Genomic DNA, 56,163 nt, shown 5'->3' on the forward strand with positions numbered 1-56,163 from the left:
GTAAGAGGACCGGGGGTTTGTCTTTGCGTGGTGGAAAATCTCGTTGATGTGCTGCCTGAATGGTGCCAGCTGCACCGATCGACGGTTCTTTTCGTGAGGGCTATTTGATGGGGGCGCTCAACATGACCGGGAGCGACTTGAAGGCAGGGACAATCGCGCTGTAGGAGGGATAGCCGCGGCACTCAGCCCGCATGAGGCTGAGTACGCGCCCGCTGAATTCGTCAGCCAACGGGCTCGGCGACCGCCGCTGTTTTATTTTCCGTGGCGGTCGAACTGACATGCTCCGTCTGCTCGCGGCGCTTGATCAACTTCCAGTCCGCCTCGTCGATATAGATCCCGCTTGGGCTGCTACCACCTTCTAGGTCGATGGCCACGTGTGCCGAAACCTGCGGCTTTACCGAGGCTAAAATCGGCACGAAGCCAAGCTGCAAGCTGGTTTCGATCAGTGCCTGTTGGTTGCGCTCGTCAATATCAGCGGCTTCGTCCAGGTAGTAGGGCAGACGAATGCGACCGGCCTGCTCGCGATCCATCAGGTGCAGTAACAGATACATATTGGTCAACGCCTTGATGGTCATTGTCGTACCGTTTGATGCTGCCCCGTCGATGTCGGTGTGAATCACCGGCTGGCCGCCCACCTTGGTGATCTCGAAGGCGAGTTCGAACAGGTCTTTCAGGCCCAACTGGTTATTGTTGGCAGCCACCAGGCGCGCCAGGTACTCCTTGGCCTCCTCGTTCTTGCTGTCCTGCTCGCTGCTTTGCTGAAGATCGAATACGGAGAGCGTCTCGCCTTGCTCGTATTGCCCGGCGCTGTGGATGATTTGGTCGATATGCTTGAGCGCTTCCTTGTTCGGCGCCAGCACGATGCGAAAGCTTTCGAGGTTGGATACCTGACGCTTGTTGATCTCGCGGTTGAACAGTGCAAGCTGATGCTCAAGACTGTCGTAGTCGCTGCGGATGTTGCGCAAGGTCCGGGCGATATCGGTAACCGCTGCGCGACGCGCCTTGGCGAGGGTCAGGGCTTCGTCTTGGCGATGCGCATAGGCATTAACCAACAGCTGGAGTCGACGCTCAGGATCCTCTTCGCTGTCGAACTTGGCGACGCCCTTGAGACGCACCTGCGCGTAGAGCGCTTCGATCTGGCCATCGACCCGCTGCAATGCCTGCCAACTGTCTTGGTAGTCGTTCAGGAGCGGCTGGAGGTTGTCCAGCGAGTCGTCCACCGGGTCCATGAAGGGCGTGCCGAAGGGCAGATCCGCTGGGAGCAGCTGGCGGCGGCGCAGTGCGTCCTCTAGCGTGCGCTCCTTGGCTTCGAGATCCGCCAGCTGACGGCCCACTAGCTGCAGTTTCGCCGACAGGTGTTGCACCCGTTCGGTGAAGGCATCGCTGGTCCGCTTGAGTTCGTCCTGCGCCGCCTCGGCCTGGGCCAGCTGCTCGAGCTTACTGTCTTCTTCGGCTGAGAGCGTCTGGCAACGGCGGAAGTCCTCCAACGCTTTCTGCGCGTCCAGCACCTGCTGGTAGAGTTGTTCGGCCTGCGCCTTGCTCGCGGCGCGGTCGACCGCCACCGAATGCTGGGCCTTGAGTTGTTTCAGCTCACGCTCCAACCGATCTTTCTGGTCACGCAGCGCGGCGCGATCGGCCAGCGCCTGAAGAGCGGGTGGTTCGATGTGTGAAAGGTCGATGGAGAGGCCGGGCGCCTCAAACCGCTCGCCCTTGAAACCGTCGAGCACCGCTTCGAGCGATTTGACCCAAGTATCGCCATCGTCCACCGCAATACCTTTCTCACCCAGCGGCAGGCTGAACAGCTGGCCGTTAAACAGCCGCATCAGGCGATCAACGTCGGCTTGGGAGAACTCTTCGCGCAGCCGCGAATAGCTGTTGTTGTCCGCATGGTCTAATTGCTGCCGGACCGACTTGAGACGTTTCTCCAGATCCCGCAGGCGCTCGTCGAGGTCTTCACTTGAGAACTGACGCGATTGCGATAGCGCGCCGGCCAGTTCATCGTGGGCGTCCTTGGCTGCGAGCAATTGTTGCTCGAGCACCTGGGCATCGTCGACCAGCGCAAAGCGATTCTTCAGGGCCGATAGCTCGCCCAGCCAGCGTTGAATCTCGCTGATCTCACGCTCCAGGCGCATCAGTTCGGCGGTGCCGCCACGTTGTTCATTCTGCAGGCCGTCCTGCTCGCGGCGATAGTGTTCGGCCTGGATAACCAACTCTTCCTTGCGCGCGCCGGCATAGTCCTGCCAGGCGCCGAGCAGCGAGTCGAGCAGGGGCGACAGGCGATGCAGCTTACCGCGTAACAGTTCACGCTGAGCCACTCCGGCGGCAAGGGCTTCGACCAACGGGCCGGCCGCAACCAAAGCTTGATAGTCCTGCTCCATGCGGCGTACGTCGCGAAAGGCTTCTTCGGTGGCGGCGATGTAGTCGACGCTGCCCGAGCGCAGGCTGTGCTCGAACGCATCGAGGAATAGTTGCTTAAGTTTGGCCGCGGTGATTTCGCGCATGTGCAGCAGGTTGATGAACAGTGCGCGGAAGGTCTTCAGGCTCTGTTCGCTGGTCGAGCGCAGCGGGATCAGCGTCATGTCCAGCGGTATCGCGGTATGGCCGCCTACCAGCAGCCGGCGAAGCTCGTCCGGCTTGGCTTCGTACGCCTTGATGCCGGCGCGTTCCAGATTGGCGAATAACTCGCGCTGACGCAGGCAAGTGCCGTTCTGCTGATAGTGGTCCAGGTCCAATGAGCCCTGGTAAACGAAAAATTGATGGCCAAAGCCGCCACCCGGCCCCCGACCAGCGACGCCAATCACGTGCGGGCCATGGGGCAGGGCTACTTCGACAAGGATGTAGCTGGTGTCGCTGGCAAAATAGAACTTGCGCGACTGTTCCAGGCTGTACTTGCCGAAGCTCATATCCGACATGCGCGCCAGAATGGGAAACTGCAACGCGTTGATCGATGCCGATTTTCCGAGGTTGTTGGCACCATAGACCGACAGCGGTGTTTCCAGCGGGAAGATGCCGAGGCTGTAGCCGGCAGTGTTCAGCAGGGCAAAGCGGCGGATGCCGTAGCGTTCCTGGCTCATGCTTCATGCTCCTTGTCTTCGGCGATGGCACGCGCCAGGGCAACGTCTTCGGTTTCGTCCGGGTCACGGTGGAGGAGGATGATATCGTCCTCTTCCTCCTCGGCGATTAGCTGAGGGGCCGGCAGCGGTAGGTCACTGCTGTGCAGGTTCGCCGCGAGATCGCGGTCCTGCTGGACCGACAAGCAGACGTCTAGAAACCGATGCATGGGAGGCAGGAATCGGTAGATGCCGTTGCTGTCTTCGGCGAAGCCCAGCTGGGTCAGGCGGCGGATGACCCGTTCTTCCAGTTCGTCTTGGGTCGTCACCTCGGCCTGCAGAAACAGGTCCCGGTACTTCTCCAGCAATGACGGCAGTTCGTCCCGGCCCAGGGTCCCGCCGTCGAGTACCGCGAGCGGATCGCGGCCCTGATCAGCCAGATGCTCGACCAAGATGAAGGTGAACAGCGCCAGTCTCTGGGCGGTCTTGTTGACCTGCGCGCCCATCTGCTCGGGTACGAAGTAATAAAACCCGCGCGGATCGCACACCAGTTCGAAACCGAGCGCCCTGAACAGCGCTCGGTACTGGTCCTGCATGTTTGATAGCTGGGCGTAACATTCCGGCTCGCTGCGGGACAGGTGATAGCCCTTGAACAGCTCGCGAAAGATCGGCGCCAGCTGGGTCATTTCTTTCAGATCAATGTTCATACGCAATGCTCACGGCAATCATCGTGTGAAAACCGCGAAGCGCTTTCCACAAAAAGGAATTCGAGTCGGGACGGGCAGGGCGCTGCCCATCCAAAGCGAAGCTCAACCATTGGTATTAACCAACAGGGCGAAAGAGCTGAGGCTGACCTGGTGCTCTCGCGTCAGGTATTCGCGTCGCTCAAGGCGGTCACGCTGGAAACGGGAGTCGCGGGACAGGCGCGAGAACCAGTAGAGCAACTCATCAGTCGCACCCTCCGGCTCCTGCTCCAGCAGCCATTGCATCAAATCAGGCAGCGGCAGCGCCTCTTCACAACGAGTGAGCATTTCACGCGCCGTCAGCGGTGAACGCGTCGCATCGGTCTTGCGCTTGCCAGCACGTGGGAACTGCGCCGGCTTGGGCTCGAAGCGAGCCAGTGCGTAGACGTAGGCTTCAACCTGGCTGGCCGAGCCGAGAAAGGTGCTCTGCGGTCGGGTGAACAGTGGCAGCGAGGCCTGAGGCACGGCGTCGAGTCCCTTCTTGCGGATGGCCGACAAGGCCAGCGCGGCGCCGCGCGTTACCGCGTTATGACGTCGTGCTTCCTCTCGCAGCGGTAGCAACAGCTCGCGCGCGTGCCGCAGGGTGAGCTGGGCGGTGCTCTGCATTTCAAGGATGCGCGCATGGGTGCGCAGTAAAAGGTCGTCATCGACCAGTTGGCCGAGTCGCTGCTGCTCGCCGAGCAGCTTCATCAGGACCTGCTCGACGCGGTAAACGCCTTGTTCGAACGCGCCATCCGCCGCGACCAGCTGAATCATCGGCTCGACGTATTCGTCCCAGGTCGCCAGCACTTCCGCATAACGCTGCCGTAGCGGAATCTGTCGATCGCTGGTCTTGGCGCGATCGGCCACGCCGATCAGTGCCTGTTCGTCATTGGCGAGCTTTTTCAGCACGTCGCGCACACGCATGTCGAGCAGGCGTAGTTGGCGTGCAAGGTCCTGGCCGTCGCGGATCTCGAAGGCGTCCTGAATATGCCCGGCGAGTCGTTCCAGATGCCGCAGGTAGGCTTCGATTTCCAGGCACAGGCCGAGCCGATGTTCGCGGCGCAGGTAGGCTAGAAAGTCATGGATCTGTGCGTTCAGCTCGAAGCGATTCGGGCTTTTCGCCACCGGCACCAGAATATCCAGGCGGATCCACTGATCGAGCAGGGCGGTGATGTCGGTAGGCGTGCCGTCCGGTAATTGTGCGGCGAGCTGATGACGAAGTTCGACCAGGCTCAAGGTGCCGGCATCGAAGCGCTCGCACAGCGGCTCGAGCAACGTCCAGTGTTCGGCGAGGGCACGCAGTACGCGCTTGGGTTCGATCATCTGAATCGGTTCTGTCAGCTGCAAAATAATCGGCAATTGTACTGCCTGCCCCCTCTGCAAATCAGCCCAAACCGATCGTTGGAGTGACGCGATGAGGTGCTCGGCCTTCCCGCTTTGCTGGTTTCCGGCCACAATTCACACTTGAGGCGCCACCTGAGTCCGCACGGCTGGCCAAGAGGAGTTCGACATGAGCAGCAACGACCGCGTCATCATCTTCGACACCACCCTGCGAGACGGCGAACAGAGCCCCGGGGCCTCCATGACCGGTGAAGAAAAGCTGCGCATTGCCAAGGCTCTCGAACGGCTGAAGGTGGACGTGATCGAAGCGGGCTTCGCCATTGCCAGTCCGGGCGATTTCGCCGCCGTCAAAGCGGTAGCGGACAACATCAAGGACAGCACCGTGTGCAGCCTGGCCCGTGCCGTCGACGCCGATATCGAGCGCGCGGCCGAGGCGCTGGCCGGCGCCAATTCCGGGCGCATCCACACCTTCATTGCCACCAGCCCGATCCACATGCAATACAAGCTGCGGATGCAGCCGGAACAGGTGGTCGAACAGGCGGTGCGCGCGGTCACCAAAGCCCGCAACCTTTGCGCCGACGTTGAGTTTTCCTGCGAGGATGCCGGCCGCTCCGAAATCGATTTCCTCTGCCGCATCATCGAAGCGGCCATCGATGCAGGTGCCCGCACGATCAACATCCCGGACACGGTCGGCTACGCCATTCCGCATCAATACGCTGACATGATCCGCCAATTGATCGAGCGCATTCCTAACGCCGACAAGGCGGTGTTCTCGGTGCACTGCCACAATGACCTGGGCCTGGCCGTGGCCAACTCGCTGGCCGCCGTTGTCGCAGGTGCGCGACAGGTCGAGTGCACCATCAACGGCCTGGGCGAGCGTGCCGGCAATGCCGCGCTGGAAGAAATCGTCATGGCGATTAAGACCCGTCAGGACCTGCTGGACGTTCACACCCGCATCGAAACCGAACACATCCTCAGCGCTTCGCGTCTGGTTTCAGGTATCACCGGCTTTCCGGTGCAGCCGAACAAGGCCATCGTCGGCGCCAACGCCTTTGCTCATGAATCTGGCATCCACCAGGACGGTGTGCTCAAGCACCGCGAAACTTACGAAATCATGTCCGCGCAATCAGTGGGCTGGAATGCCAATAAGATGGTCATGGGCAAGCACTCAGGTCGCGCGGCTTTCCGCTCGCGGCTTGAGGAGCTGGGCATCGTCCTGCTTGGCGAGGGTGAGCTGAACGCCGCCTTTGCCCGCTTCAAGGAGCTGGCCGATAAGAAGCACGAGATTTTCGATGAAGATCTGCAGGCGCTGGTCTCCGATACCCTTGCTGAAGACGTTCAGGAGCATTTCAAGTTGGTCACGCTGGAGGTGGCTAGCAAGACCGGCGAAGTGCCGGACGCTAAGCTCGTCCTGAGCGTTGACGGGAACGAGCAATCTGCCTCGGGGCAGGGCTCGGGTCCGGTCGATGCGACTTTCAAGGCCATCGAATCCGTGGCCAATTCTGGCGCCACGCTGCAGCTCTATTCGGTCAACGCCATCACCAAGGGCACCGATTCGCAGGGCGAGGTCACGGTGCGGTTGGAGAAGGGCGGGCGTATCGTCAACGGCAACGGTGCTGACACCGACATCGTCGTAGCGTCAGCCAAGGCCTATCTGAATGCGTTGAATCTCATGCAGGTTGGCGCCAAAGCTCATCCACAGGTGGCCGGGGTTTGATTACCGAAAGCCGGCGGCGGGCCTTCCTCGACGCCATGCAGATAGCCACGTGGCTGCCGCGAGCCGAGCTGCCGTTTGCCGCGCCGTCGCGGCCGGGGCTGTTGCAGTTCGTCAAGCCCGAGTCGGCACCTGCATCAGTCGTCGAGCTCGATCAGGCACCTGCGCAGCCGGCCCCATCGATGCCGCCGGCTATAACTGCTTCACCAGCGGCTGCGGCGAGCCCGGCGGCAGATGCGGTTCGCGCGGTCATGCCACGCATTGTTATGCCCGAGCCGAAAAAAACCGCCACGAAAGCCCGTGATGTCGAATCGTCAGCGGCTGAGCAGAAGGTCACCGTGCCGCCGCCGCGATTCGCCCTGCAATTGCTGCGCGCGGGCAATTGCCTGCTCTTGGTGGAGTTGCCCACCGGCGAGTCATTTCAGAGCCGCGACCCCGCGTACCTGCTCCTCAAGGATATGCTTCGCGCCGCGAAGCTGCCGGACAAGCCTCAACAGGTCGGGGATGGCGAGCCGATCCGCTGGCCGCTTTTGCACCGCGGCAGCCTCGAGCAGGGCGCCGAAGCCGCGCGGGATTATGTACAAGGTGTCGTGGCTGCCGAGCTGGAGGGAACGGGGTGTGCCTGTGTATGGCTAGTCGGCTTGCCGGCGCTGCGTTTTGCCGGGGAAGTGGAGGAGGACGCCTGCTACCGCGAGCTGCATATCGAAGGCATCGGGCATGCCCTGGCGATGCCCGGGCTCGAGCAGCTGATGGAGCAACCAGACAGCAAGGTCGCATTATGGAAAGCGATGCGTCGCAGCATGTCGCGCTGGGTTACCGGTTTATGAGTAGTGCTTCATGAGTGATGCAGTCAACTTTCGCCCCATGACAGCGGCGGATATCGAAACAGTCCTTAAAATCGAATACGCCGCCTTCAGTCATCCCTGGACCTGCGGTATTTTCACCGACGCCCTGACTGCCTACGAATGCTGGGTCATGTTCGAAGGCGAGCAGCAGGTCGGCCATGGTGTGATCAATGTGATCATCGATGAGGCTCACCTGCTGAACATCACGGTCAAGCCTCAGAGCCAGGGGCGCGGGCTGGGATTGCGCCTGCTCGAGCATTTGATGCAGAGGGCAGCCGAGCGGGGTGGTCGTGAGTGCTTCCTCGAAGTGCGCGCCAGCAACACCTCGGCCTATCGACTGTACGAGCGCTACGGCTTCAACGAAGTTGGCCGTCGGCGCGCCTATTATCCGTCTGCCGATGGGCGTGAAGATGCGCTGGTAATGGCCTGTACCCTGCTGGACTGACTTGCGGGTGGCAACGCTACGATATTCCTCGTCGCGATTGCTGCGTAGTGGCGCTTTATATTCAGCGAGTAACCAGGGCGGGCGTTGACGGGTTTCGCTGCGCTCACCCGTCATACGGCCTGACGCCCGGGTTAACGGCCCGGCGCCTTGTCCCGCCCGGAATCCAGCGGCGCGTCGCCTTCGAGCTCGTTGTCATCCATTACGTTGTCCTTCTCGTGCAGCACGGCATCGCCGCCACCGAGCCCGGTGTCCGAATCGCCTTTGGCCGGACCATCCCACGGCTTGCCGTCCAACGGGTCATAGCGAGCCTCTTCCGCCTCGTCGAGGTCCACGTCAGCGCCGATACGATGCTCGGAAACCTCGCTCAGATCCTGATCGGCCGGACCGCCGTGGCCGCGCTCGCGTGGCGAGCGTGAGCCGTCCTCCTGAATCAACGTTTCCGGCGCCAAATCGTCCATGGTGGTGTCGCCGTCTGGCACTTCACCCGTGGTCATGCCGGCCTCGGCGACCCGTTCCGGTGGGAACTTATCCTCGACCTCCTCGGCCGGTACCTCGTCACCGATACGGCCCTTTCGGTCGTCGCGATGTTGGTCGAAATCGAGCTGCTCCATCGAACCCATGCGGTCTTCGGTGTCGTCGATTTCCGTAGGCGTATAAGGCTTGCGATCGTTCATGACAACCTCCTGCTTGAACTACGGTCTTGCAGGTTGTGACCCGGCGTCGATGCGAAGATTCAGGCTGACTGCTGGCCGGTTCGGGCTTTATGAACCAAGCTGCATGAATCCGGCTGTTAGCGCCTAAGCGCTTGTGTTGGTGCAAAAAAAAGCGCGAACCACAGCCGACCATTTGGAGTCTCACGGAGCATGAACGAACCTAATGACCGACCCGGACGAGAGGTCCGGCGCTGCGCTTTTTTCTTCGATGTCGACGGCACCCTGGCCGAGATACAGCCTCGTCCCGAGCTTGTTTCCATCCCGCCTCGCTCGTTGGTGGCGCTAGAGCACCTGCATCTGAGCGAAATTCCCGTAGCGGTCATCTCCGGACGGCCACTCAGCCAGCTCGATGCACTGCTCTCACCATTGCGCCTGCCGGCAGCCGGCGTGCACGGGGCCGAGCGCCGCACTGCCGAAGGCAAGATGCAGAACCTGGTCCTCGACGGTGGCGTTTTTCATGCCATCGAGCAGGAGCTCAAGCAGGCCTGCGCCCAGCATCCCGGCTTGTCGTTGGAAAACAAGACCGTCGCGTTCGCCCTACATTTTCGCCTGGCCCCCGAACTGGAGGACACCGCCCGAGTGTTGGCTGAGGGCTTCGTCGAGCGCTACGGCGACGTGTTGGCACTGCAGCCGGGCAAGTGCGTGTTCGAACTCAAACCGCGCGGTGCCAGCAAGGGCGAGGTGATTCGCACCTTCATGCAGGAGGCGCCCTTCAAGGGTCGGACGCCTGTGTTTGTCGGCGACGATCTGACCGACGAGGCGGGCTTCAGAGTGGTCAACGAGCTGGGCGGGCTTACCATCAAAGTCGGCGCAGGCCCGACCGAGGCCAAGCAGCGTCTGGACTCGGTAGCCGCCGTCGGGACCTGGCTCGATAGCCTGCTCAGCGCCTTGTCAGAGCAGCCAGAAAACCAATAAAACCAGACTGAAGCGAGAACGACCCATGAGCCGACTAGTAGTGGTTTCCAACCGAGTAGCGCCGATCAAGGCGGGCAAGGTCGCTGCTGGCGGGCTGGCAGTTGGTGTTTATGATGCGCTGCGCCAGGCGGGGGGCATCTGGTTTGGCTGGAGCGGCGACGTAGGCAGCGCCCCGCAAACCGACACCGAGACCGTCGGCAACATCACCTACGTGACCCTTGGGCTGACCAAGCAGGATTACGACCAGTATTACCGCGGCTTTTCAAACGCTACGCTGTGGCCGATCTTTCATTACCGCATTGATCTGGCCCGCTACAACCGTCAGGAATACGAAGGCTATCGGCGCGTCAATGCCATGCTGGCGGAGAAGCTCAAGCCGCTGCTCAAACCCGACGACATCATCTGGATTCACGATTACCACCTGATTCCGTTTGCCGAAGCCTGTCGTCAGCTGGGCATCCGCAACCGTATCGGCTTCTTCTTGCACATCCCGTTTCCGCCGCCGGAAATCCTCACGGTGATCCCGCCCCATAACGAACTGCTCAAGACGCTTTGCTTCTACGACCTCATCGGGTTTCAAACCGAAACCGACCGGCTGGCTTTTCAGGACTACATGACCCGCGAGGTGCGCGGCATTCTTGAGTCCGACGGCAGCCTGACCGCCTACGGACAGAATTTCCGGGCTGGGGTCTATCCAATCGGCGTGGTGCCGGATGAGATTCAAGACCTGGCCGAATCCTATAAAACCCGCCGCAAGCCTATGCGGCGTACCACCGATGTGGCACGCAAAAAAATCATCAGCGTCGATCGGCTGGATTATTCCAAGGGGCTGTTGGAGCGCTTCAAGGCATACGAGGCTTTTCTCGAACGCTATCCGGAACACCGACGTGCCGTTGAGTTCGTGCAGATCGCACCCACCTCCCGCTCTGATGTAAAAACCTACCAGCACATCCGCCAGCAGCTGGAAAGCGCGGCGGGGCACATCAATGGTTGGCTCTCAGACCTTGATTGGACGCCACTGCACTACCTCAACAAGAGCCATGATCGGCGTGTACTGATGGGGCTCTTCCGCAGTGCCGATATCGGCTTCGTCACGCCGCTGCGCGACGGCATGAACCTCGTCGCCAAGGAATACGTCGCCTCGCAGGATCCCGAAGACCCGGGCGTATTGGTGCTGTCGCGCTTTGCGGGCGCCGCCCGCGAGTTGACCTCGGCATTGATCGTCAACCCTTATGATTGCATTGGCATGGCCGAGGCCCTCGACCGAGCGCTGCGTATGTCCCTCACCGAACGCAAGGATCGCTACGAGCACATGATGCGGGCGATTCGCGCCGCGGACCTCGACGCCTGGCGCGACAATTTTCTACGTGATCTGCGCGCGTTTTCTTCCCGGCCCAGGGCCGATGTGCAGTCGAACCCGCTGTTTACCGTCTAAGCTGTGACGTCCCGGTCCGCACACTTGTCAAAACGCAGACCGATTCGTAACGTGCGTGTCGGAATGCAAGGCCAGAACAGATATGAACGATCTTGATCAGCTATTCGAGAACAATGCGCGCTGGGCAAAAGCCATCAACGAGGAAGACCCGACCTTCTTCGCCAAGCTGGCCAAGCAACAGGCACCGGAATATCTCTGGATCGGCTGCTCCGATGCACGAGTCCCGGCCAACGAGATCGTTGGCATGCTGCCAGGGGATCTGTTCGTTCACCGCAACGTTGCCAACGTCGTGTTGCATACCGATCTGAATTGCTTGTCGGTCATCCAGTACGCAGTCGACGTGCTCAAGGTGAAACATATCTTGGTCACTGGGCATTACGGCTGCGGTGGCGTAAGAGCCTCCATGCGCGACGACCAGCTCGGCCTGATCGATGGCTGGCTGCGCACCATTCGCGACTTGTATTACAAGCACCGGGACCATATCGCCAGCTTCCCGACCGAGGAAGCGCAGGTGGACCGCCTGTGCGAGCTCAACGTTGTCCAGCAGGTGGCCAATGTCAGCCATACCAGCATCGTCCAGAATGCCTGGCACCGAGGCCAGGCGCTGGCCGTGCACGGATGCATCTATGGCATCAAGGACGGCATCTGGAAAAACCTGAACGTCACCATCAGCAGTCCCGAACAATTGCCTGCGCAATACCGCCTTCGGCCGTACCGACCGGTCTGATGGCCAGCCGCCAAGGATGGGCCTACGCCGGCCTGCTGCTCGCTGTGCTCTGCTGGAGCGGTAATGCACTGGTGGCACGTGCTTTTCACGAGGCAATCCCGCCGCTGACCTTGTCGTTCTGGCGCTGGGTGTTGGCGACCTGTCTGTTACTGCCTTTCGTCGCGCGTTCGATCTGGGCCCACCGCGCAACCCTGCGCGCCGCAAGCTGGCGCCTGCTGATCATCGCCGCGCTTGGTATCAGCAGTTATAACTCGCTGCTTTACTCTGCGGCGCAGAGTACCGAAGCCATCAACCTTACCCTGGTCAACACCTGCCTGCCGCTGTTCACCTTTATCGGCGGCGGGCTGTTGCTAGGTGAATGGCCCGCACGGCGCGCCTGGTTCGGCATGGCGATCGCCGCGGGCGGTCTGATCTATCTCATCAGTCGCGGCAGTTGGGTGGTTTTCAGCAGCTTGTCTTTCCAGACGGGCGATTTGATCATGCTCGGGGCGGTAGTGGTTTGGGCGCTGTATTCCCTGCTTTTACGGCGCTGGGGCAGCTTTTTGCAGGTTCCACCGCTGACGCTACTGGGTGTGCTGATGCTGATCGGCACGCCGCTGATTCTGCCGTTCTACCTGTTCGAACTGAGCCAGGTCGGTGGCTTCACGCCAACCCTGACCAATCTTACCGCCATCGCCTACACCGCCATCTTCGCCTCGCTGGTGGCCTATCTCTCGTGGAACCACGGCGTTAAAACGGTCGGCGCGGCGAAAGCGGCCATGGCGACCTATCTGATGCCGGTCTTTACCGCGATGCTCGGCTGGCTGGTGCTGGGCGAGGGGCTGCGGACGTTCCACTGGGTGGGCGGTGGGCTGATCTTCACCGGGCTGCTGCTGGCAACCCGACCTGCTGCGCGTAGCGCAGTCCGCTAACGCCAAGCCGAACAAGAAGAGCCCCGCGTGCGCGGGGGCTCTTGTCATTTGCGCTTGTGGTTGTCCGGATCGTCTTCGTCGCTGCCGTTCATGCGGGTACGCGTGGGTTTCAGGCTATGCCCGACCGGTTGCGTACGGTCCGTATGGGCGGTGTTGCCGATCTCCACCTCGTCGGCGGTATTCGCCAGCTCGTGATCGCTCTTCTCGTGCGGGGTCGTCTTGTCGTCTTTGGCCATGCTGCACCTCATGGTTGTGGAAGACTCAAGATTTTGAACAGGCCTGCAGGGCGATGTTCATGCCAGTGGTCAGATCGCGGACGCAATGAGAGCAGTAGTTACTTAGCGTTTGCTATTGGCGCAGACCATGCGGCCCTTCATAGCCTCTTGCTTGACGATGTACTCGCCTACCAGCGGACGGCTCTGCAGGTAGTGCTCGGTGGTCTTGTGGTAGGTGAAGGCCGATTCGTCGCGGTATAGCTCGTAGAGATATACAAGATCAGGATCATTCAGATCCTGCACGACATCGAATACCAGGCAATCCGGCTCGTTCTGTACCGAAGCAGCGGCATTGGCGCGCATAGCCACCATGAACTGAGCGAACGAGCCGGGCTTGAGCTGAGTTTTCAAAATGAGACAGTACATAAACATCCTATTTTGTTTTATGGTTGTTGATTAATTGTATACAAAAAAGGATCAAGCCATGCCAAACCGTCCCGGTCGCCTTAATGGCCTGCGTCACCTGGCGCTTACTGCTCCGAATCTCGAAGAGTGCGAACGCTTTTATGTCGACGTGCTGGGCATGGAAGTGCTCAACCGCGCCAGCAAGGATCTCGTCTACCTGACCTGCGGCAACGACAACCTTTCTCTGGGACGCGCCTCTGCAAAAAGCAGCGGCGTCCAGGCGATGGATCACTACGGCTTCATCGTCGACAGCCTGGAAGAGCTCCACGCCTGGTATGAATACCTGCAAACTCAAGGGGTAACGCTGCTCGATCGCCCTTTCGCTCACAGTGACGGCGCCCATAGCTTTCATATACTCGACCCTGCCGGTAATACGGTTCAGCCGCTGTACCATCCGGCGATATCGGGGCAGCGTTTGCGGTGATGTGAAGCGAGAACAAGGTTTGTGGCGGTGTTCGCCTGGGTCCCATCGGCGGCTAAACGTTTGTGGCGAAATCGACTTGCGCTGCGGATGTCTTTGCCAGCTATCGCATGTGCTGATTGGTAGCGGAGTTGGGCGAGGCAGGGCAGCGTCTTAGCGATGCAACGGACGATAGCAGGCTTTGGCGGAGTCGACTTTTGGCCAGGAGCGGGGGTTACTGGAACTTGGGCCTGCAGATAATCGACGCCGATTCGATAGCCGCAGACAATCCGTCAGCGGAAGATCCGTGGGACTACTAATTGGCCCCATGGTCCGCAACAGCATAGGCCTGCGAGAACCCGCAACGGCACAGACATAAGCCGCGTGGCGGCGAGCGAACTGCTGCTCCGGAGCGGGCCCATACGAACGGCCAAATGAAAACCGTTCTCCTGGAATGCCGACTGCGCTGAGTCGCTAACCGGTGGCGCCGCTAACCTCCCGCCGATATCCTCGTGTCAGACAAAGCCGATCCAGCGGCCGGCTATGAGGATAGAAAGCCAAAGAACGGCGGATGCGACGGCCAGGGCGCGAACTCGCACAGTTGGTTGGCCGCCGCACAGGGCGATATCAAAGCGCTCGCCGCGATGCTGGAGTGCGATGTTGCAGATTGCTAGCACTAGCAGTGCGGCCTTGCAGAGGAAGGCTGGGTTCTCTGCGTACTCCGCCGGCTTCACTGAGAACAACCAAAGCCCCGTTATCACCGCAAGTGTGGCGCCCGTTGTCGCTGCGCGTACAAGAAAGGGTCCAAGGACCGGCAGATCCCGTCCGTGCGTTGAACGCAAAAGGAGCAAATCGAGCGGCAGGATCGCGCCTAGGAGTAGCCCTATGCCAAGGATGTGCGCTGCATTGACGACCAGATAGGCGATCCAGTATTCCTGCAGGAAGACGGCACCGGGCCAGCCGGCAACTGATTGCAGAAAAACCGTCATCGCCGCGTCGTCATTCCTTGATACGCTCCGGATACATGTCGTATTGCTTGCCGCCGACCGTGATGCGCACGGCTTTTATATGCGCTTCGTTCGGCTCCTTGGTGCGGTTGCCGAGTACCGTGATGCCATCTCCTACCTTGGCGGTATCGCCGGTGAAACCGGAACGTTGCGTCTGGTTCGGATTCCCCAGATCGACTTGCCATAAACGGCCGTCTTGAGCCTTTACGCGCAAGACCGGATGAGGTGGCGCCATCGAAATCTCGGTAATCGTGCCCTTCAACTCCGACTGCTCTTCTTCCGCCCAGGCCCAGCCGTGGTGAGCGAAGGCCTGCGTTGCAAACAGCACCATCGCTGTGACGCAAAGCGTTAAGACCATACGATGCGCAACATCGCGCGCGGTGATGGTGATTGCTCGGGTGGCGGTTCGGCTTTCGCTTGATACGGACATAATCATGCTCCTTTGGGCGAATAAAAATGAGAGTCCGACACGTTGAACCCAGTTCCTGGTTTTTTCAGTACAAGAACTGCCTGTGCCTACGGTCCGTAAAGTGATGTGTAGCAGCCTTTTTGAACACCCGCCTTTGGCCGAGCAGCCTTATGGCGAATCTGCATGGTTTGAATATTCGTACGAAGAATGCATGAGGTCGGACGTAGGATTGTTTGTTAGCTTTGGATGAGCAGCTAAGAAATTCATTTCAGAGGTGCGATCTGTGTCCTCATCCCTTCGAAAAGGTAACTGGTACCACGGCTGGAACATCGTTGCTGCCGCCACGGTCCTCACGCTGCTGACGGTTGGAATGCGCCTCGGGATCGGGCCATTTTTCCTGCCGATGGCGGAGGACCTGGGCTTTAGCCGTAGCCTTCTGGCTACCATCGTTGGGATTGGCATGCTGTTCTATGGCTTAGCGATGCCTCTCGCGGGATACCTTGTTGGGGTAATAGGAACGCGCTCCGTGTTGTTGCTCGGAACGGCAATAGTCGTTGCCTCAACGATATGGACAGTCGTTGCACGTACGCCTTTCACCTTTCTACTCTCATTCGGTGTGCTGCTCTCGATTGGTCTTGCGTTCACCAGCCCAGTGGCGCTAACGCCGGTCATTAGCCGATGGTTTACTCGGCAACGTGGTATGGCGCTGTTCTTCCTGTCTACTGGTTCAATGGCTGGTATGGCGGTACTGACGCCGCTGCTGACGCTGTCTATTACGTTATTTGACTGGCAAACCACACTTGTTGGCTTCGCTATTACATTCGCTGTGGTAACCGTGCCGGCAGCCTTATTCATCATTAAGGACGAGGTGCCGCAAAACTCGGATCTGCTACAAGCGACGCCTAGTTCTGCGCCCTCAGCTAACAATGCGGCGCCTGGGGAGTTCACGTTCGGTGCCGCTATGCGCACTTCGCCCTTTTGGAAAATCGTGCTCGGCCTGTTCGCATGCGGATACAGCATGAATCTTCTTGGGACTCATGGCGTACCTATGCTCATGGATCACGGATTCGACGCCATGACGAGCTCTTATGGCATCGGGCTCATCGGTCTTGTGGCCATTGCTGGAACGCTGGTACTGGGTCGATTGTCCGACCGGCTCCCTCGAAGGAACATCCTAGGGGCGATTTACTTCATTCGGGGCCTGGGATTCTTTGCGCTACTCCTAGTAGGTACCCATTGGGAGCTGTACATCGCGGCGGCTATTGGAGGAATGGTTTGGGCGGGCAGTATTGCAGCTTCGTCGGCCATACTCGCGGACGTATATGGCGTGCGGCTGGTTGGCGTTATGTACGGAACTGCTTATTTGGGCCATCAGGTCGGAGCAATGATCAGCTCATGGCTAGGCGGGTGGGGGTTCGAGCAATTCGGTACCCATTGGCTCGCCTTTGGTAGTTCAGGCGGGCTGCTTTTGATTGCCGCAGTGGTTTCGCTAAAGCTGCCGTTGAATGGTTTTACATTTCCGCAGCCGGTAACGGTTTCGAAAGCCTGAGTCGGCGCGTTTCCGAAGCGTAGCAACTTGCTGTGGCGCGCCCATCCTGAGCGGCGTGTCAGAGTTGCTTAATGCGACTCAGCGAGGTGAACCGAATAGTTTGTTGAGCTCCGCACCTGAGGGCGTATCGATAAAACCATCGAATCGACCCTGTTCACTCATCGTCCGGGCGGCGGTGATAAAACCGCCCCAAGCTGCTCGAGCCAAGGCACCGCCCACGCTGATTCGCCTCACGCCAAGATCGGCCAGATCTTGTACAGACAAGTCACTGGCCCAGCCGATGAGGACGTTCACAGGCTTAGGTGCTACTGCGCTGACAACCGTCTGGATTTCTTTCCGCGTCTTGAGGCCAGGGGCATACAAACAGTCGGCCCCCGCGTCCGAATAGGCAAGTAAACGCTCGATGGTATCGTCTAGGTCTGGGCGATCCACGAAGTAGTTTTCTGCACGTCCGACCAAGAGGGTGTCGCCGCCATTTGCATCGATAGCTGCACGGGCTGCCTGCATGCGCTCCACAGCTTCCGATTTGTCTCTCAACGGCTGTCTTGAGTCGCCTGTTGAGTCTTCAATCGAAAGGCCTGCCACGCCGGTATCGACAGCCATGCTGACACTTTCGAATATCCCCTCGGCGGTCATTGCATAACCGCTTTCGAAGTCCGCATTGATAGGAAGGTTGCTAATGGCGGCCATATAACGCATATGAGCCAACGTATCGGAGCGGGACAGCTGACCGTCAGCTCGTGATTGCGACCACGCATAGCCAGAGCTGGTAGTCGCTAGCGCTTTGTAACCGAGCGTCTCCAGGATACGGGCGCTGCCAGCGTCCCACGGGTTGGGTAACAAAAAAGCATCCTGTCCGATGCATCTCACGAAATACCGCACGTTTTTCTGTAGCTGTGAGTTGAGCCATGGCTCCCTCCAAGGGACGGTATCTAGCCGGTATCTTGCTGGGGCAGAAGCCCAAATCACCTTATTGATTCGCCTCTAGTTTCGTAGAGACTGCGATCGGCTGCAAAGGCCGGACGCTGTCCGCTGCGAGAGGCAGGTTTCGGCTGTGGATTCAACCGGTGAACGCAACACACTAAATCTTGCGTAAGCAGGAGGGTGTTGCAAATGAAGCAACGACCTCGGATCTACTACACCGAAAGCCAGAAGGCGCTGATGTGGGATCGCTGGAAGGCAGGTGATTCGCTCCGGCAGATTGCAGTTGTTTGATCGAAACCATTCCTCGATCCAGCGGATTCTCGCGGAGACGGGAGGCATTCGCCCAGTTGCGCGACGACGTTCCAGGTTGGCGCTAACCCAGACGGAGCGCGAGGAGATTTCGCGCGCACTTATTTCGCGCGCACTTGCAGTGGGCCAGTCGATTCGGCGAATCGCGCTGCGCCTAGCGCGCGCCATCCACCGTCAGTCGCGAGATCAACCGTAACGGCGGTCGTCAGTCTTACCGCGCCAACCAAGCTGAACAAGGCGGCATGGGAGCGGGCCCGTCGCCCTAAGCGTTGCAAGCTTGCCCAGTTCCCGAAGTTAGCGCAGCTTGTTGCGGAGAAGCTTCAGATCCAGTGGTCGCCCGAACAGACCGCTGGCTGGTTGAAGCGTATTTACCCGGACGCGACCTATCAGGTGTTACACGAGACTATCTACCGCAGCCTTTTCATCCAAGCCCGTGGCGCGCTGAAAAAGGAGTTACTGGAGCATCTGCGCCGCAGCCGTGCCATGCGCCGCTCGCGTCACCACACCCAGAAGACCGAGAACCACGGCCGTATCAACGACACGTTTCCATCAGCGAGCGGCCAGCCGTGGCTGAAGATCGTGCTGTACCAGGGCACTGGGAAGGTGATTTGTTGTGTGGCAGCAAGAACAGTCAGATTGCCACGCTGGTTGAGCGCCGTAGCCGTTACGTAATGCTGGTAAAGGTGGAAGCAAAGAACACCGAGACAGTGGTGAATGCGCTGATCGAAAATGCTCAGCGACTGCCTCAAGAGCTATACCGATCCCTGACCTGGGATCGAGGCAAAGAGATGGCTGGGCACAAGCGCTTCACCCTGATGACGGACATCCAGGTCTATTTCTGTGATCCGCAGAATCCTTGGCAGCGCGGGACGAATGAAAATACCAACGGCCTGCTACGGCAGTACTTCCCGAAGGGAACTGATCTCTCGCTCTACTCGCAGGATGAGCTGGATCAAGTCGCTCGGCAGCTGAACGAACGTCCCCGAAAGACTTTGGGGTACTCGATTCCCGCCGAGTATTTTAACCACGCTGTTGCGTCGATGGTTGAATCCACAGCCATTAGCTTTAGCTTTCACTCGTCGCTGGCGTAGCCGGCGCCAGCCGCGGAGAGGCCCGCTCGACGAGGTCTCGTACCCGAGCGAGGAAGGGGGCGGACTTTGCTTTTTGCAGCTATGCGTCTAACGACGGCGGCAACAGCTTCACCCGTGCTTCCCCGTCCACGGCATAACGATCTGCAAATCGCCAACAAGCAACTGCGCCGCAAGCATCCAGACCACCGCTCCAATCAAACCCAGCGACAGATGCCCGACGACGATTCCGATGGCGATCTGTTTCCACAGCCCGGCGTATTGATTGGATGGGGTAGCAGCGGCGGTGCGGTAGGGCGTCTCGCGCTCAGCGCGGATGTTGTCGAAGCTGTCTCTCATGGTGCGTTCTCGGTGATGCTTGGCTAAATAGCGGGCACAAAAAAAGGGTTCAGCTTTCGCTGAACCCTTTTTGAATTTGGTGGCTACGCAGGGACTTGAACCCCGGACCCCAGCATTATGAATGCTATGCTCTAACCAACTGAGCTACGTAGCCAAGTGGCGCGCATTATTCTCGTCGCGCCTGTAGCTGTCAAGCCTTCCTCGGTGATTTTTCGTCCGTCTATCAAATGCTTATGCGGTGCCACCCGCGGGCCTCAGAGCCAGCATGATGGCGCGTCTGTTTTCGTGCCGATCAATCCCACTCTAGCGCGAAGCCGGGGTTAGCCAGGCGCTCGTGGCGGTCCAGCGCGGCGATGTGTTGCATCTCTTCATCGCTCAAGCGCAGCTGCCATGCAGCGAAGTTGGTGGCTATGTTCTCGACGCCAGGAGCATCGATGGCTTGTTGCGTACGGGCGATGGTTGGAACTGATCAATGGGAAGCGGGGAAGGCCGAGTCTTGCGTGTCGTTGCCGGGGCTCATGCCCAGGCTATCCAACCGGCCGCTCCAGTAAGTGAGGGCCAGGGCAATCAGCACGACCAGCGAGCCGATCCAGGCGGTATGTATCAGCCCCATGGAAGCGACGATATGTCCGCCGAGCCATGCGCCCCCGGCAATACCAAGGTTGAACGCGGCGATGTTCAGACCCGAGGCGACGTCTATGGCGTTTGGCGTGTAGTGCTCGGCCTGACGCACCACGTAGACCTGCAGGCCGGGCACGTTGCCGAATGCTACGGCGCCCCAGAGCAATACGGTCGCCAGTGCCAGCCAGGGATTGCTCGCCGTGAAGGCGAGGGCGAACAGCACCGCAGCCAGCAGAGCGAAGATCAGCTTCAAGGCGCTGATCGGCCCGCGACGGTCGGCCAGCTTGCCGCCCCAGATGTTGCCTACTGCCACCGAGACGCCGTAGACCAGCAGCACTAGACTTACCGCGCCTTCCCTGAAGCCGCTGATCTCCTGCAGGATTGGCGCGAGGAAGGTGAACGCGATAAAGGTGCCGCCATAGCCGACCGCGGTCATTGCGTAGACCAAGAGCAGACGCGGCTGTTTCAGTACGGCCAGTTGCTGAACGATCGAGGCGGGCTTGCTGTGCTGAATGTTGCGTGGCACGAAGATCAGGCTGCCGATAAAGGCGATCACGCCGAGCAGTGATACCGCGAGGAAGGTCTCCCGCCAGCCGAACTGCTGGCCAATGAACGTGCCCAGGGGCACGCCGGTGACAAGGGCGACAGTAAGCCCGGTGAACATGATGGCAATGGCGCTGGCGGCCTTTTCCTTCGAGACCAGGCTGGTGGCGATGGTCGAGCCGATGGAGAAGAACACGCCGTGTGCGAGCCCGGTCACGATGCGCGCCAGGATCAGCGGCTCGTAGCCCGGCGCTTGCCAGGCCAATAGATTGCCGGCCGTGAACAGCACCATCAGCGACAGCAGCAACAGCTTGCGCGGCACCTTGCCGGTCAGGGCTGTGAGCAGCGGGGCGCCGACCGCGACGCCGAGCGCGTAGAGGCTGACCAGCAGACCAGCCGACGGCAAACTGACGCTGAGGTCGTTGGCGATGGTGGGGATCAGGCCGACGATGACGAACTCCGTCGTGCCAATGGCGAATGCGCTGAGGGTCAGCGCGAGGAGGGCGATGGGCATGGATTGAACTCCGGTTGGATTGCATGCCGTCCAGTGTCTACTGCAGACTCGTGCGGAAAAAGCGGGCCTCAGGCCAAACATAATTGACTGTGGGTCACAGATGAAAACCACGCTCGACGAGTTACAAGCCTTCACAGCCGTCATCGATACCGGCTCGATAACCAGCGCCGCCGTGCAATTGGGGCAGACCGCCTCGGGCATCAGCCGCGCGTTAAGTCGGCTCGAAGCCAAGCTGGCCACCACGCTGCTGCGCCGCACGACAAGACGGCTGGAGCTGACCGAGGAGGGCAGTGCCTTTCTGATTCAGGCGCGGCGAATTCTCGACGCGGTGGAAGAGGCCGAAGAGCAGATGTCGCGACGCCAGCAGCATCCGGCCGGGCGCCTACGCGTCAACGCCTCGGCGCCGTTCATGCTGCACGTGCTGGTGCCCTTGATTGGCGGGTTTCGGGAGCGCTACCCGGATATCGAACTGGAACTGCACAGCAGTGATCAGATCATCGATCTGCTGGAGCATCGCACCGACTTGGCGCTACGCCATGGCCCGCTGCGCGACTCCACCTTGCATGCCCGACCGCTGGGCCGCAGCCGGCTGCGTGCGGTGGCCAGTCCGGATTACCTGGTGCGAAGGGGTGCCCCGCAGCAGGTGGAGGAGTTGGCGGCGCACAGCCTGATCGGCTTCACCCAGCCGGAGAGTCTCAATCAATGGCCGCTGCGCCATCCGCTCGGTGAAACCTGGCCCATCGTGCCGAGCCTATGGGCGTCGAGCGGGGAGACGGTGCGGCATCTGGCGTTGGCCGGCGAAGGTATCGCCTGTCTGTCTGACTTCATGACGGCACGGGATCGGGCCGAAGGTGCGCTGGTGGAAGTGCTGCCCGAGGCCAATACCAACGTGTTGCAACCGATTCACGCGGTGTACTACCGCAATACCGCATTGGCGGCGCGCATCACCTGCTTCCTTGATTACCTGAATGATTGCCTGGGAGAGCAGGCGTGGACGTGCGACGGATAACCGGTCCGAACGATGCCTGCGTGACTTTGCCTAACGCTGCAGGCACATCTGCGAGGAGAACTTCATGCTCAGCATCACCTTTCCAAGCGATCCGCCGCTTAATCCCTGGCTGGCCGACGAGTCGCCGCTGAACGATCTCGACGAGGCGGAGAGCGACACCGAACTGGACGACGGCGATACGCTGCCCGATGAAGTGGTCGAGCAACTGGAAAAAGAGCCGCCGCCGCCCGATCCGATGCCTGACCCAGGGGTGATGTAGCGGTTCGGTTGTATCTGATCGATAGGCTCATCGCCGCCCAGGATGCACCTGGCACTGGTTCCCACGCGAATGCGTAGAAACCATCGGTCTTCGACTCCGCACTCATCGTACCCACGCGCCTGCGTGGGGTAGGCTGGCACGCTATGTCTCAGCCTGCTGGCATAGCCGCTGCAGCGTTTGCCGCTTCCGTGACACCATTGCGCGAGCGCTAAGGCCAGATGCGTAACTGCCGGCGTGAGCGGTCGATTCCAAATTCTTCAAATATCTCTCTAAAGAGCAGAAGCATGAACAGGCGGTTGCTGGTTGGGGTACTGCTGATTGGCCTGCATGTGTTCGTTGGCGTCACGTTGATTCCGGCTTTATCGCTTGGATTGCCGGGCAGCGTTCTGGCCTGCGGGTACCTCGTGCTTTCTGCAGTGCTGATGCGCTATGGCGTGCTGGTGCGAGGGTCGGGTAGCGCGCTGCTGGCATGGTCCGGCTTGCTGGCCATGGGAATCTTTTCCAGTCTGGCGGTTTTTTCGCTGGTTCGCGCCTTCATGCTGGCGCTGGCATCGCTGCTGGGCTGGGAGTCGGCAGCGTTCACGCAGAACTCAGCGTTGGCCGTGATCGCCGCGGTGCTGGCGGTGACGCTGTTCGGGCTGCTAAACGCACGGCGAACCGCTCGGGTAGTGGAGCGCGACATCGCCATGCGCAATCTGCCTGCCGCGCTGGACGGGTTCAGAATCGTTCAGCTCAGCGATATCCATGTGGGCCCGACGATCAAGCAAGGCTATATCGAGGCGATCGTGAAGCGGGTCAACGGATTGTCGCCCGACCTGGTGGTCATTACTGGCGACCTGGTGGACGGCAGCGTCGCCGACCTGGCCGACGACATCGCACCACTGGCTCAGCTGAGGGCTGGTCACGGCGTTTACGTGGTGACCGGCAACCACGAGTACTACTCCGGTGCGGACAGCTGGATTGCTGAATTCGAGCGGCTGGGCATGGCGGTGCTGCTCAACCGTCACGTGCTGGTCGAACAGGCGGGCGCTCGGTTGGTGTTGGCGGGCATTGCGGACTATTCGGCCGAGCTGTTCAGACCCGGTCATCGCAGCGATCCGGCCGCGGCGCTCGCGGGTGCACCGCCGAATGTGCCGCGCATCCTCCTGGCGCATCAGCCGCGGTCGGCGAAGGCCGCGTTGGCCGCTGGTTGCGATCTGCAGCTATCCGGCCATACGCACGGCGGGCAGTTCTGGCCCTGGATGCATTTCGTGCGTTGGCAGCAGCCATGGGTGGCGGGCCTTCAGCGTGTCGGCGAGATGCAGATTTATATAAGCCGCGGGACTGGTTACTGGGGACCACCGCTGCGTTTCGGCGCGCCATCGGAGATCACCCGTATTCGTTTGATCAGGACGGCAACTTAAGGGCCTTTCAGCTCGCCAATAGCTCGCGGCGCAGCAGTGCATAGTCGTCGCCTTCCACTTGCCCACGGCGCAGCGGATTGCGTGTGCAGTGTGCGGCGAAGCCCGCATCGACGAAGCGGTAGGGCAGATGCTCATCGCGCCCGGTCGGGATACCTAGCCGCGTAGTCTGGACGATATCGGGGCGTGCGCCGATATCGTCGATACGAAGTCGCGCGGGGTCCATACGTTGCGCGTTCCATTCCTTTACCGTCAGGCCGAGCGCCTTGCACAGCAGCGTCTGGCCGGAGCAGAGGCGGGTCAGCGGCCGCGGGCCGCCAGCCGCAGCGGGGCTGTTGCAGCGCATGCGATCGATGGATTCTTCACAGGACAGCGAATCGACCCAGGGATAACCGGCCTTGATGCACACCGCGTTGCCGTCGCCCTGCACGCTGAAGTTCAGCGAATCACCGCCACGCGAGTAATAGAGATAGAGATACCCGGCCGGCATGAACATCGCCCGCCGAGACGGGCTGTAGCCGAGCGAGGAGTGGCTGGCCTTCTCGTCGACGTAGTAGGCCTCGGTCTCGATGATTCGCGCCGACAACCACAGACCATCGACGCAATGACGAATCACGGTTCCCAGCAGATCCTGGGCGACGAGTTGCGCGTCCCGATCGAAAAACGCGTCGTTCAGGTAGTGCAGAGGTGGTTCGGTGAGGCTGTTCATCAATACTCCGGCGTCGGCAAATCTGCCTGTTCCGACCACACAAGCGGGACGAATTTCCCTAGCTGAGAACAAGTTGCCGTACCAGTCGTCAGTAAGGTGTGCTGTAGAGCGAAGTCGTGCCCGTTCGCTGTCCGGCCGAACGCACGGAGCGGGGCATCTCTGGAGTCTGGCATAAGCTAGCGGTTTCAAGTTGCGCCGGGTCTCCACAAAAAACCTGGCGAGGACTGGGCTTCGAATCCACTATCCAGTTATGGCGTACACGCGCAAACAAACAATCGATGGTGCCTGGCGCGACATACCCGTCGTCTGTGATTGATGTTCTGCCGCGAGCGCTTTTCATGGCTGGCGAGACAAGTCACCCTTCTGATCCCGGCATGACCCGAGACAAACTAAGCGTGGTTCACCTATGAAAATCCATCCGCTCCCTCCGCTCAACAGCCTGGTGGCGTTTGAAGCGGCCGCGCGGCATCTGAGCTTTACCCTCGCCGCGCACGAGCTCAATGTCACTCAGGGGGCAATCAGCCGGCAGGTCCGCCTGCTCGAAGATTATCTGGGCAAGACCCTGTTCGAGCGCACCACTCGGTCGATCAACCTGAGCCCGACCGGGAGCCAGTACTACGAGACGGTGCGTGACGCGCTTACCCAGGTCGCCCAGGCCACCGGAGAGATTCGACATTGGCGTGGCGCGCAGCAGGTCACTGTCGCTACCAGTACGGCGATGGCCTCGTTGTGGCTATTGCCCAAGGTGGCCGAATTTCAGCGAGATAACGAAGAGATTGATCTGCGAATCATCGCCTACGACCACGTCAAGGATTATGCCCGCCTGGATTGCGATCTGGCGCTGTACTACTGCAGTACACCGCCGAAGGGTATCCAGGTGATGCCGCTGTTTTCCGAAGAGGTGTTCCCAGTCTGCAGCCCCGGTTACCTATCCAAACATCCTGGGCTGACCGAGCCGCAGCAGCTGGCCGGCTGTACCTGGCTGTGGCTGGAAGATCCGCAGATGGATTGGATCGGTTGGCAGGAATGGTTCCGGCAGCTTGGGCAGAAGGCGCCGGAGCCCAAGCAACGCATCAATATCAACAACTATTCAATGCTGATCCAGTCTGCGCTGAGTGGTCAGGGGATTGCTCTCGGGTGGTCGAATCTGGTCGATGCTCATTTGCAGAGCGGGGCGTTGGTTCGACCCATCGAGGCCGTGCTGAGGACAAAGGCGAAATTCTGCCTGCTCGAACCCCAGAGCCGAGGCATCAGCCGCCACAGCGTGACACGGTTTCGCAGCTGGCTGCTCGAGCAGCTGCCGACGGCGATTGCCGAGGAATAGGCCTACCGAAGCCGAAAAAGAACCGCCGCCGGCTTTTGGCCGGCGGCAGCGTGGGGGCGAGGGGCGCTAGTGATTCAGGTGACCGGCTGAAGCACCTGCGTATCCTGCGCGCGTGATGCCGGCCGAGCAGCCATGCTCTGGCCACGGCGATTCGGATCTTGCTCCTGCTGATCAGCGTCGAGCGAGTCGTCCGGCTGCGGGGTTGGCATCGGCAGTCCGATAAAGGTCTCCTGACGCAGGCAGCGCATCAAGCTGTAGCTCATTACCAGAATAAACACGGCAATCGGCAAACCGGCAGCGATCGAGGCCATCTGGATCGTCTTCAAGCCCCCTGCATACAGCAGCCCCATGGCGATAAAGGCTTGCAACACGCCCCACAGCAGGCGAATGCCTTGTGGAGGTTCGGCATCGCCATTGGAACACAGGGTACAGAGCACCAATGTGCCGGAGTCGGCCGAGGTGATGAAGTAGGTTGCCAGCATCAGGCAGACCAGGATGCTGAGCAGCTGCCCGATCACGCCGGCATCTATCCGCGTCATCAGGGTGAAGATTGCCGATGTGGTTTCCGCCTTGGTCGCCGTCAGTACCTCGCCGCCAGTGAACACCGCCGCTTCGCCAACCAGTTGGCCGCTCTCGACCTTCTGCTGGTGCGCCATACGGTCATCCTGCTCGGCCTTCAGCGCTGAGCCGCCAAGAACGGACATCCACACGACCGTCACCAGCGTCGGTACCAGCAGCGTGCCGGCAACCAGCTCGCGAATCGTGCGGCCACGGGAAACCCGAGCGATGAACAGCCCGACGAAAGGACCCCAGGTCATCCACCAGGGCCAGTAGAACGCGGTCCACCAGTTCTGCCAGCCGCTGTCTTTCTGGGTGTCGCTCCAGAAGCTCAGGCCGACGATGTTGTGCAGGTAATCGCCGGTGCTTTCCAGGGTGAGATTGAGCAGGTAACGGGTAGGGCCGAGCAGCAGCACCACGGCGATCAGCAGAATCGACAGAACCATGTTCCATTCAGACAGGCGGCGGATGCCTCGCGAGACGCCGGACATTACCGAGACAATGGCGCAGCCGCTGATCAGCGCAATCATCACCGCCTGCACGCCGAAGTTGACCGGCAGGCCGAACACCTGATTGAAACCGGTGTTGATCTGGGTCACGCCGAGCCCCAGCGATTGAGACACGCCGAACGCGGTGATCGCGACCGCGATGATGTCGACGGTATGACCGATGGGGCCGTAGATACGATCGCCGATCAGCGGGTAGAGGATCGAGCGCATCGTCAATGGCAAGCCCTTGCGATAGGCGAAGTAGGCCAGGGCCAAGCCAATCATGGTGAAGATCGCCCAAGGATGCAGACCCCAGTGGAACATGGTGAGGCGCATGGCGGCGGTGGCAGCCTCGTCGGTCAGGCCTTCGGTGAGCGGGTTGCTGGCGTAGTGCAACATCGGTTCGCCAACTGACCAGAAGATCAAGCCGATGCCCATGCCGCCGCTGAACAGCATGGCGATCCAGGACACGAACGAGAACTCCGGCTTCTCATGGTCGCGACCCAGGCGTATGTGCCCGAAGCGACTGACCATCAGATACAACAGCAAGCCCAACACGCTGCTGACCAGGCTCAGGTAGAACCACTTGAAGTTGCCGAGAATGAAATCCGAGGTGTTCTGGAAGAAGGCACCGGCCTGTTCGGCGAGTACTGCACAAAGCACTACGAAGCCGATGACAAGCAGCTTGGAAACCACGGTAACGGTGGGGTTGAGGCCGCGGAACGGGCCTGACTGTGCATGCATCGCAAATGTCCCTTTTTGTGTTTGTTGTAAAGGGTTTTGGTGCAGCCCGTGGAGAGCTCCATCCCACAGCCTCGGCCAAACGGTCGAAGACAGCCACAAGACAGGCATGTGGCAGATGGAGCCGGTATCCCGGCTGCCCTTGTTGCGGCATCAAAGTGACCGCTGATGCCGGTAATCAACAAGCCATTTTTTCTCATTGACTTATGAGTTTTCCGCATCGATCGAGCGGCCACTCGTTGCCCGTCGTTATGACTTGTCCATCCAAACGAGCGGCAGCTCGTCTCATGAGGAAATATCATTAATGCCGCCGGAAAAATCGTTTGTGGAGGCATCCAGCGGTTGATGAAACTCCCTGCCAACGGACTGGACCAGCGTGCCAGTCGATCATAAAAAAACCGTGCCTTGCAGGGGAGAACAACAATGACAACTTCCAGCTCTCGACTCATTCCGGTTCAACAACTGGAACGCATATTCAACCCGATCGACCAAGCTACCGGGCTTGCCAATGAGTTTTACACGGACCAGCGCTATTTTGAGCTGGAGCGCGACGAAGTGATGGGCAAGACCTGGGCGTGCGTCGGCTTCGCCAGCGATCTGGTCAAGAATGGCTCGGTCAAGCCGATCGACTTCATGGGATTGCCCTTGCTGCTGATGCGCAACCGCGAAGGCCTGGTACAGGTATTTCATAACGTCTGCAGTCATCGCGGCATGAAGCTGGTGCAGGAAGAGGGCGAAGTGCAGGGCGTGATTCGCTGCCCGTATCACTCCTGGACCTATGACCTCAACGGCAACCTGCGCGGCACGCCGCATGTCGGTGGGATCGATAACCACAAGGACGAACGCTTTGCCTGCGAGAAGCACGGCCTGAAGTCGCTGCGCAGCTCGATCTGGATGGACATGGTGTTCATCAACCTGTCCGGCGATGCTCAGCCGCTGGAAGAGATGCTGGCGCCGCTGACCGCGCGCTGGTCTCAGTTCCTCGGTGAGGATGGCATGAGCCTGCTGCGTCGCCGGCCAGGCCAGGACGCCACCACCCTGGACATCAACTGTAACTGGAAACTGGCTGTCGAGAACTATTGCGAGGCCTACCACCTGCCGTGGGTACACCCGAGCCTCAACAGCTATTCGAGGCTGGAAGATCACTACAACATCCTGTTCGACGAGCGCTTCGCCGGGCAGGGCAGCCACGCCTACAACCTGTCGGATGTTGCCGGCACTCACCTGCCGAAGTTTCCCAGCTGGCCGCAGGATCGTTTGCGCAACGCCGAATATGTGGCCTTCTTCCCCAACGTATTGCTCGGTATCCAGGCCGATCACGCCTTCGCGATGCAGCTGGAGCCGGTCGCGCCGGGCCGGACAATTGAACACTTGCGGTTGTTCTACGTTGGCGACGAGGCTCTGAGCGACGAGTATGCCGCCTGCCGCAGCGCGATTCTAGAGTCCTGGAAGGTGGTGTTCGCCGAGGACATCAGCTCGGTGGAAGGTATGCAGAAAGGCCGCCTCTCGCCGGGCTATACCGGCGGCGTCTTCTCGCCGGTGATGGATGTCCCGACGCACTTCTTCCATCAGTGGGCTGCGCGTCAGCTGCTCGAAATCACGCCGTCCGCCTGAGGAAGCCGCCATGCATTCGATTGCCTCCCATTGGCTGAATTACATCGATGGTGAATGGGTCGACAGCCCGCAGCATCTGGTGGTGAACAACCCAGGCACTGCCGAGCCGCTGGCCACCGTCGCTCGGGCCGGTGTCGCCGACGCCGAGCGCGCGCTGCTGGCGGCGCGGCGTTGTGCCGACAGCGGCGCATTGAGCCAGGTGCGCCCGGCTCAGCGCGTCAGCTGGTTGCTGCGGATCGCCAACGAGATTCGCGACCTGGCGGATGAAGGCGCCTGGGTGCTGTGTCAGGAGAATGGCAAGAGCCTGGCCGACGCCCGAGATGAGTTCACCGAGGCCGCACGTTATTTCGAGTACTACGCGGGCATGGCCGACAAGATCGAGGGCACCTCGATTCCGTTGGGCGACGGCTACATGGATTTCACCGTTTACGACCCGATCGGCGTTTCGGCGCAGATCGTGCCCTGGAATTTCCCTGTATCCATCTGCGCGCGCTCATTGGCGCCGGCATTGGCTGCCGGCAATGCGGTGGTGATCAAATCCCCGGAGCTCTCGCCGTTGGGCATGTGCGTGCTGATCCGCGCCATCGCCAACGCGGGCTTGCCGAATGGGGCGGTCAATCTGATCTGCGGTCTGGGTCGAGAAACCGGTGCGCATCTGGTGAGTAGCGCCAAGGTGGACCAGATCGTCTTCACCGGCTCGGTTGCAACCGGGCAATCGATCCTGCGCGCTGCGGCAGAGCACGCCATTCCCTGTGTCATGGAGCTCGGCGGCAAGTCGGCGGCGATCGTCTTTGCCGATGCCGACCGCGAGCAGCTGCTGGCCAGCGTCAAGGGCGGGATTTTTTTCAACGCTGGCCAGGTCTGTTCGGCCATGTCGCGCTTGCTGGTCCAGCGTGACATCTACGAGGAAATCGTCTCGGACGTGGTGGCGCTGGCCGAAGGGCTCAGCGTCGGGCTCGGCCAGGACAACCCCGACCTCACTCCGGTGATCAGCGCCGGCCAGCTGGCCGGCATCGAAACTCTGTGCCGACGCGCGACTGACGAGGGAGCCGTGGCCGCCACCGGAGGCGAGGCGTTCAGCGACCGAAGCGGACACTTCATGCGGCCGACGGTGTTTCGTGATGTCAGCCCCGAGATGTCTATCGCCCAGCAGGAGGTGTTCGGTCCGGTGCTGACGGTGATTCCCTTCGACACGGAAGAGGAGGCCATCGCCATCGCCAACGGAACCGATTTCGGCCTCGTCGCTGGCGTGTTCACCCAGAACATCAATCGCGCCATGCGCTGTTCGCGCCGTTTGAAGGCGGGCCAGGTGTTCGTGAACGAATGGTATGCAGGCGGCATTGAGACGCCGTTCGGCGGCGTCGGCCTGTCGGGTTACGGCCGGGAAAAAGGCCAGGAGGCGTTGTACAGCTACGTTCGTACCAAGAACGTGGCGATCCGCGTGGCGGGGGAGTAATTGATATGTTCAAGACTTGGCTTTGTGTGGTTTGTGGCCTGATTTACGACGAAGCCCTCGGCTGGCCGCAGGACGGTATCGTCGCCGGCACGCGCTGGGCTGATGTGCCCGAAGACTGGAAATGCCCCGAATGCGGCGTCGGCAAGAGCGATTTCGAGATGCTCGATGTCAGCGAGTCGGTGATCGCCGACGTTGCCGCCAGCACGCCATTGCCGCAGCCGCCGGTCGTGCAATCCGCTCCGACGCCGCGTCAGCCGATCGTCATCATCGGTAGCGGTTATGCCGGCTACGGGCTGGCTCAGACGCTGCGCAAGGCTGATCCGAAGGTCGAGATTCGCGTTTTGACTCGCGAATCCGGGCATCTGTATTCCAAGCCGGGCTTATCGATCGGTCTGGCTCAAGGCAAGACTGCCGAAGCGATGGCGGGTGAGCCGCCTCTGGCCATCGAAAAACGCCTGAATATTCGCATTTACCCGCATTGCTCTGTCGAGCGTATCGACAGCGCCGCGCGGCGGCTACATACCAGTTTCGGCGAGATGGAGTATGGCCAGCTAGTGCTGGCCTGTGGGGCTCAGCCGATCCGGCTACCTATCGCAGGCACTACCGACGCGTTGTGCAGCATCAACAATCTGCATGACTACCAGGGCTTTCGCCAGCGTCTGGTCGGTGCGCGGCGGGTGGCGATTCTCGGTGATGGCCTGATCGGCTGCGAATTCGCCAATGACCTGGCGAGCAGCGGTTTCGAGGTCAGCGTGATCGGTCTCGGCCAGTGGCCGATGGAGCGTCTGCTGCCAGTCGAAGCGGGCCGGCACTTGCAGGCGGCGCTGGCCGAGCTGGGGGTGGACTGGTATCTGCAGAACACGCTGCAGCGGATCGATCCGCTGGAGCAGGGCTACCGTCTGAGCCTGGCCGATGGCCGGCAGCTGGATGCCGATCTCGTGCTTTCTGCGGTGGGCCTGCGTCCGGACCTGGGCCTGGCCGAAAGTGCTGGGGTTGCGGTGGGGCGCGGCATACGGGTCGATGCGCAGCTGCGCACCTCGCAGGAAGGAATTTACGCTCTGGGTGATGGCATTGAGATCGAAGGTCAGCTGCTGCCGTACCTGGCGCCGATCAATCAGGGCATACAGGCACTCAGCAAGACCCTGCTGGGGCAGCCGACGGAGGTTAGCTATCCGTTGATGCCGGTCACGGTTAAGACGCCCGTCGCCCCGCTGTGCCTGCTGGCGCCTGCCGCTGGCTGTGCCGGTGAATGGCGGGTGACACCCGCCGATGACGGTCTGAGTGCCGGTTTCTACGATAGCGAAGGGCAACTGTGCGGCTTCGTGCTGCTCGGTCGTCAGGCTCAGCTGCAACGCAACGCTTGGCTGCAATCCTGCCAGAACGCACAACGGGCCGTCGCCTGAGGGTTCATCATGAAAAGCTCAATCAATCTGCCCCATGACGACGCCAGTTGTGGCTGGTATAGCGCATTGCCCGAACCACAGGCTTGTACCCGTTTGCAGGGTGAGCAGCGTGCCGATTACGCGGTTATCGGCGCCGGGTTCGCCGGGCTGGCTGCCGCGCGACGCCTCGCCGAACACCATCCGCAGGCGCGCATTCTGCTGGTCGACGCCCAGCGCGTCGGCTATGGCGCCTCGGGGCGCAACTCCGGTTTCGTCATAGACCTGCCGCACAAGTTCGCGCTGGAACATCCCGAGCCAGCACATAAGCAGCGTCTGCTGGGGCTCAACCGCGCCGCCATCGCACAACTGCAGGGGCTGATCCAGCGCCACGGCATCGAATGCCAGTGGTCGCACGCCGGGAAATATCAGGGGGCGGTGGGCCCTCGCGGGCTGGCCTATCTCAAGCATTTCGAACATCTGCTCAAGGGCCTCGGCGAATCCTTCGAGTGGGTCGAGCGCAGCGAGCTGGCCCGGGTTCTCGGCACCCAGCATTACAGCGGCGCAATCTACACGCCGGGCTGTTACCTGATGCAGCCGGCGGCATTGGTCACCGGTCTGGCTCGATCGCTGCCTGGCAATGTCGAGCTGCTTGAAGAGTCGCCAATCCAGCGTCTCGAGCGTGATGGTCAGGGCGGTTGGCTGCTGCACGGTAGCAACGGGCGCATCCGCACCCCGCAACTGCTGCTCGGCACCAGCATCTTCACCCAGGAGTTCGGTTACCTGCGCAACCGTTTGCTGCCGGTGATGACATTCGCCAGCTGGACCCGGCCGTTGAGCGACGCCGAGCTGGCGGCCTATGGCGGGCAGCTCGACTGGGGCCTGACCCCGGCGGACCATGCCGGCACCACGGTGCGCATGACCCAGGACCGTCGAATCATCATCCGCAACACCTACAAGCATGTGCCCAAGTATGGGCGCAGCAGCAGCGAGGCCATGCGCACCAGTATCCGCGAGGATCATCGCAAGGCCTTCCTGGCGCGCTTTCCGCAGTTGGCTGAGGTGCCCTTCAGCCACACCTGGGGTGGGGTTTATGCCATCTCTCGCAACTTCACCAATTTCTTCGGTGAGTTGGAGCAGGGCGTTTACGCCTCGGCTTGTGACAACGGCGTCGGTGCGGCTTGGGGCACTATCTCTGGGACGTTGCTGGCGGATCTCGCGGTGCAGGCCGACTCGGCGCAGCTGCGCGACATCCAGGCGGTGACGGGCATGCCGTCGCTTAATCCGCCTGAACCCTTTCTCGGCTTAGGGGTGCGCTCGCGCATTCGCCTGGCAGCCTGGAACAGTCGGAGTGAGCTATGAGCAAGGTCGTTTCCGGACGTGGACCCGTGTTGCGGGTGGATCATCATGATCTCGATTTCATCCCCCGTGGCGGCCCACCGGGCGCGGCCTACGTGGCGCGCGCGATCAGCAACGAGGTGTCGCCGAACATCGGCATTGGCTTCGCTCGCTGGGAAGGCGCCGAGGTCGCCTGGACATTGCTTTATGACGAGGTGATTTTCGTCATCGAGGGCTGCTTCGAGCTGCAGGCCAACGGCGAGCTGTATCGGGTTGAACCGGGGCAGCTGCTGTGGATACCCGAAGGCACCGAACTGGTCTATGGCGGCCATGCCTTGTTCGGCTACGTGGTGCACCCGGGCGATTGGAAGCAGCGCCACGGCCTGGTCTGAAACGCGCCGAGGCAGGTGACGAGCGTTAGCGTCAGCGCTGAACGCTCGGTGTGCTTGTCATTCCGTTTGGTCGATTGGAATGTGACCGCATGGTAACGCCGGTCACGAATTGGCGCGCGCAGGGTTGACGCTTATTGAAAGGGAGGCAGGCCGGTGCTCGGACTGACCAAGACGTTTGGCGCGTTGTACCTGGCCACCTTGCTGATGCAGCTTGGCTCGACCCTGTTGATGACTTATCTGGCGCTGCGGCTGAATGCCGATGGCGTGGCCGAGCTGTGGGCAGGCGCGCTGATGGCGGCCAATGCACTGGGGATGGTGTTGGGCGGCAAGGTAGGCCACGTGCTGATCGAGCGGGTCGGGCATATCCGTACCTATGTCGCCTGTGCGGGCGTCATTTGTGCCGCTGTCCTGACCCATGAGTTCAGCAGTGCTTTGCCGCTCTGGCTGTTGTTGCGCGGCGTGGTAGGGCTCGCCATGATGTGCCAGTTGATGGTGCTGGAAAGCTGGCTCAACGATCGCGCGCAGAGCGATCAGCGAGGCAAGGTGCTGGGCATCTACATGGTCGCGGTGTATATCGGCATGATGCTCGGCCAACTGGCCCTGAGCCTTGGCGGTGACCTGGATATTCGCCTGATGCTCGGCGTCGCCATTGCATTTGCGCTGTGTCTGGTGCCCGTGGCGCTGACTCGTAGCATGCATCCGGCCGATCTGCACCCAGCTCCCATCGACATTCGTCTTTTCCTGGAGCGGGTGCCGCAATCGCTGATCACTTGCCTGGTGTCGGGCATCGTCAACGGGGGCTTCTATGGCTTGGCGTCGATCTACGCTGCCCGGCAGGGCCTGGGCACCGTCGAGATCGGCCAGTTCATGGCATTGTCCATCGCAGCGGGTCTTGTGGCGCAGCTGCCCCTTGGCTGGCTATCGGATCGGCTGCCGCGTGCCAGTCTGATTCGATGCGTGGCGGTACTGCTGATGTTTGCCTGCTTGCCGCTGGCATATCTTCAGCACCTGACGTTCGCCTGGTTGCTACTGTTCGGCGGCTGCATTGGCTTTCTACAGTTCTGTCTGTACCCGTTGGGTGTCGCTCTTGCCAACGACAATATCGAACCTGAGCTGAGGGTTTCGCTGGCTGGCCTGTTGCTGGGTGCATTCGGCGTCGGTGCGTGCGTCGGGCCGCTGCTGGCCGGTGCGTTGATGGAGGGTTTCGGTGCGCCAAGCCTGTATTACTTCTTCGCTGGCTGCAGCGCGCTGTTGGCGTTATCGGTGGGGCAGGGCCGGGTGACCGGCGAGCATCTGCAGGCGGATGCTCCGCTGCAGCACCAGGCCACACCCAATGGACTCGCCAGCGCTACCCTGGCGGCAGCCGTTGAGCCGGCCGACGAAGTGCAGGAGAGCGAGGCGTCGGCCACGGGGGGCGCGGATCGAGAGGCTCCGGTGATTTCTCTGGATTCCTTGGGCGCAAAAAACCCCGTATCACTTCAGTGATTACGGGGTTCGGTGTGCTCTGCGAAGGCCGCCGTAGTACGGCTTTCCTGCGTCTCGCTATACGTTGAAGCGGAAGTGCATCACGTCGCCATCCTTGACGATATATTCCTTGCCTTCCAGGCGCCATTTTCCGGCTTCCTTGGCACCAGCTTCACCCTTGTACTGGATGAAGTCGTTATAGGCGACCACTTCGGCGCGGATGAAGCCTTTCTCAAAATCGGTATGGATGACGGCGGCGCCCTGGGGGGCGGTGGCGCCAACCTTCACGGTCCAGGCGCGGACTTCCTTCACACCGGCGGTGAAGTAGGTCTGCAGGTTGAGCAGTTCGTAACCGGCGCGGATCACGCGGTTCAGGCCGGGCTCATCGAGGCCGAGCGACTCGAGAAACATGTCTTTCTCCTCGCCATCGTCCAGCTCGGCGATTTCCGCTTCGATCTTGTTGCACACCGGCACCACCACGGCGCCTTCTTCGGCCGCGATGGCATTGACCACGTCCAGGTGCGGGTTGTTCTCGAAGCCGTCCTCGGCGACGTTGGCGATGTACATCACCGGCTTGCTGGTCAGCAGGTGGAAGCCCTTGGCCAGTTGAACTTCATCGTCGCCGAGCGCCTTCAACAGGGTGCGGGCCGGCTTGCCTTCGGTGAAGTGGGGGATCAGCTTCTCCAGCAACGCCTTTTGCGCCACGGCTTCCTTGTCGCCACCCTTGGCGTTGCGGGTGACGCGCTGCAGCTGCTTCTCGCAGCTGTCGAGGTCGGCGAAGATCAGTTCCAGCTCGATGATTTCGATGTCGCGCTTAGGATCGACCGAGTTGGAAACGTGAATGACGTTTTCATCCTCGAAGCAGCGCACCACGTGGGCGATGGCGTCGGTCTCGCGGATGTTAGCCAGGAACTTATTGCCCAGTCCCTCTCCCTTGGAGGCGCCCTCGACGAGGCCGGCGATATCGACGAATTCCATGGTGGTAGGCACCACGCGCTCGGGCTTGACGATCTCCGCCAGCGCCTGAAGGCGTGGATCGGGCATCGGTACGATCCCGCTGTTCGGCTCGATGGTGCAGAAGGGAAAGTTTTCCGCAGCGATACCGGACTTGGTTAGCGCGTTGAACAGAGTGGACTTGCCGACGTTGGGCAGGCCGACGATGCCGCAATTGAATCCCATGGTGTATTTGCCTCGGTGTTGGCTGGCAGCGTTGAGCTACCGGCGTTGCCAAACTACGTTAAACGGCTTTGGGCGTGGATAAGAGAGAAGCGCCCGATCCCAGCCGTTGCTTTGTCTTGTGTTTGCCGCAGGCTTGCACGTCAGGCCTTCTGGCTGTGCAGCCGCTGCATGGCCCGTGTCCAGTCGCCAGCGAGGATTTCGGGCAGCACATCAAGGGCGAAATCGATACTGGCATCCAGCTTTTCGCGCTCCGCCTGCGGCGCGCGTCCCAGCACATAGCCAGTCACCAGGCTGCTGTGCCCGGGGTGGCCGATGCCCAGACGCAGGCGGTAGAAACTGTTCTGATTGCCGAGCCTGGCGATGATGTCGCGCAGCCCGTTATGCCCGCCATGGCCGCCGCCCTGTTTGAGCTTGGCGATGCCGGGGGGCATGTCGAGTTCATCATGGGCGACCAAGATGGACTCAGGAGGAATTCGGAAAAATCCGGCCAGTGCCGCCACCGCCTGACCGCTGCGGTTCATGAACGTGGTGGGGATCAGCAGGCGGACATCTTCGTCCTGGTGGCGAAACTTGCCGACCAGCCCGAAGTATTTACGATCGATGCTGAGGTTGACGCCCTTGTGGGCGGCCAGACGCTCAACGAAAAAGGCCCCTGCGTTATGCCGGGTCTGGTCGTATTCAGGGCCTGGATTACCCAGGCCGACGATCAGTTTGACGGCAGTCACGACAGAGGCCCTTCCTCAGATGCTTGCGAGTGGATTACTCGGCAGCGCCTTCTTCTTTCGGAGTGTCTTCCTTGTTCACGCGTGGCGCATGAACGTTGGCGACCGGCAGGTCGCTGCCGTGCGACAGGGAAACCAACTCGACGCCTTTCGGCAGCTTGAGATCGGTCATGTGCAGAACCTGACCGATTTCAACCTTGGCCATGTCGACCTCAATGAACTCTGGCAGATCCTGTGGGAGGCAGGAGACTTCCACTTCGTTGATGTTATGCAGAATTTCGCCACCCTGCTGCTTCACGCCAACCGATGTCTCCTGGTTGATGAAGTGCAGCGGAACGGTAGCGGTCAGCTTGTGGCCGGCTACGACGCGGACGAAGTCAGCGTGGAGGACGAAGCTCTTGGCCGGATGACGCTGCAGCGCCTTGATCAGAACGGATTCGCTCTGGCCGTCGACGTTGAGGGTCAGCACGTGGCTGAAGGACGCTTCGTTTTCCAGCATCTTGGCCAGATCTTTGGCCAGCAGGCTGATGGACTGCGGGGCCTTGTCGCCACCGTAGATGACGGCCGGGACGAGGCTGGCGTTACGACGCAGGCGGCGGCTCGCACCTTTCCCCAGGTCGGAACGCACTTGGGCATTCAGAGTGAAATCAGTCATTGTGTTTCTCCAGGATAACAACGCGCCCGAAGTGCTCGCGACCAGCACTACCGGGCGGTTGGGCAAAAAGCCCCGCACGAGGCGGGGCACATTTTCGTTCTGCGCGAATGGCTAAGCTTTCGGCTTAGCGGAACATCGCGCTGATCGATTCAGCATTGCTGATGCGGCGAACCGCCTCAGCCACCATTGGCGCAATGTCCAGCTGGCGAATACGGGTACAGGCTTGAGCGGCAGCCGACAGCGGAATGGTATTTGTTACTACCAGTTCGTCGAGGACCGAACCGTCGATGTTCTCGATGGCACGACCGGACAGAATCGGGTGAGTGCAATACGCATAGACCTTGGCGGCGCCGTGGTCTTTCAAAGCAGTTGCAGCGTGGCACAGGGTGCCAGCGGTATCGACCATGTCGTCTACGAGGATGCAGGTCCGGCCTTCAATATCACCGATGATGTGCATCACTTCGGACTGGTTGGCCTTCGGGCGACGCTTGTCGATGATCGCCAGATCAACACCCAGGGACTTGGCGACGGCGCGAGCACGCACCACACCGCCGATGTCGGGGGAGACGATCATCAGGTTCTCGAAGCGCTGAGCCTGAATATCGTCGACCAGGACCGGCGAGCCGTAGATGTTGTCCACAGGCATGTCGAAGAAGCCCTGGATCTGATCGGCGTGCAGGTCAACGGTAAGAACGCGGTTAACACCCACTACGTCGAGCATGTCGGCCACGACCTTAGCGCTGATCGGCACACGTGCGGAACGCGGACGGCGATCCTGACGGGCGTAACCAAAGTAGGGGATGACGGCCGTAATGCGGGTGGCGGAGGACCGGCGGAAGGCATCTGCCATCACGACCAGTTCCATCAGGTTGTCATTGGTGGGGGCGCAGGTCGGTTGAATCAGAAAGACGTCCTTACCACGAACGTTCTCGTTGATCTCGACACTGATTTCGCCGTCGGAGAATTTTCCGACGTAGGCGTCACCGAGGGGAATATGCAGCTGACGTACAACACGCCGGGCCAGGTCGGGGTTGGCGTTCCCCGTGAAGACCATCATCTTGGACACGCGCAGTACCTGCCTGAGGGTGGATCCGATGAAACAAAAAGCTGTTCAAAAGGCCAGGCGTTTTGAACAGCTCTCGTGATGTTTGGCAGGGGCGGCTGGATTCGAACCAACGCATGCCAGGATCAAAACCTGGTGCCTTACCGCTTGGCGACGCCCCTGTAGATGTAGCCCTGAATGTGCTTGCAGTTGTACAACCTCGAAAGGTTATGGCAGGGGCGGCTGGATTCGAACCAACGCATGCCAGGATCAAAACCTGGTGCCTTACCGCTTGGCGACGCCCCTGTAATGTACAACCTCTAACCACTCATTTCCTGCGCCAGTTGCGCGAGCCTTCGGTGCAGCATCGAAATGTTGCGCCCTTGAGCTACGAAAGCTGGTAAATCGGCTGGAAGTTGGCGGCAAACTTTATCAGCCTCACCTTTGTTTGGGAAGCTCCCAAACACACAAGCTCCAGTGCCGGTCATTCTTGCTGGAACAAATTTGTTCAACAAGCTCAAAGCGTTACGCACTTCTGGATAACGCTTCTCGACCACCGGCTGACAGTCGTTATGACCGCCCTCTGCAAGAAGGCTGCGAACTGTAATGGCCGGGGTATTACGTGTCAACTCCGGGTCGGAAAATATTTCCGCTGTACTAACAGAGACTTGCGGGGCGATAACGAGGAACCAGGGTTCGCTCAAATTGACCGGTTGCAAGCGCTCGCCCACCCCCTCGGCAAAGGCCGCGCGCCCTCTGACGAACACGGGCACATCGGCCCCAAGGCAGAGGCCAATCTCCGCCAGAGCGTCTTCGCCCAGACGGGTTTGCCACAGATGGTCGAGGCCCAGCAAAGTGGTCGCCGCGTCGGAGCTGCCACCACCAATACCGCCGCCCATGGGCAAACGCTTGGTCAGCTCTATGTCGGCGCCAAGTGCGCAGCTGCTATGTGCCTGCAGCAGGCGGGCCGCGCGCACGATGAGGTTGCTGTCGTGATTGACGCCGGGCAGCTCGGTGCATAGGCGGATCTGGCCATCGGTACGCAAGGTGAAGCTGAGCTCGTCGCCGTAGTCGAGAAACTGGAAAAGGGTCTGCAGCTCGTGATAGCCGTCGGCGCGGCGACCGAGGATGTGCAGCATCAGGTTGAGTTTGGCCGGAGCCGGCAAGGTCAGCCTAACCATCAGTGGCCGAGCCGGCGTGGCTGCCAGTCCTTGATGACGAGGGTGATTTGCAGGTCTCGACCGGCCAGCTTGATACGTGACGGCAGGGTGTAGCCGTCTTCCTCGCTGTAGCCGAGATACTGAACATCCCAGCCATCCTGATGAAGGCCGGCAAGGCGGCCGTTGGCGTCCAATGCAACGCGACTGCGGCTATCCGGAGCGGGGAGGCCACGTACCCACCAGAGCAAATTCGATACGGGTAACTGCCAGCCGAGTTGGCTTTCAACCAACGCTTCCGGCGACTTGGCTTCGAATCGGCCCTGGCCCGCGACCTCCAGCGCGACGGCCTCGGGGCGCCCGGTCAGGCGAGTGGCGCCGCGGCCCAGCGGGCCAGACAGGCGAATGTCAAAGTAGTCCTGGCGTTGCAGCCAGAACAAGGTGCCGCTGCCCGAATCCTGCGGTGCGCGAATGCCGATCTTCCCGCTGATCTGCCAGCCATCGATTTCGCTGACCTGCGCTTTGTGCGCCTTCCAATCTTCCGCGTTGCCGGGGCCTTCGACGGATTCCTGCGGGGCGAGAGCGGCGCAGCCAGCCAGCAGCAGGGCGAGGGCAGGGGTCAGCAGGTTACGCATCAACTTCATGAGTCAGGGTTTCTCCGAGCCTGTCAGGCGTTTGATGGTTTCGCGCAGCACGTCGCTGTCCGGTTGCTGCTTCAGCGCTTCAGCCCAGATAGTCCGTGCTTCGCGCTGCTCGCCAGCGGCCCAGAGCACCTCGCCGAGGTGGGCGGCGATTTCGTGGTCTGGAAGCCGCTCGTGTGCCTTTCGTAGCTGGGTTTCGGCCTCTTCGAGATTGCCCAGGCGGTAATTGATCCAGCCGAGGCTGTCGAGAATGGCGGCATCATCGGGATTGAGCTGGTAAGCCTGCTCAATGAGAGCACGGGCCTCATCGTATCGGTCGGTGCGGTCAGCCAGCGTATAGCCCAGCGCGTTGATCGCCATGGCATTGTCTGGTTCACGCTCGATGATGAAGCGCAGGTCCCGTTCCAGTTGGGCTAGATCGCCACGCTTCTCGGCGATCATGGCTCGGGTGTAGAGCAGATTGAGGTCGTCGGGAAACTGTTCTAGAGCCTGTTCGGCAAGTTGCCAGGCCGCGTCGATCTGCTGCTGCTTTGAAAGGGCCTCGATCTCGATCAGGTATAACTGAATCGCGTAATCGGGCTGCTCGTTACGGGCGCTGGCCAACAGCTGTGATGCCTCCTGATTGCGACTCAGGGAAAACAGCAGCTCCGCCTGCATGAGTTTCGCTGGCAGATACTCGTTGCCGGGGCCGACCTTGGCGAACGCCGCCAGCGCCTGCTCGTGTTCGCCCAACTCGCGATAAGCGCGGCCAAGGTTGAAGTGGGCCGCATCGAGGTGACTGCCGCGCTCGATCAGCTCTTCCAGATAAACGATCGCTTCACGCCAGGCCTGTGCTTCGAGACACACCAGTGCCATCGAGAAGCGAAGGTCGTCGTCCCCGGGGTGTTGCTGGACCAGGGTGGCGAATTCGCCCATGGCTTCTTCAAGGCGATCCTGCTCGACTAACAGTCGTGCATAGGTCAGTCGCAGGCGCTTGTCCTCGGGGTGTCGACGGAGGCTCTTTTCCAGCAATGGCAGCGCTTCCTCGCCGCGCTCCAGCATTTGCAGCAAGCGAGCCTGGAGCAGGGTCGAGGGGATTTCCTGCTGGCTGGCGGGTTGCTCTTCGAGCAATGCGAGTGCTTCTTCAGGGCGGCCATCCTGTTGTAGGAGCACCGCCTTGCCAAATTTCAACTGGGGGTTGTCAGGGTGTTTGGCCAGCAACTGATCGAAGCTTCTAAGCAGGCCAGTTCGCGTATCCGGATCGGTTTCCGCCGCGGACAGGGCGAGGAAGTCAAAATGTGTATCGCCCTGGCCCCGCAGCACTTTTTCCATGAACTCCATGGATTCCTCGTAACGCCCGGCACGTGCCAGCTGCACGGCTGCGGCCCGCTGGGCGTCGAGGCTCTCCGGTGCGTTGCTCGCCCAGATCATCGCCGTGTCCAGTGCCGCCTGCTCGGCGCCGAGATATTCCGCGATTCGGAAGCCGCGCTCGGCTACGCCGGCATCCTGTGTCGCATTGGCCTGCTGGACATAGTTACCCAGCGCGATGTCGAAACGATTGCGCTGGCCAGCCAGTTCCGCCACCAGTAGCGCATACAGTGTGTCGCTGCTGAACGAACCATACGAACCATACGAACTGGGGCCCGTTTCCACGTTTTTCGGTGCGGTCTCCTCGACCGGCGGGCTGCTGTCGGGAGTGCTCTGCATAAAACTTTGGCAGCCACCGAGAAGCAGGACGGCGCTGAGGGCGAGGAGTTTTTTCATAGGGAATATAGGCTGGTCTGCGGTCGCGGCATGATGACACAAGCCGTCAGGCAAGCACATGGGCGGGCTTGCCAGGCGAATCGGGTGGCTCGAATACCTACAGACAATAACTGGCAACGGTTGTTCTGAGACAGGCGAAGTAGGAGAATCGCGCGCTCCGTTTTTCGAATCAGCGATCTGCATGGCTTTCATCGCGCTTGGCATCAATCACAAGACCGCATCGGTGGATGTGCGCGAGCGTGTTGCGTTCACGCCCGAACAGATGGTCGAGGCGCTGCAACAGCTTTGCCGAGTTACGCCAACGCGCGAGGCAGCGATCCTATCGACCTGTAATCGCAGCGAGCTTTACCTCGAACAGGATCAGGTTGAGGCCGAGGCGGTGCTGGCGTGGCTGGCCAGTTATCACCGTCTGAGCCTCGAGGAACTCAAGGCGTGCGCCTACGTTCATACTGACGATCAGGCTGTGCGCCATATGATGCGGGTCGCCTCGGGCCTGGATTCCCTCGTGCTGGGTGAGCCGCAGATTCTCGGGCAAATGAAGTCCGCCTATGCCGTTGCGCGCGAGGCTGGCAGCGTCGGGCCGCTGTTGGGGCGTCTGTTTCAGGCCACCTTCAGCACCGCCAAGACCGTGCGGACCGATACGGCCATCGGCGAGAACCCGGTCTCGGTGGCCTTTGCCGCGGTCAGCCTGGCCAAGCAGATCTTTGCCAACCTGCATCGCAGTCAGGCCTTGCTGATCGGCGCTGGCGAAACCATCACGCTGGTCGCCCGTCATCTGCACGAGCAGGGCGTCAAGCGCATCGTGGTCGCCAACCGCACGCTCGAGCGCGCCAGTGCCCTGGCTGAGCAGTTCGGCGCGCATGCGATCCTGCTTGCCGACATCCCGCAAGAGCTCTACAACAGCGATATCGTCATCAGCTCGACCGCCAGCCAACTGCCGATTCTGGGTAAGGGGGCCGTGGAGCAGGCGCTGAAGAAGCGCAAGCACAAGCCCATGTTCATGGTCGACATTGCCGTGCCCCGGGACATAGAAGCGCAGGTCGGTGAGCTGGATGATGTCTACCTCTATACCGTGGACGATCTGCACGAAGTAGTGGCGGAGAACCTCAAGAGCCGCCAGGGTGCCGCCCAAGCCGCCGAGGAACTGATCGCCGCCGGCACTGATGAATTCATGGCGCGGCTGCGTGAGCTCGCAGCTGTGGATGTGCTCAGGGCCTACCGCCAGCATGCCGAGCGGATTCGTGACGAAGAAATGCTCAAGGCCCAGCGACTACTGGCCAACGGCGGCACTCCCGAGGATGCGCTGGCGCAACTGGCTCGCGGACTGACCAACAAACTGCTGCACGCACCCAGCGTTCAGCTGAAAAAACTTTCTGCCGAAGGGCGCATAGAGGCACTGGGCATCGTTCAGGAGCTCTTCGCTTTGCAGGACAGCACGGACAAACCATGAAAGCGTCGCTGCTTAACAAACTCGACATCTTGCAGGACCGCTTCGAAGAGCTGACGGCGTTGCTTGGCGACGCCGAAGTGATCAGCGACCAGACCCGCTTTCGCGCTTACTCGCGCGAATACGCCGAGGTCGAGCCGGTTATCGCCACCTATCGCGAGTTCCTCAAGATGCAATCCGATCTCGAAGGCGCTCAGGCGTTGCTCAAGGACAGTGATCCGGACGTGCGCGAAATGGCCGAGGAGGAAGTTGCCGAAGCCTGCGGAAAGCTTGATGACATCGAGGCCCGCCTGCAGCGTATGCTGCTGCCGAAGGACCCCAAGGATGGGCGCAACGTCTTTCTCGAGATTCGCGCCGGTACCGGTGGCGACGAGGCGGCGATCTTCTCCGGTGATCTGTTCCGGATGTATTCCCGCTATGCCGAGCGGCAGGGATGGCGCGTCGAGATTCTGTCCGAAAGTCCCGGCGAGCACGGCGGCTACAAGGAAGTTATCTCCCGCGTCGAGGGCGACAACGTGTTCGCCAAGCTCAAGTTCGAATCCGGCGCGCATCGTGTGCAGCGCGTCCCGGAAACCGAATCCCAAGGCCGCATCCACACCTCAGCTTGTACCGTCGCGGTACTGCCAGAGCCTGACGAGCAGATCGCCATTGAAATCAACCCGGCCGATCTGCGTGTCGACACCTATCGCGCATCGGGTGCCGGCGGTCAGCACATCAACAAGACCGACTCGGCGGTGCGGATCACCCATATGCCAAGCGGCATCGTCGTCGAATGCCAGGAGGAGCGCTCACAGCACAAGAATCGTGCTCGGGCCATGTCCTGGCTCGCAGCCAAGCTGCAGGACGTCCAGGACAGCGCCGCGCATAAGGAAATCTCCGATACGCGTAAGCTGTTGGTCGGATCAGGTGACCGCTCCGAGCGCATCCGTACCTATAACTTTCCGCAGGGACGAGTGACCGATCACCGCATCAACCTGACTCTGTACTCGCTCAACGAAGTCATCGGTGGTGCGGTCGAGCAGGTAATAGAGCCGTTGCTGCAGGAGTACCAGGCGGACCAGTTGGCAGCCCTGGGCGATTGATCACAAGTTGTTAGCGGATCAAGCAAGGCGCGTTCATTTCGGCCAGTGACGAGGCTGACTTAATCGGGCGTGCCGCGTCTGCCATAAGGTTCTTACGGAAACGCCAATATGGCCACCATCGAATCCCTGCTACGTGCCGCCGCTCTGCCGGACTCTCCAAGCGCCAAGCTCGATGCCGAATGGCTGCTGGCTGCGGCTTTAGATAAGCCGGCCAGCTATCTGCGTACCTGGCCTGAGCGCGAGGTGTCGTCGGAATGCGAAGCGCGGTTTACCGCTGATCTGGCACGCCGCCGTCGCGGTGAGCCGGTGGCCTATATCCTCGGTCGACAGGGTTTCTGGAGTCTCGATCTAGAGGTTGCGCCTCACACCTTGATCCCCAGACCGGACACCGAGTTGCTGGTCGAAACCGCGCTGCAGCTGCTGCCGGTAACACCGGCTGATGTGCTGGATCTAGGCACGGGCACTGGTGCGATCGCCTTGGCCCTGGCTCACGAGCGCCCGGGTTGGTGCGTCACTGGCGTTGACCGCGTCGTCGAGGCGGTTGCCCTAGCGACGCGCAATGCCCAGCGACTGCGGCTCGACAATGCGTTGTTCTATGAAAGCCGATGGTTTTCCGCGCTCGATGGAAAGCGGTATGCGCTTATCGTCAGTAATCCACCTTATATCCCCGCGCACGATCCGCATCTTCGGCAGGGCGATGTGCGTTTCGAACCAAGCACTGCGCTCATTGCAGGGGACGATGGTCTGGACGACATTCGCCAGATTATTTCGAGCGCACCGAATCATTTGTCGAACGATGGCTGGCTGCTGTTGGAGCACGGTTACGATCAGGCTTCGGCGGTGCGCGAACTGCTCGCGGAAAGCGGCTTCGTCGATATCCAGAGCCGCAGGGATTTCGGCGGGCACGAGCGTATCAGCCTGGGCCGCCGACCATGATTCATCATCTAGGGAGAATGACATGCTGAGCGATGACGAGCTGCTGCGTTACAGCCGGCAGATCTTGTTGAAACAGGTCGACATTGAGGGGCAGTTTAAGCTCAAGCAGAGCCGGGTGCTGATCGTCGGGCTGGGCGGGTTGGGCTCTCCCGTGGCGCTTTATCTGGCTGCCGCCGGGGTAGGCGAACTGCACCTGGCGGACTTCGACAGTGTTGACCTGACCAATCTGCAACGGCAGGTCGCTCATGATTCCCAATCGGTTGGCATGCACAAGGTGGATTCGGCTATCGCGCGCCTGTCGTCGCTGAATCCCTTGCTGAAGCTAGTGCCGCATCGCGCGGCGATGGATGCTGACACCCTTGGGGCGGCAGTGGCTGCTGTGGATCTGGTGCTCGATTGCACCGACAACTTCGCCGTGCGCGAAGCGGTGAATGCGGCCTGCGTCATCGCCGAGAAACCTCTGGTGAGCGGCGCCGCGATCCGCCTCGAGGGGCAGCTGTCGGTGTTCGATCCACGGGTGGCGACCAGCCCCTGTTATCACTGCCTCTATGGGCATGGCAGCGAAGCCGAGTTGACCTGTAGCGAGGCAGGCGTGCTAGGACCTGTCGTCGGGATGATTGGCAGCTTGCAGGCGCTTGAAGCAATCAAGCTGCTGGTTGGGTTTGGTGAGCCGCTGGTGGGCAGGCTTCTTCTGGTGGACGCACTGTCCAGTCGTTTCCGCGAGCTAAAAGTCAAGCGGGACCCGGCCTGTACCGTCTGCGGTAGCCGCAATGGCTGACAGCGCGCCGATCGGTGTCTTCGATTCGGGTGTCGGCGGTCTGTCGGTACTGCGGGAAATACGCGCGCGTCTGCCGGCGGAATCATTGCTGTATCTGGCTGACAGCGGCCACGTGCCCTATGGCGAAAAGAGCCCGGAGTTCATTCGCGAGCGTTGCCGGTCGATCGCCGCTTTTCTGCTGGGGCAGGGTGCCAAAGCGCTAGTGTTGGCCTGCAATACGGCCACGGCTGCAGGTATTGCGGAGCTTCGCGAGCTGTATCCAGCTATCCCGCTCGTAGGCATGGAGCCGGCGGTCAAGCCGGCCGCTCAGGCCACCCGTAGTGGCGTAGTCGGGGTGTTGGCTACCACCGGTACATTGAAAAGCGCGAAATTTGCAGCCTTGCTGGATCGCTTTGCCAGCGACGTTCGCGTCATAACCCAGCCCTGTCCTGGTCTGGTTGAATGCATTGAGGCCGGCGAGCTTAATACCGAAACGACGCGTTCATTGCTACGGGGTTTCGTCCAGCCCTTGATCGAGCAGGGCTGCGACACGCTGATTCTCGGTTGTACCCACTACCCATTTATCAAGCCGCTGCTGCTCGAGCTGCTGCCTTCGACGGTTATCCTGGTCGATACCGGGGCGGCTGTGGCTCGGCATCTCGAAACGGTGCTGGCGGCGCACAACCAGCTGGGCGATGGCGCGGCGATCACGCGCTTCTGGAGTAGCGGCGATCCCCGCCGATTGGCCGGCGTACTGCCGGTACTTTGGGGCGAAAGCGGGGCGGTCGACTACTATTCTAAGTAGGAACTCCCCGTCGCGCCTGCTTTCTGTATTTGGGTTAAAGCTCGAAAAACAACAAGCGATGCCAAAATTTTCGATAAGGAAATTCCCAATGAAAAAACTGATCTCCCTCGCTGCGGTCGCGGCTGTTTCTCTGGGGCAAGTGGCTGCCGCTCAGGCGTTGGATCTGACCGCTGCCGTTGGGCGGACTGGTGAGTCAACCATGACCTATCGCCTCGGTGCGCAATTCGACTTCAACCGCAGCTGGTTTCAGACCAGCGTCGGGCGGCTGACAGGCTATTGGGACGCCGGGTACACCTACTGGGAAGGCGATGAAACCGCCAGCAACCATAGCTTGTCGCTGGCTCCGGTTTTCGTTTACGAGTTCGCCGGCGATTCGGTGAAGCCCTACCTGGAGGCGGGTATCGGTATCGCAGCTTTCGAAAACACCGAAGTGGAGGGCAACGATCTAGGCTCGTCGTTCCAATTCGAGGATCGCTTCGGTGCAGGACTGCGGTTCGCTGGCGGCCATGAAATCGGCGTGCGGGCGATCCACTACTCCAACGCAGGTCTCAAAAACCCGAATGATGGCGTCGAAAGCTACGCCGTGCACTATCGCGCATCGTTTTGAGCGACGCCATTCAGTGTTGCTGACGGCGCTGGTATCGCCGTCAGTCTCCGTTCAGATAGGCTGACGCGGAGCCCTTACGCTCGTCCAGGCAATCTTCCGAACCCAGCTCAAACTCCCGGCAGATCAGCGGTCGCTGAGGGTAGATGGTGCAGCGCATGCTGTCGCGATCGAGCGCCGCACACCAGCCATCATCCAGACGGTGCATGACCTGCCCGCCCCACTCGTCTTCGACGATGAAGCGCTCGGGGACCCCGGTATCGGTGAGCAACAAGACTTCGAGCCGGCAGCAGCAGGCGGCACAGGTTGAACAACTGACGGAACTATCATCTGGCAACTGGCGGTGGGGGATCACGGCGTAGGTCATCGCGGCAGTCTACGCGTCTCGCGCCCGGATGGCTGCAGAAGCTGAATCCGGTACGACAGGAAGGTGCCAGCACGAGCCGTGCTGGCGGTAGCGGTTTCAGCTGTTTTCTTCGAGCTGCTTGTTCTTCCAGCCTTCACCGCCTGGGAGCACCAGGTTGAGAATCAAGGCGATGATTGCGCATAACGAAATACCGGACAGGCTGTATTCCCCATAACCAAAAGCCATGCCACCGATGCCGAACACCAGCGTCACTGAAACAATGATGAGGTTGCGCGCTTCGGCCAGATCCACCTGATGGCGGATCAGCGTGCTCAGGCCAACCACGGCGATCGATCCGAACAGCAGGCAGAGAATACCGCCCATGACCGGTACCGGAATGCTCAATAGCCCGGCCCCGAACTTGCCAATGAAGGCAAGAACGATCGCGAAGATCGCCGCCCAGGTCATTACCTTCGGGTTGTAATTCTTGGTCAGCATGACCGCGCCGGTGACTTCCGCATAGGTTGTGTTGGGTGGGCCGCCGAACAAGCCTGCGGCCGAGGTTGCTAGGCCATCGCCTAATAGGGTGCGGTGCAGGCCCGGCTTCTTGATGAAGTTATTACCCGTCACGCCACCGATCGCCACGACGCCGCCGATGTGTTCGATCGCCGGCGCAAGCGCCACCGGGACCATGAATAAGATCGCGCCCCAATGAAACTCCGGCGCGACAAAGTTCGGCACTGACAGCCACGGTGCCGAGGCGATACCGGCGGTATCCACGACCCCGAAGGCGAACGACAGACCGTAACCCACTGCGACGCCTGCCAGGATCGGCACCAGGCGGAACAGCCCCTTGCCGAGCACCGCAACCAGCAGCGTAGTGAGCAAGGCTGGCATCGAGATCATCATTGCCGTCTCGTAGGGGATCAGTTGAGCGCTACCGTCGCCCGCCTTGCCCATGGCCATGTTCACCGCGACAGGTGACAGCGCCAGTCCAATGGAAATGATCACAGGACCGATTACCACGGGTGGCAGCAGTCGGTCGATGAACCCAGGACCTTTGAGGCGGACCGCAAAACCGAGAATCATATAGACGATGCCCGCTGCAACCACGCCGCCGAGTACAGCAGGCAGGCCGAAGTCACCTTTGGCGGCGATGATCGGTGCGATAAAGGCGAAGCTTGAGGCCAGGAATACCGGGACTTGGCGCTTGGTGACTAGCTGGAACAGGAGGGTGCCGATACCAGCGGTGAACAACGCGACGTTCGGGTCCATGCCAGTGATCAGTGGCATCAGTACCAGGGCGCCAAAGGCTACGAACAGCATCTGCGCGCCGGCCAATACCTGGCGTCCGAGCGGTTCTTCCATGGGTTGCGACATCTTAGACGTCCTTCTGCTTGGTGCCGAAGATCTTGTCTCCCGCGTCGCCCAGCCCAGGCATGATGTAGCCGTTTTCATCCAGGCGATCATCAATGGAGGCGGTATAGATAGTGACGTCCGGATGTGCTTTTTCGACGGCATCGATGCCTTCCGGTGCGGCGACTAGCACCAAAGCGCGAATTTCCTTGCAGCCGGCTTTTTTTAGCATGTCGATCGCAGCGACCATGGATCCACCGGTAGCCAGCATCGGATCGATGATCATCGCCAGCCGCTGGTCGAGATCGTCTACTAAACGCTCAAGGTAGGTATGGGCCTGCAGGGTTTCCTCGTTGCGCGCGATGCCTACCGCACTGACCTTGGCACCGGGAATCAGGCTGAGCACACCATCGAGCATGCCGATGCCCGCACGCAGAATGGGTACCACCGTAATTTTCTTGCCGGAGATCTTCTGGACCTGGACCGGGCCACACCAGCCATCGATGCTGTAGTCTTCGAGCGGCAGATCGCGGGTCGCTTCGTACGTGAGGATCGAGCCAACCTCCTGCGCCAGTTCGCGGAAATTCTTGGTGCTGATATCGGCTCGACGCATCAACCCAAGTTTGTGGCGAATAAGCGGGTGGCGGATCTCTCGAATGGTCATGGGTGGCTCCGGCGGTCGAATAAACCGCCGTAGATTAATGCATCAAGTTGTTAGCGGCTATTGATGTGTCAAACAGGACTTGCCCTGCCCACGGCGGCATCGGTATCGTCGCGCCCTTTATTTGTGGGCAGCCGACCGAGCTGCATCCATCTTCTAACCAATCTTGGAGCATCGCGATGTCCGTCGATCTCGCACACATCCGCCAGATCATGGCCGAAGCAGACTGCCTCTATGCCGAAGCCGAAGTTGAAGCGGCGATCGACGCGGTGGCCGCAAAAATCAACGGCGAGCTGGCCGAGCGAAATCCAGTGGTGTTCTGTGTGATGAACGGCGGGCTGATTTTCTCCGGCAAGCTGGTTCCCAAGCTGAACTTTCCATTGGAGCTCTCCTATCTGCACGCGACGCGGTATCGCAACGAGACGAGCGGCGGTGAGTTGTTCTGGAAGGCCAAGCCGGAGATTTCATTCATCGACCGCGACGTGCTGATCGTCGATGACATTCTTGATGAAGGGCATACGCTTGGCGCGATCATCGACTTCTGCCGGCATGCCGGTGCAGCCTCTGTGCATACTGCCGTCTTGGTCGACAAGGATCATCAGCGCAAGGCCCGCCCGGATCTGAAAGCCGACTACGTCGGGCTCAGCTGTGATGATCGATACGTGTTCGGGTATGGCATGGATTACAAGGGTTACTGGCGCAATGCACCCGGTATCTACGCTGTTAAAGGCATGTAGGGCGGTCTATTAATATCTGCGTGAAGGGGCCGGACGTCGTTCGGTCCTGAGCGCTGGCCGGCAACGGATGCCGTGCCGCAACCCTCTTCGCCTCGGTTGAGGAGCCTTCGCACCTCAGTGCGCACCGCTCTGGCTCGGCGTTCTCTCTTCGTAGGCCCGCGTGTGGTTCGTTCATCCGCGCGAGCGCCTGATTTCAGTCTGCTCCGGCTGAATGTTTCGTTTCGTCCCAGTCGCTGCGCTTCGGTAACGCTCCCGCGCGCTGCGTGTCGTTTCCAGCCGTCGAGGTGACGAGATGTAGGGCCTTACAGCGCGTTCTAATCCGAGCCGCCAATGCTTGATCGGGCACGTTCAGCTGAATTTTCCGCAAACAACGTCGCAGCTGCTCTATTTCGGAGGTTGCGCCAATTTCGCTTGCGGCTAAGCTCTCGGATAGCTTCGCTAGGGGCCGCGCTGCAATCACCGTGAGGTTCCGTTGCAGGCCAGTAGTGGGAAGGCTATTCATACTTTCGAATTACAAGACAAATCAAACCTTAGTGCGCTTAACCCCCCGTTGCCGTGTGGTTAGGGTGAGCGTACTTCGAACCAACCAGGAGCGCCTCATGACAAAAACAACAAGGCAAGGAATCTTCCAGCCCAAGACATTGGCCCTCGCGGTCGCGCTGGGCATCGCCACACCGGCTTATGCGGTTACTTTCAATATTGGGGAAATTGAAGGGCAGTTCGACTCGGCCATGTCCATAGGCGCCAGCTGGTCAACGACGGACCGGGATATGGATTTGGTGGGTATCAACAATGGTGGGACGGGATACACTCAGACCGGTGATGATGGCCGTCTGAACTTTAAAAAAGGCGAAACTTTTTCGAAGATCTTTAAGGGCATTCATGACTTAGAGCTGCGCTACCGTGACAGCGGCGCCTTTATTCGTGGTAAGTATTGGTATGACTTTGAGCTGAAGGATGAAAATCGCCTGTTCAAGGACATCAGTGACAGCAACCGCAAGGAAGCTGCGCAATCTTCCGGTGCGCAGATTCTCGATGCTTTTCTCTACCACAACTATTATCTAGGCGATCTGCCTGGCACGGTCCGTGTCGGACGCCAAGTTGTGAGCTGGGGGGAGAGCACCTTTATCGGTAACTCGATTAACTCGATTAACCCTCTCGATGCTGCAGCATTCCGCCGCCCCGGTGCGGAGATTAAAGAGGGTCTGATTCCGGTAAATATGCTTTACGTCTCTCAGAGTGTAAGTGATCGCCTGAGCATGGAGGCGTTCTACCAACTTGAATGGGACCAGACAATTATCGATAACTGCGGCACGTTCTTCGCAGTCGACGTTGCCCAAGATGGCTGCGATAACAACTACCACGTCGGTAATCCGGCTATCGCACCGCTGCAGCCTGTTGCCGCGATGTTCGGGCAGGGCTTTGAGGTAACCCCGGAGGGGGTCGTGCTGCCTCGTGGCGGCGATCGTGACGCCCGTGATTCCGGGCAGTTCGGTCTGGCATTGCGCTGGCTCGGTGATGCCACCGAGTACGGTGCGTATTTCATGAATTACCACAGCCGCACGCCAAACGTGAGTACGCAGTCAGCAGGCTTGGGGACTGCCGCAGCCCTGCCGAGCATTATCGGTACGGCCGAGAGCATCGTGCCAGGCTCCGGAAGCGGTCTGGCCCAAAGCGTGATGCTGGGTAATGGCCAGTACTATCTGGAGTACCCAGAAGACATTCGCCTGTATGGTCTGAGCTTCTCGACCACTCTCCCTACAGGCACCGCCTGGTCGGGCGAGGTGAGCTATCGTCCTAATGCTCCAGTTCAGATCAATACGACAGACGTGACGCGGGCGCTGCTCAATCCGATTGCCCCGGGCATTTCTCCCGTCTCGAGTACATTCGGTGCGGACAACCGCGGTTATAACCGTAAGGAAATCACTCAGGTCCAGACCACATTCACTCACTTCATCGATCAGGTGCTTGGCGCGGGTCGCGTGACTCTGGTTGGCGAGGTCGGTTACGCGCATGTCGGCGGTTTGGAGAGCACGAGCGAACTCCGCTATGGCCGTGACGCAATCTACGGCACGCCTGATGATGCTGGCCAACTGGCGGCGTATGGAGATGACGGTTTCGTAACCGCCAATTCCTGGGGCTACCGCTTACGCGCACTGGCCAGCTACAGCAACGTCTTTGCCGGTGTGAACCTGACACCTAACCTGTCCTTCTCCCATGATGTCGATGGCTACGGACCGAACGGTTTGTTCAACGAAGGCGCCAAGGCCGTTAGTGTGGGTGTCGATGCTGAATACCAGAATACTTACACCGCCAGCCTGTCCTACACCGACTTTTTCGGTGGCGACTACAACACCCTGGTCGACCGTGACTTCCTCGCGCTTAGCATGGGCGTGAACTTCTAAGGAGGCCGCTTCAGATATCCCGGCGCAGAGCCCTGCTCAGGGCTCCGCACGTGGCTCGGTTATGCAAGGCCTCCGGCCAAAACAAGATCAAGAGGAACTGGAAACGTATGAAAACAACAAGAAAACTATTCAGTGTCTTGGCCCTCTCGCTGCTGGCAAGCAGCGTTATGGCTGCCGTATCTCCCGAAGAAGCCGCAAAGCTCGGCAACTCGCTGACCCCACTCGGCGCCGAGAAGGCTGGTAACGCCGATGGAACCATTCCCGAGTGGACTGGCGGTCTCCCTACTGATGCAGCGCCGTTAAAAGACGGGCATATAACCAACCCCTTCAAGGATGAGCAGCCCGAGTTCGTCATCACTGCGCAGAACGTCGACCAGTACAAGGACAAGCTGACCGCAGGCCAGCAGGCGATGTTCAAGCGTTATCCAGACACCTACAAGATTCGCGTGTTTCCGACACATCGCAGCGCTGCCGTGCCGGATCGCATTTATGAGGCCGCAAAGAAAAGTGCTTTGAATACCGAGCTGGTGGATGGCGGTAACGGTATCGCCAACTTTGCTGACAGCCGCTACTACGCGTTCCCGATTCCGAAGAACGGCCTGGAGGTCGTCTGGAACCACATCACCCGTTACCGCGGTGGCAACGTACGCCGTAACATCGTGCAGGCCACCCCACAAACGAATGGCAGCTACACCCTGGTGCACTTCGAGGACGAAGTGGCGTTTCCCAGCGACATGTCGGATCTGGACCCGGATCGCGCCAAGAACGCACTGTTGTTTTTCAAGCAGCGGGTGACGGCTCCATCGCGTCTCGCCGGTAACGTCTTGCTGGTGCACGATTCGCTGGATCAGGTCAAAGAGCCACGCCAGGCCTGGATCTACAACGCCGGTCAGCGTCGCGTGCGTCGTGCCCCGCAGGTCGCCTATGACGGACCCGGTACTGCGGCCGACGGCATGCGGACGACCGATAACTTCGACATGTTCAGTGGCGCCCCGGATCGTTACGACTGGAAACTGGTCGGCAAAAAGGAGCTGTACATTCCTTACAACAGCTTCGATATCAATTCGAGCGAGGTGAAATACAGCGATATTCTCAAGGCCGGTCATGTCAACCAGGATCTGGCGCGTTATGAGCTGCACCGGGTATGGGAGATCGAGGCCAACCTCAAAGATGGCGAACGTAATATCTACGCCAAGCGCCGTTTCTTCGTGGACGAAGATACCTGGACCATCGTGCAGTCCGAGCTTTATGACGGCCGTGGTCAGCTGTGGCGCGTCGGTGAAGCCCACATGCTGCAGTATTACCAGCACAAGGTTCCGGCTTATGCATTCGAAGCGCTCTACGATGTGATCTCCGGGCGCTATATTGCGATCGGCATGAGCAACGAGGAGAAAGCGCACGAGTTCGGCTACAAGACCTCGGCGCGAGACTTCACACCGGCTGCACTGCGTAACGCAGGGGTGCGCTGATCATCTAGCATCCATGTTGTGAATAAGGCGGCCAGTTGGCCGCCTTTTTTGTTCAGGCTCGGAGGAGGGTGATAGGTTTTAGCCATTAGGGGATCGGGTCGGACAGGGTTCGGCGATTCGGGCGAGTCGACAAAAGACGCGTAATCGTGCAGGTTGTTGCACACGCACCGACCTGGTCAGTGTGCCAGGTCAAGACTCGACCGATGGCTGCGCGCGTCGCGTTCCTCAATGGACTGATACGAATAAGAGAAACCTCGCTATGTCCGTACGCTTCAATCCTGGTGTACTCGGCACAGAAGCCGCCGCGCAGGTTCAAGTTGCGACTATTCCACGCCTTCCTCCTTCACATATTCCAAGGCCTCGGCTGGTTGAGGCGTTACTCGAGGCCCGCTGTCGCCTGCGTTTGATCTGCGCGCCGGCAGGTTTCGGCAAAAGCGTGCTGATGAACGAGTGTGCTCGGCTGGTACCTGCCGACACCCATCTCGTCTGGCTCGATCTCGGTGGCCGGCCTTTTTCCGCCGAAGCGCTTTATGCACAGCTGAGCCGGGTTCTCAATACTTCTTCCATACCCAGCGGGGACGTGCAGCTGGACCTCATCGCACTCATGGAGGGCTTTCCGCGGCCGCTGTGGATCATGCTGGACGATTACCCGCGTGACACGGCAGTGCAATTCGATGCGTGCCTCGACCAGCTTATTGAAAGGGGCCCTGAATCTGTCAGCTGGTGGGTGAGTAGCCGCCGGCAACCTGCCTGGAAACTGCCTCGGCTTTTACTACAGGGCGACCTATTCGAATTGGAGGCCGAGGCGTTGGCTCTCACCGCCGGCGAGCTTAGGCAAGTACTCAAGGCGCACCGCCTGGATGTAGCCGACGATACATTCAAGCAATTGCTGACGGGCAGCGAGGGGTGGTTGGCCGGTGTCAGTTTGCTGCTATTGAATGCGAACGAGCAGGCCGTGCGCGAGCGATTGGTCGCGGGGACGCCTTTGTTGAGAGATTATATTCAGCGGGAGGTCCTCGAAGGACAGAGCGAAGATGTTCGCCGGGCTCTCTTTGCACTGGCGCGGATGCCCCGCTTCTCACCG

Annotated in this window: 51 protein-coding genes, 3 tRNA genes and 3 pseudogenes (1 of these 57 only partly in view); 31 read left to right on the top strand and 26 right to left on the bottom strand. The window is 60.3% G+C overall.

Translation table 11 applies throughout. The annotated features are described in order from the left end of the window. Positions 1-221: 221 nt before the first annotated feature. The 3 genes from mksF to mksB form a co-directional block, all read right to left on the bottom strand. Entirely contained in the window at positions 222-3,074 is a 2,853-nt protein-coding gene (mksF, locus tag H3028_RS19445) for an Mks condensin complex protein MksF (RefSeq protein ID WP_181298874.1), read from the bottom strand. Next, a complete protein-coding gene (gene mksE / locus H3028_RS19450; protein ID WP_181298875.1) occupies positions 3,071-3,757 on the bottom strand; it encodes an Mks condensin complex protein MksE in 687 nt (228 codons plus the stop codon). The genes mksF and mksE overlap by 4 nt, the downstream gene beginning before the upstream one ends. Positions 3,758-3,859: 102 nt before the next feature. Further along, the gene (mksB, locus tag H3028_RS19455; RefSeq protein ID WP_181298876.1) at positions 3,860-5,098 is read right to left on the bottom strand and encodes an Mks condensin complex protein MksB; all 1,239 of its coding nucleotides are present in this window, start codon (positions 5,096-5,098) and stop codon (positions 3,860-3,862) included. 187 nt (positions 5,099-5,285) lie between these two features. Between mksB and H3028_RS19460 the strand changes: the two genes are divergently transcribed. From H3028_RS19460 to rimI, 3 genes are read left to right on the top strand one after another with little or no spacing between them, the layout of a single operon-like run. After that, positions 5,286-6,833 (top strand): 2-isopropylmalate synthase, encoded by a 1,548-nt coding sequence (locus tag H3028_RS19460; protein ID WP_181298877.1) that lies wholly within the window; start codon positions 5,286-5,288, stop codon positions 6,831-6,833. Beyond that, the gene (locus H3028_RS19465; RefSeq protein WP_181298878.1) at positions 6,830-7,657 is read left to right on the top strand and encodes an energy transducer TonB; all 828 of its coding nucleotides are present in this window, start codon (positions 6,830-6,832) and stop codon (positions 7,655-7,657) included. Before H3028_RS19460 ends, H3028_RS19465 begins: the two co-directional genes overlap by 4 nt. 10 nt (positions 7,658-7,667) lie before the next feature. Further along, entirely contained in the window at positions 7,668-8,120 is a 453-nt protein-coding gene (gene rimI, locus H3028_RS19470) for a ribosomal protein S18-alanine N-acetyltransferase (RefSeq protein ID WP_181298879.1), read from the top strand. A 131-nt stretch (positions 8,121-8,251) separates the two neighbouring features. Here the strand turns inward: rimI and H3028_RS19475 are convergent, their stop codons facing one another. After that, positions 8,252-8,794 carry a hypothetical protein gene (locus tag H3028_RS19475; protein WP_181298880.1) on the bottom strand — a complete coding sequence of 181 codons (543 nt, stop codon included), beginning with the start codon at positions 8,792-8,794 and terminating at the stop codon, positions 8,252-8,254. 189 nt (positions 8,795-8,983) lie between these two features. Between H3028_RS19475 and otsB the strand changes: the two genes are divergently transcribed. The 4 genes from otsB to H3028_RS19495 all read left to right on the top strand — a co-directional run bounded on the left by otsB (position 8,984) and on the right by H3028_RS19495 (position 12,821). Then, complete coding sequence (otsB, locus tag H3028_RS19480; RefSeq protein ID WP_181298881.1) at positions 8,984-9,748, top strand: trehalose-phosphatase; 765 nt, start codon at positions 8,984-8,986, stop codon at positions 9,746-9,748. Between the two features lie 25 nt (positions 9,749-9,773). Next, positions 9,774-11,183, top strand: coding sequence for an alpha,alpha-trehalose-phosphate synthase (UDP-forming) (gene otsA, locus H3028_RS19485; protein WP_181298882.1), 1,410 nt, complete (start codon positions 9,774-9,776; stop codon positions 11,181-11,183). 82 nt (positions 11,184-11,265) lie between these two features. Next, a complete protein-coding gene (can, locus tag H3028_RS19490; protein ID WP_181298883.1) occupies positions 11,266-11,910 on the top strand; it encodes a carbonate dehydratase in 645 nt (214 codons plus the stop codon). Beyond that, positions 11,910-12,821 carry a DMT family transporter gene (locus H3028_RS19495; protein ID WP_181298884.1) on the top strand — a complete coding sequence of 304 codons (912 nt, stop codon included), beginning with the start codon at positions 11,910-11,912 and terminating at the stop codon, positions 12,819-12,821. The genes can and H3028_RS19495 overlap by 1 nt, the downstream gene beginning before the upstream one ends. A 44-nt stretch (positions 12,822-12,865) precedes the next feature. Here the strand turns inward: H3028_RS19495 and H3028_RS19500 are convergent, their stop codons facing one another. Next, positions 12,866-13,057 carry a hypothetical protein gene (locus H3028_RS19500; RefSeq protein ID WP_168425643.1) on the bottom strand — a complete coding sequence of 64 codons (192 nt, stop codon included), beginning with the start codon at positions 13,055-13,057 and terminating at the stop codon, positions 12,866-12,868. A 102-nt stretch (positions 13,058-13,159) separates the two neighbouring features. Beyond that, positions 13,160-13,462: a putative quinol monooxygenase gene (locus H3028_RS19505; protein ID WP_181298885.1), complete on the bottom strand. Its 303-nt coding sequence runs from the start codon at positions 13,460-13,462 to the stop codon at positions 13,160-13,162. A 58-nt stretch (positions 13,463-13,520) separates the two neighbouring features. On the opposite strand from H3028_RS19505, the gene H3028_RS19510 reads away from it, so the two are divergent. Next, complete coding sequence (locus tag H3028_RS19510; protein ID WP_181298886.1) at positions 13,521-13,925, top strand: VOC family protein; 405 nt, start codon at positions 13,521-13,523, stop codon at positions 13,923-13,925. Between the two features lie 491 nt (positions 13,926-14,416). Here H3028_RS19510 and H3028_RS19515 read toward each other — a convergent pair whose 3' ends face one another. Beyond that, positions 14,417-14,890 carry a DUF2214 domain-containing protein gene (locus H3028_RS19515; protein ID WP_181298887.1) on the bottom strand — a complete coding sequence of 158 codons (474 nt, stop codon included), beginning with the start codon at positions 14,888-14,890 and terminating at the stop codon, positions 14,417-14,419. A gap of 10 nt (positions 14,891-14,900) precedes the next feature. Then, positions 14,901-15,338 carry a DUF6152 family protein gene (locus H3028_RS19520; RefSeq protein WP_258237854.1) on the bottom strand — a complete coding sequence of 146 codons (438 nt, stop codon included), beginning with the start codon at positions 15,336-15,338 and terminating at the stop codon, positions 14,901-14,903. Between the two features lie 262 nt (positions 15,339-15,600). On the opposite strand from H3028_RS19520, the gene H3028_RS19525 reads away from it, so the two are divergent. Further along, the gene (locus tag H3028_RS19525) at positions 15,601-16,866 is read left to right on the top strand and encodes an MFS transporter (protein ID WP_219920288.1); all 1,266 of its coding nucleotides are present in this window, start codon (positions 15,601-15,603) and stop codon (positions 16,864-16,866) included. Between the two features lie 78 nt (positions 16,867-16,944). Here H3028_RS19525 and H3028_RS19530 read toward each other — a convergent pair. Further along, positions 16,945-17,776: pseudogene (locus tag H3028_RS19530) on the bottom strand (oxaloacetate decarboxylase). A gap of 203 nt (positions 17,777-17,979) precedes the next feature. Between H3028_RS19530 and H3028_RS19535 the strand changes: the two are divergent. After that, positions 17,980-19,190: pseudogene (locus H3028_RS19535) on the top strand (IS30 family transposase). 108 nt (positions 19,191-19,298) lie between these two features. Here the strand turns inward: H3028_RS19535 and H3028_RS19540 are convergent. The 3 genes from H3028_RS19540 to H3028_RS19550 form a co-directional block, all read right to left on the bottom strand. Beyond that, positions 19,299-19,526: a hypothetical protein gene (locus H3028_RS19540; RefSeq protein WP_181298889.1), complete on the bottom strand. Its 228-nt coding sequence runs from the start codon at positions 19,524-19,526 to the stop codon at positions 19,299-19,301. 77 nt (positions 19,527-19,603) lie between these two features. Continuing rightward, positions 19,604-19,680, bottom strand: a tRNA-Met gene (locus tag H3028_RS19545). Positions 19,681-19,995: 315 nt separating this feature from the next. Next, the gene (locus tag H3028_RS19550; RefSeq protein WP_181298890.1) at positions 19,996-21,204 is read right to left on the bottom strand and encodes an MFS transporter; all 1,209 of its coding nucleotides are present in this window, start codon (positions 21,202-21,204) and stop codon (positions 19,996-19,998) included. A 100-nt stretch (positions 21,205-21,304) separates the two neighbouring features. Here H3028_RS19550 and H3028_RS19555 point away from each other — a divergent pair, with 100 nt between their 5' ends. From H3028_RS19555 to H3028_RS19565, 3 genes are all read left to right on the top strand, one after another. Beyond that, entirely contained in the window at positions 21,305-22,213 is a 909-nt protein-coding gene (locus H3028_RS19555) for a LysR substrate-binding domain-containing protein (RefSeq protein WP_181298891.1), read from the top strand. 64 nt (positions 22,214-22,277) lie between these two features. After that, positions 22,278-22,472 carry a hypothetical protein gene (locus H3028_RS19560; RefSeq protein ID WP_168425632.1) on the top strand — a complete coding sequence of 65 codons (195 nt, stop codon included), beginning with the start codon at positions 22,278-22,280 and terminating at the stop codon, positions 22,470-22,472. A gap of 284 nt (positions 22,473-22,756) precedes the next feature. After that, the gene (locus tag H3028_RS19565) at positions 22,757-23,875 is read left to right on the top strand and encodes a metallophosphoesterase (RefSeq protein ID WP_181298892.1); all 1,119 of its coding nucleotides are present in this window, start codon (positions 22,757-22,759) and stop codon (positions 23,873-23,875) included. 7 nt (positions 23,876-23,882) lie between these two features. On the opposite strand, the gene H3028_RS19570 is transcribed toward H3028_RS19565, so the two are convergent. Continuing rightward, entirely contained in the window at positions 23,883-24,581 is a 699-nt protein-coding gene (locus H3028_RS19570) for a DNA-3-methyladenine glycosylase (protein WP_181298893.1), read from the bottom strand. A gap of 406 nt (positions 24,582-24,987) precedes the next feature. Between H3028_RS19570 and H3028_RS19575 the strand changes: the two genes are divergently transcribed. Continuing rightward, positions 24,988-25,905: a LysR substrate-binding domain-containing protein gene (locus H3028_RS19575; RefSeq protein WP_181298894.1), complete on the top strand. Its 918-nt coding sequence runs from the start codon at positions 24,988-24,990 to the stop codon at positions 25,903-25,905. Positions 25,906-25,979: 74 nt separating this feature from the next. Here the strand turns inward: H3028_RS19575 and H3028_RS19580 are convergent, their stop codons facing one another. Then, positions 25,980-27,695, bottom strand: a complete 1,716-nt coding sequence (locus H3028_RS19580; protein WP_181298895.1) for a BCCT family transporter — start codon at positions 27,693-27,695, stop codon at positions 25,980-25,982. Positions 27,696-28,115: 420 nt separating this feature from the next. Between H3028_RS19580 and H3028_RS19585 the strand changes: the two genes are divergently transcribed. From H3028_RS19585 to H3028_RS19610, 7 genes and pseudogenes are all read left to right on the top strand, one after another. Continuing rightward, positions 28,116-29,306, top strand: a complete 1,191-nt coding sequence (locus H3028_RS19585; RefSeq protein ID WP_181298896.1) for an aromatic ring-hydroxylating dioxygenase subunit alpha — start codon at positions 28,116-28,118, stop codon at positions 29,304-29,306. Positions 29,307-29,316: 10 nt separating this feature from the next. Next, the gene (locus H3028_RS19590; RefSeq protein ID WP_181298897.1) at positions 29,317-30,762 is read left to right on the top strand and encodes an aldehyde dehydrogenase family protein; all 1,446 of its coding nucleotides are present in this window, start codon (positions 29,317-29,319) and stop codon (positions 30,760-30,762) included. A 5-nt stretch (positions 30,763-30,767) separates the two neighbouring features. Further along, positions 30,768-30,932: pseudogene (locus H3028_RS21365) on the top strand (rubredoxin); the annotation flags it as partial. Next, entirely contained in the window at positions 30,921-32,165 is a 1,245-nt protein-coding gene (locus H3028_RS19595) for an FAD-dependent oxidoreductase (protein WP_258237856.1), read from the top strand. The pseudogene H3028_RS21365 and the gene H3028_RS19595, both read left to right, overlap by 12 nt. A 9-nt stretch (positions 32,166-32,174) precedes the next feature. Then, a complete protein-coding gene (locus H3028_RS19600; protein WP_181298899.1) occupies positions 32,175-33,503 on the top strand; it encodes an FAD-binding oxidoreductase in 1,329 nt (442 codons plus the stop codon). Continuing rightward, a complete protein-coding gene (locus tag H3028_RS19605; protein WP_168425623.1) occupies positions 33,500-33,871 on the top strand; it encodes an ethanolamine utilization protein EutQ in 372 nt (123 codons plus the stop codon). Before H3028_RS19600 ends, H3028_RS19605 begins: the two co-directional genes overlap by 4 nt. 153 nt (positions 33,872-34,024) lie before the next feature. Further along, positions 34,025-35,356 carry an MFS transporter gene (locus H3028_RS19610; RefSeq protein ID WP_309109569.1) on the top strand — a complete coding sequence of 444 codons (1,332 nt, stop codon included), beginning with the start codon at positions 34,025-34,027 and terminating at the stop codon, positions 35,354-35,356. 57 nt (positions 35,357-35,413) lie between these two features. Here the strand turns inward: H3028_RS19610 and ychF are convergent, their stop codons facing one another. The 9 genes from ychF to H3028_RS19655 form a co-directional block, all read right to left on the bottom strand. Beyond that, positions 35,414-36,514 carry a redox-regulated ATPase YchF gene (gene ychF, locus H3028_RS19615; RefSeq protein ID WP_181298900.1) on the bottom strand — a complete coding sequence of 367 codons (1,101 nt, stop codon included), beginning with the start codon at positions 36,512-36,514 and terminating at the stop codon, positions 35,414-35,416. Between the two features lie 140 nt (positions 36,515-36,654). Then, positions 36,655-37,239 (bottom strand): aminoacyl-tRNA hydrolase, encoded by a 585-nt coding sequence (pth, locus tag H3028_RS19620; protein WP_181298901.1) that lies wholly within the window; start codon positions 37,237-37,239, stop codon positions 36,655-36,657. Positions 37,240-37,273: 34 nt separating this feature from the next. After that, positions 37,274-37,891: a 50S ribosomal protein L25/general stress protein Ctc gene (locus H3028_RS19625; RefSeq protein WP_181298902.1), complete on the bottom strand. Its 618-nt coding sequence runs from the start codon at positions 37,889-37,891 to the stop codon at positions 37,274-37,276. Positions 37,892-38,015: 124 nt separating this feature from the next. Beyond that, positions 38,016-38,957: a ribose-phosphate pyrophosphokinase gene (locus tag H3028_RS19630; RefSeq protein ID WP_181298903.1), complete on the bottom strand. Its 942-nt coding sequence runs from the start codon at positions 38,955-38,957 to the stop codon at positions 38,016-38,018. 83 nt (positions 38,958-39,040) lie between these two features. Then, a tRNA-Gln gene (locus H3028_RS19635) sits at positions 39,041-39,115 on the bottom strand. Between the two features lie 49 nt (positions 39,116-39,164). Beyond that, positions 39,165-39,239, bottom strand: a tRNA-Gln gene (locus tag H3028_RS19640). Between the two features lie 14 nt (positions 39,240-39,253). After that, positions 39,254-40,114: a 4-(cytidine 5'-diphospho)-2-C-methyl-D-erythritol kinase gene (gene ispE / locus H3028_RS19645; RefSeq protein WP_181298904.1), complete on the bottom strand. Its 861-nt coding sequence runs from the start codon at positions 40,112-40,114 to the stop codon at positions 39,254-39,256. Beyond that, entirely contained in the window at positions 40,114-40,734 is a 621-nt protein-coding gene (gene lolB, locus H3028_RS19650) for a lipoprotein insertase outer membrane protein LolB (RefSeq protein ID WP_181298905.1), read from the bottom strand. The genes ispE and lolB overlap by 1 nt, the downstream gene beginning before the upstream one ends. A 3-nt stretch (positions 40,735-40,737) precedes the next feature. Beyond that, entirely contained in the window at positions 40,738-42,474 is a 1,737-nt protein-coding gene (locus H3028_RS19655) for a tetratricopeptide repeat protein (protein ID WP_181298906.1), read from the bottom strand. Between the two features lie 181 nt (positions 42,475-42,655). Here H3028_RS19655 and hemA point away from each other — a divergent pair, with 181 nt between their 5' ends. The 6 genes from hemA (at position 42,656) to H3028_RS19685 (ending at position 48,108) form a co-directional block, all read left to right on the top strand. Next, the gene (gene hemA / locus H3028_RS19660) at positions 42,656-43,924 is read left to right on the top strand and encodes a glutamyl-tRNA reductase (RefSeq protein ID WP_181298907.1); all 1,269 of its coding nucleotides are present in this window, start codon (positions 42,656-42,658) and stop codon (positions 43,922-43,924) included. After that, on the top strand, positions 43,921-45,003 hold the full coding sequence (gene prfA, locus H3028_RS19665) for a peptide chain release factor 1 (protein WP_181298908.1): 1,083 nt from the start codon (positions 43,921-43,923) through the stop codon (positions 45,001-45,003). Before hemA ends, prfA begins: the two co-directional genes overlap by 4 nt. A 108-nt stretch (positions 45,004-45,111) precedes the next feature. Next, the gene (prmC, locus tag H3028_RS19670) at positions 45,112-45,939 is read left to right on the top strand and encodes a peptide chain release factor N(5)-glutamine methyltransferase (RefSeq protein WP_181298909.1); all 828 of its coding nucleotides are present in this window, start codon (positions 45,112-45,114) and stop codon (positions 45,937-45,939) included. A gap of 22 nt (positions 45,940-45,961) precedes the next feature. Continuing rightward, the gene (locus H3028_RS19675; RefSeq protein ID WP_181298910.1) at positions 45,962-46,717 is read left to right on the top strand and encodes a molybdopterin-synthase adenylyltransferase MoeB; all 756 of its coding nucleotides are present in this window, start codon (positions 45,962-45,964) and stop codon (positions 46,715-46,717) included. Then, positions 46,710-47,501 (top strand): glutamate racemase, encoded by a 792-nt coding sequence (murI, locus tag H3028_RS19680; protein ID WP_181298911.1) that lies wholly within the window; start codon positions 46,710-46,712, stop codon positions 47,499-47,501. Before H3028_RS19675 ends, murI begins: the two co-directional genes overlap by 8 nt. A gap of 88 nt (positions 47,502-47,589) precedes the next feature. Beyond that, the gene (locus tag H3028_RS19685; RefSeq protein ID WP_181298912.1) at positions 47,590-48,108 is read left to right on the top strand and encodes an acyloxyacyl hydrolase; all 519 of its coding nucleotides are present in this window, start codon (positions 47,590-47,592) and stop codon (positions 48,106-48,108) included. Positions 48,109-48,148: 40 nt separating this feature from the next. Here the strand turns inward: H3028_RS19685 and H3028_RS19690 are convergent, their stop codons facing one another. The 3 genes from H3028_RS19690 to upp all read right to left on the bottom strand — a co-directional run bounded on the left by H3028_RS19690 (position 48,149) and on the right by upp (position 50,471). Further along, positions 48,149-48,472: a YkgJ family cysteine cluster protein gene (locus H3028_RS19690; RefSeq protein WP_181298913.1), complete on the bottom strand. Its 324-nt coding sequence runs from the start codon at positions 48,470-48,472 to the stop codon at positions 48,149-48,151. Between the two features lie 96 nt (positions 48,473-48,568). After that, a complete protein-coding gene (locus H3028_RS19695) occupies positions 48,569-49,831 on the bottom strand; it encodes a uracil-xanthine permease family protein (RefSeq protein WP_181298914.1) in 1,263 nt (420 codons plus the stop codon). A gap of 1 nt (position 49,832) precedes the next feature. Beyond that, positions 49,833-50,471: a uracil phosphoribosyltransferase gene (gene upp, locus H3028_RS19700; protein WP_168425608.1), complete on the bottom strand. Its 639-nt coding sequence runs from the start codon at positions 50,469-50,471 to the stop codon at positions 49,833-49,835. Positions 50,472-50,647: 176 nt separating this feature from the next. Between upp and H3028_RS19705 the strand changes: the two genes are divergently transcribed. From H3028_RS19705 to H3028_RS19720, 4 genes are all read left to right on the top strand, one after another. Then, positions 50,648-51,205 carry a hypoxanthine-guanine phosphoribosyltransferase gene (locus tag H3028_RS19705; RefSeq protein ID WP_181298915.1) on the top strand — a complete coding sequence of 186 codons (558 nt, stop codon included), beginning with the start codon at positions 50,648-50,650 and terminating at the stop codon, positions 51,203-51,205. A 599-nt stretch (positions 51,206-51,804) separates the two neighbouring features. Next, complete coding sequence (locus H3028_RS19710) at positions 51,805-53,610, top strand: DUF1302 domain-containing protein (RefSeq protein ID WP_181298916.1); 1,806 nt, start codon at positions 51,805-51,807, stop codon at positions 53,608-53,610. A 107-nt stretch (positions 53,611-53,717) separates the two neighbouring features. Beyond that, a complete protein-coding gene (locus H3028_RS19715; RefSeq protein ID WP_181298917.1) occupies positions 53,718-55,079 on the top strand; it encodes a DUF1329 domain-containing protein in 1,362 nt (453 codons plus the stop codon). Positions 55,080-55,338: 259 nt separating this feature from the next. Beyond that, positions 55,339-56,163, top strand: partial view of a LuxR C-terminal-related transcriptional regulator gene (locus tag H3028_RS19720; protein ID WP_181298918.1) — the 5' end (the start) only. Its footprint extends 1,797 nt past the window's final position; the window shows 825 of its 2,622 coding nt (coding positions 1-825); it begins with the start codon at positions 55,339-55,341; its stop codon lies off the right edge, out of view.

Source organism: Pseudomonas sp. Q2-TVG4-2, from assembly GCF_013620795.1.
Classification (GTDB): Bacteria; Pseudomonadota; Gammaproteobacteria; order Pseudomonadales; family Pseudomonadaceae; genus Stutzerimonas.

Excerpts from the sequence above, each read along its gene's own strand:
- mksF (WP_181298874.1), bottom strand. The coding sequence starts at position 3,074 with ATGAGCCAGGAACGCTACGGCATCCGCCGCTTTGCCCTGCTGAACACT.
- mksE (WP_181298875.1), bottom strand. The coding sequence starts at position 3,757 with ATGAACATTGATCTGAAAGAAATGACCCAGCTGGCGCCGATCTTTCGC.
- mksB (WP_181298876.1), bottom strand. The coding sequence starts at position 5,098 with ATGATCGAACCCAAGCGCGTACTGCGTGCCCTCGCCGAACACTGGACG.
- H3028_RS19460 (WP_181298877.1), top strand. The coding sequence starts at position 5,286 with ATGAGCAGCAACGACCGCGTCATCATCTTCGACACCACCCTGCGAGAC.
- rimI (WP_181298879.1), top strand. The coding sequence starts at position 7,668 with ATGAGTGATGCAGTCAACTTTCGCCCCATGACAGCGGCGGATATCGAA.
- H3028_RS19475 (WP_181298880.1), bottom strand. The coding sequence starts at position 8,794 with ATGAACGATCGCAAGCCTTATACGCCTACGGAAATCGACGACACCGAA.
- otsB (WP_181298881.1), top strand. The coding sequence starts at position 8,984 with ATGAACGAACCTAATGACCGACCCGGACGAGAGGTCCGGCGCTGCGCT.
- otsA (WP_181298882.1), top strand. The coding sequence starts at position 9,774 with ATGAGCCGACTAGTAGTGGTTTCCAACCGAGTAGCGCCGATCAAGGCG.
- can (WP_181298883.1), top strand. The coding sequence starts at position 11,266 with ATGAACGATCTTGATCAGCTATTCGAGAACAATGCGCGCTGGGCAAAA.
- H3028_RS19495 (WP_181298884.1), top strand. The coding sequence starts at position 11,910 with ATGGCCAGCCGCCAAGGATGGGCCTACGCCGGCCTGCTGCTCGCTGTG.
- H3028_RS19500 (WP_168425643.1), bottom strand. The coding sequence starts at position 13,057 with ATGGCCAAAGACGACAAGACGACCCCGCACGAGAAGAGCGATCACGAG.
- H3028_RS19505 (WP_181298885.1), bottom strand. The coding sequence starts at position 13,462 with ATGTACTGTCTCATTTTGAAAACTCAGCTCAAGCCCGGCTCGTTCGCT.
- H3028_RS19510 (WP_181298886.1), top strand. The coding sequence starts at position 13,521 with ATGCCAAACCGTCCCGGTCGCCTTAATGGCCTGCGTCACCTGGCGCTT.
- H3028_RS19515 (WP_181298887.1), bottom strand. The coding sequence starts at position 14,890 with ATGACGGTTTTTCTGCAATCAGTTGCCGGCTGGCCCGGTGCCGTCTTC.
- H3028_RS19520 (WP_258237854.1), bottom strand. The coding sequence starts at position 15,338 with ATGTCCGTATCAAGCGAAAGCCGAACCGCCACCCGAGCAATCACCATC.
- H3028_RS19540 (WP_181298889.1), bottom strand. The coding sequence starts at position 19,526 with ATGAGAGACAGCTTCGACAACATCCGCGCTGAGCGCGAGACGCCCTAC.
- H3028_RS19550 (WP_181298890.1), bottom strand. The coding sequence starts at position 21,204 with ATGCCCATCGCCCTCCTCGCGCTGACCCTCAGCGCATTCGCCATTGGC.
- H3028_RS19555 (WP_181298891.1), top strand. The coding sequence starts at position 21,305 with ATGAAAACCACGCTCGACGAGTTACAAGCCTTCACAGCCGTCATCGAT.
- H3028_RS19560 (WP_168425632.1), top strand. The coding sequence starts at position 22,278 with ATGCTCAGCATCACCTTTCCAAGCGATCCGCCGCTTAATCCCTGGCTG.
- H3028_RS19565 (WP_181298892.1), top strand. The coding sequence starts at position 22,757 with ATGAACAGGCGGTTGCTGGTTGGGGTACTGCTGATTGGCCTGCATGTG.
- H3028_RS19570 (WP_181298893.1), bottom strand. The coding sequence starts at position 24,581 with ATGAACAGCCTCACCGAACCACCTCTGCACTACCTGAACGACGCGTTT.
- H3028_RS19575 (WP_181298894.1), top strand. The coding sequence starts at position 24,988 with ATGAAAATCCATCCGCTCCCTCCGCTCAACAGCCTGGTGGCGTTTGAA.
- H3028_RS19580 (WP_181298895.1), bottom strand. The coding sequence starts at position 27,695 with ATGCATGCACAGTCAGGCCCGTTCCGCGGCCTCAACCCCACCGTTACC.
- H3028_RS19585 (WP_181298896.1), top strand. The coding sequence starts at position 28,116 with ATGACAACTTCCAGCTCTCGACTCATTCCGGTTCAACAACTGGAACGC.
- H3028_RS19590 (WP_181298897.1), top strand. The coding sequence starts at position 29,317 with ATGCATTCGATTGCCTCCCATTGGCTGAATTACATCGATGGTGAATGG.
- H3028_RS19595 (WP_258237856.1), top strand. The coding sequence starts at position 30,921 with ATGCTCGATGTCAGCGAGTCGGTGATCGCCGACGTTGCCGCCAGCACG.
- H3028_RS19600 (WP_181298899.1), top strand. The coding sequence starts at position 32,175 with ATGAAAAGCTCAATCAATCTGCCCCATGACGACGCCAGTTGTGGCTGG.
- H3028_RS19605 (WP_168425623.1), top strand. The coding sequence starts at position 33,500 with ATGAGCAAGGTCGTTTCCGGACGTGGACCCGTGTTGCGGGTGGATCAT.
- ychF (WP_181298900.1), bottom strand. The coding sequence starts at position 36,514 with ATGGGATTCAATTGCGGCATCGTCGGCCTGCCCAACGTCGGCAAGTCC.
- H3028_RS19625 (WP_181298902.1), bottom strand. The coding sequence starts at position 37,891 with ATGACTGATTTCACTCTGAATGCCCAAGTGCGTTCCGACCTGGGGAAA.
- ispE (WP_181298904.1), bottom strand. The coding sequence starts at position 40,114 with ATGGTTAGGCTGACCTTGCCGGCTCCGGCCAAACTCAACCTGATGCTG.
- lolB (WP_181298905.1), bottom strand. The coding sequence starts at position 40,734 with ATGAAGTTGATGCGTAACCTGCTGACCCCTGCCCTCGCCCTGCTGCTG.
- H3028_RS19655 (WP_181298906.1), bottom strand. The coding sequence starts at position 42,474 with ATGAAAAAACTCCTCGCCCTCAGCGCCGTCCTGCTTCTCGGTGGCTGC.
- hemA (WP_181298907.1), top strand. The coding sequence starts at position 42,656 with ATGGCTTTCATCGCGCTTGGCATCAATCACAAGACCGCATCGGTGGAT.
- prfA (WP_181298908.1), top strand. The coding sequence starts at position 43,921 with ATGAAAGCGTCGCTGCTTAACAAACTCGACATCTTGCAGGACCGCTTC.
- prmC (WP_181298909.1), top strand. The coding sequence starts at position 45,112 with ATGGCCACCATCGAATCCCTGCTACGTGCCGCCGCTCTGCCGGACTCT.
- H3028_RS19675 (WP_181298910.1), top strand. The coding sequence starts at position 45,962 with ATGCTGAGCGATGACGAGCTGCTGCGTTACAGCCGGCAGATCTTGTTG.
- murI (WP_181298911.1), top strand. The coding sequence starts at position 46,710 with ATGGCTGACAGCGCGCCGATCGGTGTCTTCGATTCGGGTGTCGGCGGT.
- H3028_RS19685 (WP_181298912.1), top strand. The coding sequence starts at position 47,590 with ATGAAAAAACTGATCTCCCTCGCTGCGGTCGCGGCTGTTTCTCTGGGG.
- H3028_RS19690 (WP_181298913.1), bottom strand. The coding sequence starts at position 48,472 with ATGACCTACGCCGTGATCCCCCACCGCCAGTTGCCAGATGATAGTTCC.
- H3028_RS19695 (WP_181298914.1), bottom strand. The coding sequence starts at position 49,831 with ATGTCGCAACCCATGGAAGAACCGCTCGGACGCCAGGTATTGGCCGGC.
- upp (WP_168425608.1), bottom strand. The coding sequence starts at position 50,471 with ATGACCATTCGAGAGATCCGCCACCCGCTTATTCGCCACAAACTTGGG.
- H3028_RS19705 (WP_181298915.1), top strand. The coding sequence starts at position 50,648 with ATGTCCGTCGATCTCGCACACATCCGCCAGATCATGGCCGAAGCAGAC.
- H3028_RS19710 (WP_181298916.1), top strand. The coding sequence starts at position 51,805 with ATGACAAAAACAACAAGGCAAGGAATCTTCCAGCCCAAGACATTGGCC.
- H3028_RS19715 (WP_181298917.1), top strand. The coding sequence starts at position 53,718 with ATGAAAACAACAAGAAAACTATTCAGTGTCTTGGCCCTCTCGCTGCTG.